This window comes from Ruixingdingia sedimenti (genome assembly GCF_031432425.1).
Taxonomy (GTDB): Bacteria; Pseudomonadota; Alphaproteobacteria; order Rhodobacterales; family Rhodobacteraceae; genus Ruixingdingia; species Ruixingdingia sedimenti.
Genome location: NZ_JAVKPH010000005.1, coordinates 1 through 55,519, shown reverse-complemented (window position 1 = coordinate 55,519; position 55,519 = coordinate 1). Strand labels below are relative to the sequence as shown.

Sequence of the window (55,519 nt, the reverse complement as noted above, 5' to 3'; positions counted from 1 at the left end):
GCCCGCACGGGCGAAGCCGCGCATGACCTCCATCACCGCCAGCTGGTGGGCGATGTCGAGGCTCGCCACCGGCTCGTCCAGGAACAGCCAGCGCGGGCCCTCGGGCGACACGGGCTCCCACACCTGCGCGCGCACGCGGGCGAGGTGGACGCGCTGTTGCTGGCCGCCCGAAAGCTCGTGGAACGGACGCTCGGCCAGATCGGCCAGCCCCACCTCTTCCAGCGCCAGCCGCGCGACCTCTGCCCGACCCGCCGACAGACCGGCGCCAAGGCCGAAGCGCACGACCTCTGCCACGGTGAAGGCGAAGGCGACCGGGGTGGCCTGTTCCAGCACGCCGCGCACCGCCGCCAGCCGCCAGAGGGGCGCGCCCGCGATTTCCACCCCGCCGAGCCGGACCGAACCCGCATAACGCAGATCCCCCGTCGCCGCGCGCAAAAGTGTGGTCTTGCCCGACCCGTTGGGGCCGAGGATCACCGTCACCGCCCCCGCCTGCGCCTGCATCGACAGCGCGTCGAGGATCCGCCGCCCGCCCAGATGCACCGTCAGGTCCGTCACCGCCAGCATCTCAGATCCCCCCGAAGCCGCGCCGGCGCATCAGGATCCACAGGAAGACCGGCGCGCCCAGGATCGCGGTGACGATGCCGATGGGCAGTTCCGCCGGCGCCACCACCTGCCGGGCGATCACATCCGCCCCCACCAGCAGCGCCGCCCCCAGAAGCGCCGCATTGGGCAGAAGCGCGCGGTGGTCGGGGCCCGAGGCGAGGCGCAGCAGATGCGGCACCACGATGCCGATGAAGCCGATCGCCCCCGCGACCGACACCGCCGCCCCCGCCGCCGCCGCGACCGCCAGCACCGACCAGCGTTTCAGCCGCTCGACATCATGGCCCATATGCGCGGCCGCGGCCTCGCCCAATGCCAGCGCGTTGAGCCCGCCCGCCAGCCGCGGCGCGAACACCAGCGCGGGCGCCACGAAGGGCAGCGCCAGGGCGAGCTTCATCCAGCTTGCCCCCGCAAGCGAGCCCATGTTCCAGAACGTCAGGTCCCGCAACTGCTGATCATTGGCCATGTTGATCAGGATCCCGGTCAGCGCCACCGCCAGCGCGGTCAGCGCGATCCCCGCCAGCAGCAGCGTGGCGACAGAGGTCTGCCCCCCCGCCCGCGCCAGCCGGTAAAGCAGCATCGTCGCCCCCCAGGCGAAAAGGAACGCCGCCAGCGGCACCAGGAACTGCGGGCCCAGCACCCGCGTCAGCGCCACCGGCAGAAGGCCCCCCAGCACGATGGCGGACACCGCCCCGAGGCTCGCCCCCGCGGCGACGCCGACCACGCCGGGGTCGGCCAGCGGGTTGCGAAACAGGCCCTGCATCAGCGCGCCGGAAACCGCCAGCGCCGCGCCCACCATCATGCCCATCGCCAGCCGCGGCAGGCGGATGTCGAACAGGATCACCCGGTCGCGTGTCGCCAACCCCGCACCCGACAGCCAGTCGCCCAGCACCCGGGGCAGGGACAGCCCCGCCGCGCCGGTGGAAATCGACAGCACCGCCGCCAGCAACAGCAGCGCCACCAGACCCCAGCGCAGGTGCAGGGCCCGGCGGGCACGCGGGCTGGCGGGCGGATCGCCGGCCAGCCGCAGGGCGGGGGCCGTCATCTCAGCCCTCCGAAGGCCCATAGAGCGCATCGTGCAACTGCCGCGCCGCCTGCGCCGTGCGGGGGCCGAAGCCCAGCAGCAAAAGCCCGTCCATCCGCAGGATCGCACCCGCCTGCGCGGCAGGCGTGGTGCCCAGCGCAGGATGGCCCAGCACCTCGGCATCGGAAATCGCCAGATCGCCTTCGCGGTCCATCATCAGGATCACATCGGGGGCAGAGGTCAGGATCGCCTCGTCGGTGGCCTGTTTGTAGCCGTGAAAGCCGGTCCCGGCATTGACGCCGCCCGCAAGCGCGATGATCGCGGCGGCGGACGAGCCTTCACCGCCGACCAAGAGCCGCCCGGCCTGGTTGGCCAGCACGAACAGCACGCGCTTGCGGTCCGCCGCGGGCACCTGCGCCGCATCCGCGCGCACGGCGGCGATTTCGGCGGCGAAGGTCTCGACCAGCGTCGCGGCCTCTGCCTGCCGCCCGATGGCCTCGCCCACCGCCGTGATCTTGGCGGCGATGCCCTCGGGGCTCGGCTCGCCGGGCAAGGCGACATAGGGGATGCCCGCAGCCTTCAACACCTCGACCGCCTCGACCGGGCCCGCGTCGGCCTCTGCCAGCACCATATCGGGGGCAAGGCCCAGCACCCCTTCGGGCGAGAGCGCGCGGAAATAGCCGACATCGGGCAGCGCGGCCACCTCGGGCGGCCAGGTCGAGGTCGAATCGCGGCCCACCAGCAGGTCGGCCGCGCCCAGCGCCGCAACGATTTCCGTCACCGAACCCCCGACCGACACGATGCGCTGCGGCGGGTCGGCCAGCGCGGGTGCGGCCAGCGCCAGCAGACCGGCGGCAAGGAACGCCCCCATCTTCATGCCGCGGCCCCCGGCAGGGTGGCGACCAGCGCGTTCCAGGCGTCGGGCGGGGCATCCTTGCGATAGCCGAAGATTTGCAGGATCAGCGCGCCATCGGCGGCGAACGCCTCGACGCTGATCGCGGGGCCGCGCTGGGTGGGCTTGTCCACCGCCCAGACCTCGGCGATGTGGTCGCCGCGCAGATGCAGGTTGAAGCGGGGATCGAGCACGTTGATCCAGGGCCCCATCGGCACGATCTTTTCCACCGGGCCGCCGTGGATCTCGATACAGCCCGCATTGCCGACGAAGATCATCAGCGGAATGCCGTCGCGCGCCGCACCTTCCAGCACCGCATTCACCGCGCCGGTATCCAGCGCCCGCGCCATCGGCGCCCCCGCCGCGCGATAGGCGCCGAGGCGGTTCATCTTCAGCTTGCTGACCAGCCGCAGGAACTGATGCGTGTCGGTCATCCGGCCCCATTCGTCGCGCAGGATGTCCAGCTTGTCGGAGTTGATCTTCGCCGGTTCGACCGGGCGGCGGGGATCGACCGCCATCGCGTCGGACTGATCGGGCAGGCGCAGCGCCGCCACCAGCCGGTCATAGGCCGCGACATCGGATTCGGGCTTGAGATAGATCTTGTGCACCGCATCGCCCGCCGCGTCGAACACCTGGAGCGAGCGTTTCGGGCCTTCTTCGCCCGGCTCCGTCACCGCGAAGGCATGGCGCCAGTGCTGGGCAAAGATGCGCAGGTCGATTTCCTCGCCCAGAACCATCTGGGCATGCGGGCCGCCGTGATAATCGCCGTAGATCCCCCGCTTTTCGATCACGCAGCTTTCGTTGCGGGTCAGCGCCATCACGTCGCCCAGATCGTGCACCAGCGGCATCAGCCGGTCCGGGTGCGCGTCGATCCGCAGCGCGCCGTGGCCCACCATCGCGGCGACCAGCTGGCCCTCGCGCAGCCCGTGGCGGGCGGCGAAATCGCGGGCGCGCATCTTGGGATCGGCCGCGCGCAGATCGCGGATGGTAGCGGGGGTGATGCCGGATTCGGGCCCCGCATCGGGGGTGGTGCCGTCGGGTGCCATGTCGGTCCTTTCACAAGTGGTCCTGTGCGCGGATCTGGCGGAAGGCGGGGCCTCGGCTGGGCGCTGGTAGAGAGCAGTCGTCGGGGTCTTTTAATCTTGACTGTAACAGTCAGATTACCTAGAGATCGCGGCGGAAAAGATCAAGTCAGAATCCTGCCCGCCAGCCGCGTGCCAGCTTCCCGCAGACCAGCCAAGGGAAGACCATGCGCATACCACCGGCAGCAGGGGCCGTGCCCCGTTTCACCCGTGCCACCCCCATCCTTTGCAGCACCGCGCTCTGCGCCGTTCTGGCCGGGGTGGTCCCCGCCACCGCACAGGACAAGACGGCCCATGTGACGATCCTGGAAGAGATCGTCGTCAGCGCCGGGGCCGAAAAGGTGGCGATCAGCACGCCCCAGGCCGTGACCGTCATCGACCAGGAAGACATGGACCGCGAACAGGCCCGCACCGTCGGCGGGCTTTTCGCCGATGTCCCCGGGGTGCAGACCACCGGCGCCTCGGCCCGCCCGCTGGGACAGGCGTTCAACATCCGCGGCATCGGCAACGCCGAACAGGCGGGCAGCCAGAACCGCATCATCGTGACCGTGGACGGCGCGGTGAAGTTCTTCGAACAATACCGCACGGGGTCGTTCTTCGGCGACCCGGAGCTTTACAAGCGGGTCGAGGTGCTGCGCGGCCCGGCGTCCTCGACGCTGTACGGTTCGGGGGCGATCGGGGGTGTGGTGAACTTCACCACCAAGGACCCGGGCGATTTCATCCCCGCCGAGGGCACCGGCGCCGTGCGCGCCAAGGCCGCCTATGATTCGAACGGCGACGGGCTGATGGGGTCGGTCATCATCGCGCAGAAACTGGGCCCGCGCGCCGACATGCTGGCCAGCTTCGCCACCGGCAAGTCGGACGACATGAAGGACGGCGCGGGCGCGGTGATCCAGTCGACCGCCGCGGAACGCTGGTCGGGGCTGCTCAAGACCAACATCTACCTCGACGACGCGCAGGACCAGGTGCTGACCTTCAGCCTGTCGCGCACCGATACCGACCTCGACCGCGCCGCGGTGGCGCAGACGGGGGGCGGCATGTTCATCCCCACCTTCGGCTTTTCGCATCTGCGCGCGATCGACGATACCGCCACGATCCGCTATCGCAACGCGGCCTCGGGCAACCCCTGGCTCGACCTCGACGTGCAGCTGAGCTATTCGGACACCTCGACCCAGCGGTACGATTTCACCAACGGCTTCATGTGCGGGCCCGGCACGCTTCAGGTGCTGTGCGACAACGAGGCGGCCTACAAGACCGTGGCGCTGCGCGCGACCAACACGGTGGAATTCGGCGCGGGCGCCTGGCAGAACTACCTCACCTTCGGCATCGACGCGGCGCAGCAGAAACGGACGGCGACATCCTCTGCCGGCCCGCTCGCCTTCCACCCCGGCGGCGAGGAAAGCAAGCTCGGCGCCTTCGTGCAGGGCGAATTCATCTGGAACGACCGGCTGACGATCACGCCGGGCCTGCGCGTCGACCGCACGGACCTGACCCCCGACGCCGCGGCCATCGCCGCGGGCGGCGCGAAACAGAAGGGCACCGCGGTGTCGCCCAAGATCGCGGCGCTCTACGAGATCAACGACAACTGGGGCCTGTTCGGATCCGCCGCGCGGACGGAACGGATGCCGACGCTGGACGAACTGTTTTCCTCCGACGGACCGGGCGGCGTGGGCCGCGTGCCCAGCCTCAACCTGCGCAAGGAAAAGGCCACCACGGTCGAACTGGGCGTGACCTACCGGACCACCGACCTGTTCAGCGCCGGCGACCGCCTGACCGCCAAGCTGACGGTGTTCAACAACGACCTGACCGACCTCATCGCCGCGAACGCCCGCGCGCCGGGGGTGCCCTATTTCTCGAACATCAACCGCGCCCGGATCTGGGGCGGCGAGATCGAGGCCGCCTATGAGGCCGACCGCTGGTTCGGCCGGCTGGCCTATTCCAAGGTCAAGTCGCGCAACAAGACCCCGGGGGCGGCCTTCGGCACCACGCTGGCCGACACGCCGGCGGAAAACCTGGCGCTGACGCTCGGGATGAAGCTGCCCGACCAGGGGCTGCGCTTCGGCTGGCGCGTGCAGGCCTTCGACGACATCACCACCGCCTCGGCCACGACCACGGGCGCGGGCCATGCGGTGCACGACCTTTTCGCCAGCTGGCAGCCGCAGTCGGGGGTGTTGCAGGGGCTCCAGATCGACCTCGGGGTCGAGAACCTCTTCGACCGCGAATACCGCAACAACCTCGCACTGGACAACAGCCCGGGGCGCAATGTGAAACTGTCGATCGCCAAGGCGTTCCAGTGGTGACGGCGGCGCGGGGATGACGGCGGATCCGTGCCGCGTCCGACCGGGATCCCCCGCCGATGAAGGGCCGCTGCGCAGGCAGCGGCCCTTTGCTTTGCCTGCCGCCCGGCGGCAGTGCGGGTGGAAAGGGCGGCGGCCTCCGGCGGGGATATTTGCTGGACAGAAAGTGGACAGGGCGGCCCGAAACCCGGCCCGTCCACTTTCTGTCCTTAAATATCCCGGGGGTCCGGGGGCTGGCCCCCGGCGCCACGCTGTCCGCGCGCGCCGGGGGCCGGATCTCGTCAGCCGCGCTGCGCCGCCAGACCCGGGCGCGCCTTCCACAGCGCCGCGGTGATCGCGCCGGCGGCCACCGCCTTGATCACGTCGCCCGGCATGAAGGGCGCGGCATAGCCGATGGCGACAGGCAGCGTCACGTCGAGCTTGATCCACATCCCGATGATACCGAAGACGTTGATCACCACCAGCCCGCCGACCAGCGCCGCCAGCGTCGCCGGCCAGAAGCCCATGGGGTTGGCAAAGCGGCTCGACACCAGGCCGATCACGAAGGCGCCGACGGGGAAGCCGACCAGGTAGCCCACGCTCGGCCGGGCAAAGACGCCGAGGCCCGCGCCGCCGTTCGCCGCGATCGGCAGGCCGATGGCGATCAGCAGCAGGTAGAGCAGCACCGCCAGCGCCCCCTTGCGCGCGCCGAGCACCGTACCGCAGAGCATCACGCCCAGCGTCTGCGCCGTGATCGGCACGCCGAAACCGAGCGTGAGCCCGGGCAGAAGGGCCAGCGCGCCGATGAGCGCGGCGAAGAGGGCGATGAGGGCGATCGAACGTTCCATGCGTATCTCCGTTGGGATGGATGGGGGTTACACGCCGCCGCGGGCGCGCAGGGCTTCGGCGACCTGTTCGGCATCGTCGATGGCCATGATCGCCATCGGCAGCACGATCCTGAACGAGGCGCGGCGGGGCGACCGCGCGCGCCAGGCCTCGGTCAGGCGGGTGGCCTTGTCGGACAGGACCGGGACGAACCGGATCGTCAGCGCGATGGCCAGCGCCAGCCGCCGTCGCAGCACCGCGGGGGTGCGCAGGGCGGCCAATGCGCGGTCGACCAGCGCGGTGATCTCTTCCAGCCGCGTGGTCATGGTGACGAAATTGGCCAGCGCCACGGCCGACAGCAGCCGCAGCACGATCAGCGCCGCGGTTTCGGGCGCGCCCATCAGCCAGTGCCAGGCGCCGATCAGCGCGGCGATCACCGCGAGCCCGCGCAGCGCGCGCAGGCCCGCGCGGGCGAAGGCGGGGCCGCAGGAAAGATACAGCGCCACCGCCGCCACAAGGATCGCGCCCTGCACCGGCAGGCTGCGGGCAAGGGCGATGGCAAGGCTCGCCCCGAACAGCGCCGCGAATTTCCGCCCGGCGGGCAGGCGATGCGCCCAGGTGGGGATGTCAGAACTCAGTGCCAGCATGGCGCGCCCTTTCCGCCATCTCGGCCCGGTAGGCGGCGATCACCGCCGCGGGGGCGCCATCGCCCACGATCCGCCCCGCGTCGAGCCAGACCACCCGGTCGTAGCCCGCCAGCGCACCCAGGTCATGGGTCACATGGATCAGCCTTTGCGGCAGCGCCGACAGGATCGCGTTCAGCATCAGTTCGGTGGCGAGGTCGAGCCCCGCGAAGGGTTCGTCCAGCAGGATCGTCGCCGGTTCCATCGCCAGCACCGCCATCAGGCACAGCAGATGCCGCTGCCCCTGCGACAGCGTCTGCACGTTGCGCCCCGCCCAGTCCTGCCGCCCGAACCGCGCCAGCGTGGCGGTCACGCGCGCCCGCGCCTCGGCCCGCGTCAGGCCGAGCGAGGTCAGCCCGAAGGCCAGTTCCTCGTCCACCGTGGGGAAGATGATCTGGTGGTCGGGGTTCTGGAACAGGATCCCCACGCTGCGGATCGCGGCGCGGCGGTCGCGGGCCACGTCGATCCCGTCCACCCGCACCTCGCCGCGGTCGGGGCGCACCAGCCCCGCGATCAGCCGCGACAGCTGCGACTTGCCCGCCCCGTTGCGCCCGATCACGCCCACCCGGCGTTCGGTCAGCGTCAGGCTCAGCCCCTCGAACACCGGCCGTCCGTCGCGGGCCAGCGCGACATCCGTCAGATCCACCCGCAGGCGGGGGGGCGCGGTCATGCCCGGGGGCCCGGGCGGGGCGGTATGGTTCGCATTCGGACGTCCCTCCTGATCCGGGGTTGACGCAAGGGAAGTTTCTGCACCTGCATCATATTGCCGCAGCGGCGCGCGAAGTCGAGCCCCCTTCGCCGCCCCTTGCCGGATATGCCGGGGCGGTATAGGCCGGGGCATGCTGTCCTATCAACATATCTATCATGCGGGAAATCCGGCCGACGTGCACAAGCATGCGCTGCTGGTCTGGATGCTCGACTATCTGGCGCGCAAGGACAAGCCGCTGAGCTATATCGAGACGCATGCGGGCCGCGCGCTCTATCGTCTCGACGCGGCAGAGGCGCTGCGCACGGGCGAGGCCGCGCAGGGGGTGGAACGGATGGCGGACTGGTTCGCCCCCGGCCATCCGTACCGGCGGCGGCTGGTCGAGGTGCGGGCGCGCTACGGGGCGGCGGCCTATCCGGGCTCGCCCCTGCTGGCGGCGCTGACGCTGCGGCCCGGCGACGTGATGCATCTGGCGGAACTGCACCCGCAGGAACATGCCGCGCTGACGGCGGCGATGGCGCAGGTGGGCGCGCAGGCGCATGTGCGCAAGCAGGACGGGTTCGCGATGGCGCAGGCCGTCTGCCCGCCCGCGCCGCGCCGGGGGCTGATGCTGGTGGACCCGAGCTATGAGGTGAAAACCGATTACGCCACCATCCCGAAGTTCCTCGAAACGATCCACCGCAAGTGGAACGTGGGTGTGCTGGCGCTGTGGTATCCTGTCCTGACCACGGGCCTGCACCGGGCCATGGTCCGGGCGCTGACCGGCGCCTTTCCCGGCGCGCTGCACCACGAGGTGGGCTTCCCCCCGGCGCGGCCCGGGCACGGGATGATCGGGTCGGGGATGTTCGTGATCCAGCCGCCCTACGGGATCGAGGAAGAGGCCGCGCAGCTGACGGCGCTGTTCGACCGGCCTTAGGATGGATGGTCATCCGGCCCCTTCGCTCTGGCCGGCGAAGGCGCATGCCTCCGCCACGTCCTGCGGGTAGGGTTGCCCCGGCGGGTGCCGGCCTACCCGGTGGGCCTGACCTCACCATCCCCGGTGACGCCCCCGCCCGGCCCGGCGGCGCGACAAATGTCCCTTAATGCGCCGCCGACCAGTTCGGCCCCTGCCCGGCCTCGACCACCAGCGACACGTCCAGCGCCACCGCCGGATCGGCTGCGCCCTCCATCACCGCGCGGGCGCGGGCGATGGTTTCGTCCACCGCGCCTGCGTCGACCTCGAACAGCAGTTCGTCGTGCACCTGCAACAGCATGCTCACCGGCAGCCCGTCCAGCGCCGCGGGCATGCGCACCATCGCCCGGCGGATGATGTCGGCCGCCGTGCCCTGAATGGGCGCGTTGATCGCCGCGCGCCGCGCGAAACCGGCGCCCGGCCCCTTGGCGTTGATTTCCGGCGTATGGATGCGCCGGCCGAACAGCGTGCGCACATGGCCGTTCGCCTTGGCGAAGGCGATCGTTTCGTCCATGTATTCGCGGATGCCCGGGAAACGTTCGAAATACCGGTCGATGAAGCCCTGCGCCTCTGCCCGCGGGATGCGCAGGTTGCGCGCCAGCCCGAAGCCCGAGATGCCGTAGATCACGCCGAAGTTGATCGCCTTGGCCTGCCGGCGGATATCCGGCGTCATCTGGTCGAGCGGCACGTTGAACATCTCTGACGCCGTCATCGCGTGGATGTCGAGCCCGTCGCGGAACGCCTGTTTCAGCGCCGGGATCCCCGCGATATGGGCCAGGATACGCAGCTCGATCTGGCTGTAGTCGAGGCTCAGCAGCACCCGGCCCGGGGGCGCGACGAAAGCCTCGCGGATGCGGCGGCCTTCCTCGGTGCGGATGGGGATGTTCTGCAGGTTCGGGTCGGTCGAGGCCAGCCGCCCGGTGTTCGCCCCGGCGATGGAATAGGACGTATGCACCCGCCCGGTTTCCGGGTTGATCGCCTGTTGCAGCGCATCGGTATAGGTCGATTTCAGCTTGGCGATCTGCCGCCAGTCCAGCACCCGCGCCGCCAGAAGCGCGGCCTGCGGCTGACTGTCCTCCATCGTGGTGATGTCCTCCAGCACATCCGCGCCGGTGGCATAGGCGCCGGTCTTGCCACGCTCGCCCCCCGGCACGCCGATGCGGTCGAACAGGATCTCGCCCAACTGCTTGGGCGAGCCCACGTTGAACTTTTCCCCCGCGATGGTGTGGATCTCGTCCTCCAGCCCCGCCAGTTTCTGCGCGAAGGCGTTGGACATGCGCGACAGCGTGTCGCGGTCGACCAGTATCCCCGCCATCTCCATCGCCGCCAGAACCGGGACCAGCGGGCGTTCCAGCGTCTCGTAGACCGTGGTCACATGCGCGCGGTGCAACTGCGGCTTGAACCTGCGCCAGAGCCGCAGGGTGACATCGGCATCCTCGGCGGCGTATTTCACCGCGTCGCAGACCGCCACCCGGTCGAACGTCACCTGCGCCTTGCCGGAACCCAGAAGCGTCTTGATCGGGATCGGGATATGGCCGAGGTACTGTTCGCACAGGGTATCCATCCCGTGCCCGTGCAGCCCGGCATGCATGGCATAGGACATCAGCATGGTGTCGTCGACGGGCGCGACGCGGATGCCGTGGCGGGCAAAGATCTTGGCGTCGTATTTCATGTTCTGCCCGATCTTCAGCACCGCCGGATCCTCCAGCACGGGCTTCAGCATCGCCAGAACCTCGGCAAGCGGCATCTGCCCCTCGGCCGGCGCGGTGGCGCCGAACAGGTCGCCCCCGCCGGTGACATGACCCACGGGGATATAGGCCGCGCGCCCGGGTTCCACGCATAGCGAGATGCCCACCAGTTCGGCGCGCATCTCGTCAAGGCTGGTGGTTTCCGTGTCGATGGCGACCCAGCCCTTGTCGGCGATCTCCGCCACCCAGTCGGCAAGCGTGGCGGCATCGGTGATGCAGGCATAGGCGGCATGATCGAAGGGGACCTGCGCCTCGGGCTCTGCCGCCGGTGCGGGGGCGCCGGCGGTGGCGGGCGCGGCCGGCGGTTCGGGGATCGCCGGCGGCTCCACCCCCAGCTTGCCGGCGACACGCTTGGACAGGGTGCGGAATTCCATCCGCGTCAGGAAATCCAGAAGCACTGCCGGCTCCGGCGCGCGCACCTCCAGATCACCGAGCCCCATCGGCAGCGGCGCATCCTCGCGCAGCCGCACCAGATCGCGCGAGATCAGGATCTGCGCGGCATGGTCCAGCAGCACCTGCCGCCGCTTGGGTTGCTTGATTTCCCCCGCCCGCGCCAGCAGCGTGTCGAGGTCGCCGTATTCCTGGATCAGCAGCGCCGCCGTCTTGACCCCGATCCCCGGCGCGCCGGGAATGTTGTCGACCGAATCGCCCGACAGCGCCTGCACGTCCACCACCCGGTCGGGGGCGACGCCGAACTTTTCCGCCACCTCGTCGGGGCCGATGCGGCGGTTCTTCATCGGGTCCAGCATCTCGACCCCGCCGCCCACCAGCTGCATCAGGTCCTTGTCGGAACTGATGATCGTCACCCGCCCGCCCGCATCGCGCGCCTGATGGGCAAGGGTGGCGATGATGTCGTCGGCCTCGAAATCCTCGACTTCGATGGTGGCGAGGTTGAAGGCCCGGCTCGCCTCGCGCGTCAGGGGGAACTGCGGGCGCAGGTCCTCGGGCAGTTCGGGGCGGTTGGCCTTGTAGAGCGGGTAGAGATCGTTGCGGAAGGTCTTGGACGAATGGTCGAAGATCACCGCGACATGCGTGGGCGCGTCCGAGGAGGTGCCGTTGCCGTCCACATAGCGGGCGATCATGTTGCAGAACCCGGCGACCGCCCCGATGGGCAGCCCGTCGGATTTGCGCGTCAGCGGCGGCAGCGCGTGATAGGCGCGGAAGATATAGGCCGATCCGTCGATCAGATGCAGGTGGTCGCCCTTGCCGAAACCCATCTTCGCCCCCTCTGCCCGGATACCGGCCCGAGTATTCGCACGATCCCCGCCCCGCTTCCACCCCCGCCGGCCGGCCCGGCGGACAGGCCGGCGGCGCGCCGCGCGGGGATATTCGGGGACAGAAAGTGAAACGGGCGCGCCTGTGCGAAAAGCGCCCGTTCTTCACTTTCTGTCCGAAAATATCCTCAGGGGGTGAATTGGCGCAGCCAAGAGGGGGCAGAATGCCCCCTGCGCCGCCTGACATCGGGCCGCGCGGCCGGGTGTCACTTCACCTTGTCGGCCACGCTTTCATGGACATAGCGCTTGTCGCAATAGCCGCATTCGACCACGCCGGTATCCTCGGGGATCGCCAGCCAGACCCGGGGATGGCCCAACGCGCCCTCGCCGCCGTCGCAGCTGACCTTCCAGGTGCGGACGATTTCGGTCTCGGGGGCGGCGGGTGCGGGCATGGGTGACTCCTCAGGCGGTGGTGGCGCATCATAGCGCCGCGGCGGGGCGAGGCAAGCCGCCCTCAGCCGCGCGCCAGCATGGGGCCGAGCGGGCGGCCGGCGAAGATGTGGATGTGCAGGTGCGGCACCTCCTGATGCGCATCCCCGCCGCTGTTGGCCAGAAGCCGGTACCCCGCCCCGTCCGCCCCCGGCGTCACGCCCAGCATCGCGCAGACCTGGCCCACGGCACGGGTGAAATCGACGATCTCGGCCTCGGTCGCCTCGGCGGCGAAATGGTCGAAGCAGACATAGGCCCCCTTGGGGATCACCAGCACATGCGCCGGCGCCTGCGGATTGATGTCGCGGAAGGCGAGGCTGTGCGGGGTTTCGTGCACCTTGTTGCAGGGAATCTCGCCGCGCAGGATCCGGGCGAAGATGTTATTGGTGTCATAGGCGTAGGGCATCTGGTCCTCAATCCACGAACAGGTAGTCGGTCGCCGCGACGGCGCGGGCCTGATCCTCGGGGATCCCGAGGAAACGGGCAAGGGGGCCGGTGTTGGCCTCGATGTCGCCGGCCTCGCGGATGCGGTGGAAATTCTCGAAATCCGCATCGCGGATCCGGTCGCTTTCGAACCGCAGGTCATAGCGGATCGTGGGCAACACCCGGTCCAGCACATCGGCGGGCGAACTGTCGCTGGCCAGCCCGACGCGGCGCGCATGGCCCAGAAGGTAATCCTCGGTGAAGGTGCATTCGATTTCCAGCAGCCGCGTCACCGCCTTGTCGGCATAGAAATCCTGCATCAGGTCCACATTCGCCGGGTCGATGCAGATCAGCAGCCGGTCGGTCTGGAAATGGTCGAACAGCATCCGCACCAGCGCGCGGCGGTGGCGGGTGCGCTTTTCCAGCGTGGTCTGGATGCCGCCCATGTCCGGCAGCGCCGTCGCAGCCTCGTTGAACAGGTAGTGCACCCCCGGGATCCCGGTCACATCGCGCACACGGTCCACCAGCCGCTTGGCGACATGCCATTTCTTGCAGGTCACGATCATCAGCGTGCGTTCCCGCCCGAGGCTCGATTCGGTTTCCCAGAACCGCGGCGCATACCGCCGCCCGATCCGCCCCCGCCCCGTCAGGAACCTGAACAGCCCCCGCCCCTCGTTCGAGATCGGGAAGTCCACCCCCTTCTGGGTATAGAGCGCGCCGAGCTTGGCCTTGAGTTCCACCGCATCGGCCGACAGCTTGCGCGCGAACAGATAGTCCTGCGCCAGCAGCATGTCGTAATGGTCGTTGTAGAACGTCACCGGCATCCCGTAATCGGTGAACATCAGGAAGGTCAGCGTCCGGGCGCGGATTTCCGCCTCGGGGACCAGATGGCGGACGATGGTCTGGAAGAAGGTCTCGTCCGGGATCCAGGTGGTGCGGAAGAACCGCATCACGTCGCGCCGCTTGGCGCAGAATTCCAGCACCCATTCGATCGTGCGCCGGCGCAGGCACCACCACTGGCTGCCGATCATCATCTGAAGATCCGCCGGCACCCGCCGCGACAGCCCCAGCCTTTGCTGCGCGGCGAGCGAGGCGTAGAACAGCTTCTTGTGGTTGCGCTCGTTGAACCAGTGGCGATAGATCAGCCGTTCTTCCTTGATGCCGGTCTTGATCCATTCCGACGAGAAGAAGTCGAAGCTCTCGATATAGTCGCAGTCCTCGGCGTCGAGGAACTCATGCGCATATTCGGCCGACTTGATGCACATGCAGTCGCCCGACAGCATGTAGAAATGCGTGGCCGCGGGGAATGCCTCCACCGCCGCCTCGACGGCGTTGAGCGTGGCCTGCACAAGGCTCCACTCGCCCCAGCCGCATTTGATCCGCTGGCGGGCGAAGGCGACGGCCGGGTTGTCGGCCAGCGCGGTCTGGATGCGCGCATAATCGGCCGGTTTCGCACGCGCGTCGAAGTGGATCGCGATGAAATCGCCCCCGGCGGTCAGCCGGTTGGCCTGCACGATGATCCCTTCCGGGTCCTTGTGGCACAGCAGGATATACGCGATCTTTGCCATTCCGAGGACGCTCTACCCCTTCCGAACCACATTGTTTCTTTAAATGCCCTTGTGGGGCGTTGAAAAGCCAGAGATTGTTTGCTTTTTTCTGCCGCGGTGACACAGGTGCACAGGCAAGCATGCGAGGCAAGGGCTGATGGGATTTCCCGGGACATGGATGACGGAAAGCGAAAGCCTCGTCTACCGCGTGGTGCCGAAATGCGCCTGCTCGACCATCGGGCAGATCATGTACTTCTCGGATCACGGCCGGTTCTTCGATGGCGACATCCACGATTCCACCGAAGGGCTGCACAAATGGGCGCAGGCCGACAGCCAGCCGCTGATCGAGGCGAACGTGAAGGCGCACAAGTCCTATGCCTTCACCTGCGTGCGCAACCCCTATGCGCGGATCCTGTCGTCCTTCTTCGACAAGATCGCCGGCATCCAGCGCAACGGCAAACGCTATCGCGGCAATCTGGTGCCGCAGCTGGCGCAGAAATACGGGATCGACGTGGGCAGCCCGGAAAACGGCTTCGAGTTCGACCAGATCGCCAGCTTCCGCCGGTTCCTGCTGTTCGCGCGCGACACCATCCGCTTCCGCAAGCCGATGGAGCCCGACATCCACTGGTCGGCGATGGCGGGGCATATCTCGACCTATATCGTGAACGGCGGGCGCTATGACCACATCTTCTTCACCGAGAAGTTCGACGAGGGCATGGCCCATGTGCTCAAACAGGTGAAGACGCCGGTGAAGGTGGACCTCAAGAAGATCCCCCGCTTCAACGAAAGCGAGGGCCACGGACCCAAGCGCGCCCATCCCGTCAGCGCCTATTTCGACGACCTCTCGCGCCATCTGGTATGGGAAATCTACAAGCGCGATTTCCAGCTGTTCAAATACGACTTCGACGACCCGGACAACAAGTTCCCCAAGGCCGAGGTGGACCTCGACGAGGTGCATGCCAAGCTGGGGAACTGAACGCCCGGCGGTGGTGCCGGTGGACAGGTCGGGGGGCCTCCGGCGGGGATATTTGGGGACAGAAAATGAACAGGGGCTGTCCAGATCCGGCCCTGCTCATTTTCTGTCCCTAAATATCCCGGGGGTCCGGGGGCTGGCCCCCGGCCCTGCCCCATCCACCCGCGCAACGCCGGGTCAGCCCCGCGCCCGGGCCATCAGCGCCGCATGCAGCGCCGGGGGCGCGGCGATCAGGCCCGGGGCCTGCGGGCGCGGCGCGTTGAAGCGCAGCGGCGCGCCCGCGGCGTCGGTCACGCGGGCGCCGGCGCGGGCGGCGATCAGGCTGGCCGCGGCGATGTCCCATTCCCAGGCGTCGCGGAAGGTGATCGTGCCGTCGAACCGCCCCTCGGCCACCAGGCAGATGCGCCAGGCGAGCGCGGGGCGGAAGGCGCGGCGCAGCTGCGGCACGCCGCCGGGCCAGTGGCTTTCGGCCATGTTTCCGGCCGTGGTCAGCACGCGGGCGCCCTCGGGTTCCGCCGCGGCGCTGGCGCGGATCGGCGCACCGTTCAGCGTCGCCGCCCCGTCCTCTGCCGCGGCATAGAGCCGGTCGAGCGCGGGCAGATAGACCGCCCCCGCCGTCACCCGGCCCTGCGCCACCACGGCGAGCGCGATGGCAAAGCCCTCTTCCCCCGCCATGAAGGCGCGGGTGCCGTCGATCGGGTCCAGCACGAAGACCGCCGGCGCCGCCAGCCGCGCGGCGCTGTCGGGGCTTTCCTCGGACAGCCAGCCGTAATCGGGGCGCGCCGGGCGCAGGGTTTCCTCCAGCGCGGCGTTGACGGCCAGGTCGGCCTCCGTCACCGGGCCCGCGCCATCGGGCTTGTCCCAGGCGCGCGGTTTCCTGCGCCAGTAGCGCAGCGCGACCTCGCCCGCCGCGCGCACCGCATCGGTCAGCAGCGGCAGGTCACGCGCCGGCAAGGGTCAGCCCTTCGACCAGCAGGCTCGGCACCCGGATCGAGAGGTGGTCGCGCGCGTCATTGGCCGGGGTGATCCGCAACAGCATCTCGCGCAGGTTCCCCGCGATGGTGCATTCGTTGACGGGGTACATGATCTGCCCGCCCTCGACCCAGAAGCCCGAGGCGCCGCGCGAATAATCCCCCGTGGTCGGGTTGATGGACGATCCGATGAGCGATGTCACCAGCAGCCCCCGGCCCATGTCGCGGATCAGGTCGTCGCGCGTCGCGGTGCCTTGCGTCAGCGCGATATTCGACACCCCCGGCGAAGGCGGCGAGGATGTCCCGCGCGTCGCGTTCGCGGTGGTTTCCAGCCCCAGCTTGCGCGCCGTCGCCAGATCCAGCACCCAGCCGGTCAGCACTCCGTCCGCCACGATGTCGCGCCGGCGCGTCGCCAGCCCCTCGGCGTCGAAGGGGCGCGAGCCGCCGATGCGGGGGCGGTGCGGGTCCTCGGTCAGCGTCAGGCCGGGTGGCAGGACGGCCGTGCCCAGGGCATCGCGCAGCCAGCTGGCCCCGCGCGCGATGGCGGTGCCGTTCACCGCCCCCAGCAGATGGCCGATCAGCGTCGCCGCCACCCGTTCGTCGTAAAGCACCGGAAAGGCCCCGGTCGGCGGCTTGCGCGCGCCGGCGCGGGCCAGCGTGCGTTCGGCGGCCAGCGCCCCCACCTCTTCGGGCGAGGGCAGGTCGGCCTGGAAAATGCGCGATTCCCCCGCCCAGTCGCGTTCCATCGCCGTGCCCTCGCCGGTGATCGCCACGCAGGACACCGCGCGCGAGGTGCGCGCATAGCCGCCCGAAAACCCGTTCGTCGCCGCCAGATGCAGCATCCGCCGGCTGTAGCTGGCCGAGGCCTGATCCACCTGCGAAATCCCCGCCCGCGCCAGCGCCGCGGCCTCTGCCCGGCGCGCATCATCCTCCAGCGCGGCGGCGGTGGGTTCGGGGGCTGGGTCGTCGAGGTCCAGCCCCCGGGCATCGGCATCGCGCAGGACCATCGCGGGGTCGGCCAATCCGGCGGTCGGATCCTCCGGCGCCTCGCGCGCCATCGCCACGGCGCGTTCGGCCAGCACCGCCAGCGTGCGGTCCGAGATGTCGGATGCCGACACGCAGGCCTGCCGCCGCCCCACCAGCACGCGCAGGCCGATTTCCACCCCTTCGGACCGTTCCGCCTGTTCCAGCCGCCCCTGCCGCACGTCGATCGACAGCGCCGTGCCCGACACGGCGATGGCATCGGCGTCATCCGCCCCCGCCCTGCGGGCGGCGGAAAGCAGGGCCTGGGTCAGCGCGGCAAGCGTCTGGGTCATGGACAGCCTTTCAGGATCGGGCCCGGGCGGGGGCCCGCCCGGCAGGCGGCCCGCAACGCCCGCGGCGGGGTTACTGGATCCGCTGGCCGTTGGCCAGGATGGACCCGTCGGGCTGGAACTCGATCCGCGTGGTCAGCGAATCCGGCGCGGGCCCGGGCTGGGCGAACAGCGGCGCCAGCATCTTGAAGCCCGCCGCCTGTTCGGCGTCGACCAGTTGCAACTGCACCAGCCGGTCCAGCAGCGTCTCGCCCCCGGTCAGGCTCAGGTCCACCGCGCCGATGGGCTTGGGCATGCCGCCATAGGTCGCCGTGTCGGTATTGTCGAAGGTCAGCGCGCCGCTGCCCGTCAGTTGCGCCCCCACGGCCTCGACCCGCAACTCGGCCAGATCCAGCGACTGGATTTCCGCCGGCGTTTCCGGCGAGACCGAGGTTTCCGGCGTGAACAGGTTCATCAGCACCTTCAGCTTGCCCTTGGCATCCACGATCAGCGTCGCCGGGTCGCGCGGCAGCAGCGCCTGCGGGTCCAGCATCGCCCACACATCGTCGCTGACCGTCAGCCCCACCAGCCGCGCCATCAGGCTCATGTCGCCCGGCTCGGGTGCCGGGGCGATCGGCAGGGCGATGCCGAAAAGGTATTCCGCCAGCTTCACCTTGAGTTCGGGGAAGGGGATGGAACTGCCCGACAGCGCGACATCGACGTTATCGGCAGAGGTGCCGTAGTCCACCTGCGCGGCATCCACCAGCATCCACAGCCCCGCCCCGCCGAGCGTGCCGGTGGCGCGCAGGCTGTCGTCGCCATCGGCGAAATCGAGGTCGAACCGGGTGGCGCCCTGGGTGAATTCCGAATCGACGTTGAAACCGGCTGCCAGCAGGGCGGACAGATCCGCCGCCATCGCCTGATCGACCAGCGTGCCGGCGAAGGTGCCGGCCAGATCGGCGGACTCGTAGGTCAGCGTCATGCGGCCGCCCGGCGAATCGGGATTCTCTGCCGTCATCGCCACGGCCATCTTCGTTGCCGCGATCTCTGCCTCCATGGTGGCGTCATCGCCGGTGGCGGCGGCATAATGGCCCCCGATCCCCTCGATCATCGCGTCGAGCGTCAGCGGCATCGGCTTGCCCTCCGCCATCATCTCTTCCAGCACCACGCGCACGGATTCGGCGGTGAAATCGTGCCGGGGGGCGGCGGGCTCGCCCGATACGATGGTGCGCATCGCCACCTGATCCACCCGCATGCGCATGGCGAAGGGCCGGCCTTCGGTATCCGTGGACTGCATGGCGACGGTGTAGGACGGCTCCATCACCACCTCGACCCGGCCGTCGCCCAGATCCTCCATCCGCACCTCGCCCATCGGCACGGTGACGTCGATCGCGCCGGCCTCGGCATCGCCGGCAACGGCGCGCATGGTGACGCCGGCCAGAACCAGCGTGCCGCCCTCGCGCCGCTGCGACTCGGCCGTCATGGTGTAACCGGAGGCGGTGCTCATCGCCTGCCAGTTTTCCCACACCTGCTCGGGCGTGACGTCCGCCAGCGCCATGGCAGGCATGGAAAACAACGCCGAGGCCGCAAGACCCAGGATTCGCGCGCAGGACATGGATATATCGCCTTTCGGATCCGAATGCTTTGCCCCAGCATCCCGCCATTCCCCGTCCAAGGCAAGGGGGCGCGGCGGATGCCGGCTGGCGCCCGCCGGGGGCGATGGGGTAGAGGGCGGGAAACAGGGGGGCGCGATGCGGCTCGACGGACGGCATGTGATCATCACCGGCGCCAGCCGCGGCATCGGCGCGGCGGCGGCGGCGGCTTTCGCGGCGGCGGGCGCGCGGGTCAGCCTGCTGGCGCGCGACGGCGCGGCGGCGGGCCGGGTGGCCGATGCCATCGGCCCCGCGGCGCGGGCGGCGGCGGCGGATGTGGCGGATGCAGCGAGCCTCGCCGCCGCCATCGCCGCGGCAGAGGCCGCGTTGGGCCCCGTGGATGTGCTGGTGAACAACGCCGGGGTGATCGACCCCATCGGCCCGCTGGCGGGGGCCGACCCCGCGGCATGGGGCCGGGCCATCGACGTGAACCTCAAGGGCGTGATGCACGGGATGCGCGCCGTCCTGCCCGGGATGATCGCGCGGCGGCGGGGAACGGTGATCACCGTGGGTTCCGGCGCCGCCCACAACCCGCAGGAAGGCTGGAGCGCCTATTGCGCCGCCAAGGCCGGGGCCTTCATGCTGACCCGCGCCGCGCATCTGGAGGCCGGGCCCCACGGCGTGCGCGTGCTGTCGCTGTCGCCCGGCACGGTGGCCACCGACATGCAGCGCACCATCCGCGACAGCGGCATCAACCCGGTCAGCCGGCTCGACTGGTCGGCCCATGTGCCCCCCGGCTGGCCCGCCCGCGCGCTGGTCTGGATGTGCAGCCCCGACGCAGACGACTTGCTTGGCGGCGAAGTCGGCCTGCGCGATGAAACCATCCGCCGCCGGATCGGACTTGCCCCATGATCGACCTCGATGTTGCAGACGGCCTCTGGACCGTCACGCTGAACCGCCCCGACAAGGCCAATTCGCTGACCCGCGCGATGCTGGTGCGGCTGGCCGGGATCGCCGAAGAGGCGGACGCCGCGGGCGCGCGGGCGCTGGTGCTGACCGGGGCGGGCAAGGTCTTTTCTGCCGGTGCGGATCTGGACGAGGCGCGCGCGGGGCTGGCGACGGACCCGGTATGGGAACGGCTGTCGGGCGCCATCGCGGCGCTGCCCTGCCTGACTGTCGCGGCGCTGAACGGCACGCTGGCCGGAGGCGCGATGGGCATGGCGCTGGCCTGCGACCTGCGCATCGCGGTGCCGGGGGCGAAGGTCTTCTACCCGGTGATGCGGCTCGGCTTTCTGCCGCAACCCTCGGACCCCGGGCGGCTGGTGGCGCTGGTCGGCCCCGCGCGGGCCAAGGCGATCCTGATGGCCGGGCAGCGGATCGAGACGGCCGAGGCGCTGGCCTGGGGCCTGATCGACCGCGTGGTGGAACCCGACGCGCTGACGGACACCGCCCGCGCACTGGCCGCCGACGCGCTGGCCGCCACGCCCGACCACGCCGCGGCGATCAAGCGCATGATCGGCTGAGGGCGCTTTGCGGCAAGCGGCGCAGGGGGCATTCTGCCCCCTCTTGGCTGCGCCAATTCACCCCCTGAGGATATTTTCAGACAGAAAGTGACAGGGCTGCCTGCCTTCACTTTCTGTCCTTAAATATCCCCGCCGGAGGCTCCCGCACTCTCCACCGGACCGAACACCGGGCATCAGGCCAGCCGGCGCGCCACGGGCGCGGGCTTGAACAGCAGCCTGTCCTTGATCCGCCGTTTGAGCGAACGGGACGCGATCACCTCGCGGTCGCGCTCGAAGGTCACGCCTTGCAGGCTGCGGTCGTGCCACAGCGCCAGCGCCGCGCCCCAGCGGGCCGCCGTTTCGGGGGCGATGCCCTCGGCGATGCCCATGCGGGTCGCCAGCGCACCGGGGATCCAGTCGTTCACCACGATGTCGGGCAGGCGGTCGCCGATGTCCGCCACCAGCGCGCGGGTGAAGATGCGCGCCGCACCCTTGGAAACGGAATAGGCCATGCTGCCCGGCAGCGGCGCCAGATCGGCGAAGGTCGCCACATTGACGATCCGCCCCCGGCCGCCCGCCTGCACCATCCGCTGCAACGCCGCACGGGTGCAGGTGACGGTGCCGCCGAAGTTCACCGCCATCGCATGGTCGAGATAGGCGGGCGGCGCGGTCAGGAAATCGGCGTGGTCGTAGACGGCGGCGTTGTTGATCAGGATCCGCGGCACCAGCCCCCCGGCATCCAGCCGGGCAAAGGCCGCCTCGACCGCCGCCGGGTCGGCCACATCCGCCACCAGCGCGACGAACCGCCCCCCGCCCTGCCCCGCGGTTTGCGCCAGCGCCGCAGCGTCGCGGCCCACCCCCGCCACCGCCATGCCGCGCGCCATCAGTTCGACCGCCAGCGCCCGGCCCAGCCCCCCGCCGGCCCCGGTGACGATGGCGATGCCGTTGTCGGGGGATGTCGTCATGGCGTGGCCTCCGGCAGGCGGGCGAAGCCGCGCACCAGCGCGTCGGCGGTGCGCAGGGCGTTGGCGGCGATGGTCAGGCTCGGGTTCACGCCGGTCGCGGTCGGCATGAAGGACGAATCCGCCACATAGAGGTTCGCCACCCCATGCGCGCGGCACTCGGGGTCGAGCACGCTGCGCGCGGGGTCGATGCCGAAGCGCAGCGTGCCGCAGGGATGGCCGATGTTCAGTTCCGGCTCGAACGTCAGGAACAGGCTGCGCAGGCCGCCCAGCCCCCGGCGGATATGGCGGCGGTACAGGCGGCGGCGGGCCAGCAGTTCGGGCGCGAAGCGGTAGTCGAAGCCGATCGCCCCCGGCGCGGCGGGCACGCGCACGCGGTTGTCGGCATAGGGCAGATCCTCCAGAATGCCGACATAGACATGCGCCTCGCCCAGCATCCGCGCGGCGATCAGCGCGGGAATGCGGGTGAATTCGCGCAAGACCCGCAGGCGCCGCAGGGCGGAACGGTCGAAGCGGTCGTTCAGGAACTGCACGATATTGCCGTAGGAGGCCGTCAGCCCCATCGCCTGGAACAGGCCGAACCTTTGCCCCTCCACGGCATAGAAATCGCGCAGGGCCAGCGACTTGCGCGGCCCGGTATCGGGGCCGTGGCGGCCCGGCGGCCAGATGGCGATGCGCTCGTTCAGGTGGAACATCAGGTTGCGCCCGGCCATGCCGGACCGGTTCGCCACACCGTCAGGCCAGAGTTCGGAACGCGACGCGAGCAGCAGCGCCGGCGAGCCCAGCCCCCCCGCCGCCAGCACGAAGGCCCGCGCGCGCAGGCGCAGGACCTCGGCCCCCCGGCGGACCTCGACCGCGCGCACCCGGCCCGCATCGGCGTGGAGTGCGGTGACGAGGCACCCGCCCAGCCATTCCGCCCGCCCCGTCGCCAGCGCCGGTTCCACCCCCGCCGACCGGCCGTCCATCTTGCAGGGACGCGGGCATTTGTGACCGATGCATTCGCGGCAGTCCGGGCCGTAACCGATACCCACATGCATGCGGTAGGGATGCAGGCCCCGGGCCCGGAACGCCCCTTCCAGCGCCGCGCCCGCGGGCGACAGGGGCGGGGGCGCGCGCAGCGCCGCATCCTCGCCGGGCGACAGCGGGTCGGGCGTGCCGGCAAGGTTCAACAGTGTTTCGGCCTGCCGGAACCACGGCGCAAAGGCATCCGCCCCCACCGGCCAGCCCCCGGTGGGATGGGGCAGGCCCGGCGCATCCTCGAAATCATGCCGGGCGGGGCGTTCCAATGATGCGGCGTAAAAGACCGACGACCCGCCCGCCCCCGCGCCGAGCGCGCCGAAGAACCGGTCCTGCCGCCCGGCCACGCCCGCGTCGAGCGGGTCGGGCCAGTAGCCGCGGATCAGCCGGGCGGCGGGGTCGGCGATTTCGGTGCTCAGCGCCTGTTCCTCTGCCCGGGGGCCCATCGGGCCGCGGTCGATGAACAGCACGTTCAGCCCCGCCTCTGCCAGCCGCCGCCCGGCGATCCCCCCGCCCATGCCGGCGCCGATCACGATCACGTCCCAGAGGCGGTCCCCGACGCTCATACCCGCCCCCCGAGCCCGGCGAACAGCGGCGCGAAAAGGCCCCGCAGCGCCCGCGCGCCGTGGTTCGTCAGGTGGTTGTTGTCGAAATAAAGCGACCTGTCGCCCGCCATCACCGAACAGGCCACCCCGTTGCACAGCGACGGATGGCTGTCGAGCCAGCGCACCAGCCCCGCCGCACCGGCCGCGGCAAAAGGCGCCTCGGCCCGGGCGTTGCGGGCCGCCAGCGGCGCGGCGCCGACCGTGGTCAGCGCCTCCAGCGCCGGGCCGGGGGCCAGATGGCCGTGGAACAGCAGCCGCGCGACACGGCGGGACTGGTAGTCCGGCACCTCGGGCACCTGACGCAGCACCAGCACCTCGCGCCCCATACCATGCAGGCGGGCGATGGTGTCGGCGACGGCCCGGGCATAGACCGCGGCCTGATCGTCCCCCGGCCCTTCCAGCGGCGTCAGGGCGATGGCGTTGTGGGCATCGCGGCCGGTCCCCGCGCCTTCGGCATAATAGCTCCACCGCCCGACCAGCAGCACGCGCGCCAGATCGGGCAGTGCCGGCAGGGCGGCCAGCAGTTGTGCGGTCGCGGCGGTGCAGGCGGCATCCTGCGCCCGGGTCGCGGCGCTTTCCCACTTGGCCAGCCCCGCCAGCGGCGGGCAGCCCGCACGCCAGACCAGAAGCCCCGGCACCCCCGCCTCCTGCGCCGCCAGATCCAGCCCCTCTTTCATCGCCCGCAGGTGGGAATCGCCCCAGGCGAGGAAACGCGGCGCGCCCACGGGGCCAATGGGGCAGACCTCCAGCCCCGCCAGCGGGCCGGCGGCATCGGTACGGCAGCGCGACCAGTCCTGAATGAAATCCTCGGACGCCAGCACATGGGGGCGCGCCTCCGGCCCGATGCGGCCGGGCAGGCCATCGGTCAGGAACACCGCCGCGCCGAAGGCCAGCACCGCACCCGAGGCCACCACGACCCCCGTCACCAGCCGCCGCGGCGTGACCCATGCCCCCATGCGCACCGGCGTTTCCACATAGCGCCACGACAGCCAGGACAGCACGAAGGCCAGCGCGAGCCATCCCGCAGCCTCCCCCGGCCCGGCCCAGGCATCGCGCCAGGCCAGCGACAGCACCATCACCGGCCAATGCCAGAGGTAGAACGAATAGGACATCCGCCCCACCCCCACCATCGGCCCGCTGGACAGGACCCGGTTCACCGGGTTCGCCTGCGCGCCATTGGCCAGCAGCAGCACCGTACCGGCCACGGGCACCAGCGCCTGCCAGCCGGGAAACCCCGCCCCGGGGGCGATGAATACAACGCCCCCCAGCACCAGCGCCGCACCCAGCCACGATGCCGCCGCCCCGCCCGGCAGCCGCAGGGGCCGCACCGCCAGCAGCACACCCGCCAGCAGTTCCCACGCGCGGAAGGGGAAAAGATAGAAGGCCGCCGGATGGTCGCGCCCCGTCACCCAGATACAGGCGGCGAACGAGACCGCCGCCAGCGCCACAAGCAAGGCCGCCCCGCGCCCAGCCCGCCAGACGAGCCACAGGACCAGCGGCAGGACCAGATAGAACTGTTCCTCCACCGCCAGCGACCAGGTGTGCAGCAGCGGCTTTTCCTCTGCCCCGCTGTCGAAATAACCCGCATCGCGGTAGAACTGGACGTTGGACAGATAGACCGTCGCCGCGATCAGCGTCTTGGCATAGTCGCGGAATTCCTGCGGCAGCAGCACCGCCCAGGCCACCAGCGCGCTGGCCGCGGCCATGGCGAAATAGGCGGGCGCAAGACGGCGGAACCGGCGCAGGTAGAAACGGACGAGCGAGATGCGCCCGGTCCGCCCGGCCTCGGTCCAGAGGATCGCACCGATGAGATAGCCCGAGATGACGAAGAACACATCGACGCCGACGAACCCGCCCCGCAGCCCCGGCAGCCCGAAATGGTAAAGCACGACGGACAGCACCGCGACCGCGCGCAGCCCGTCGATTTCCGGCCGATAGGCGAGCCCCCCCGCCGCCTGCGTCTCTGCCGCACCCGCTACCACGCCACCCGCACCCCGCTCCGCCCGACCCCCGCGCCGCCAGCTAACCACCCGGCGCGGCCCATCTCAACCCCGGCGCAGCCCGGGGAAGGGTTTTCGCGATGACGTGCACAGGGGCAACAGTCGGGGGGCGGGCAAGCGCCGGGGGCATCCGCAACCTCCGGCCATCGCGTACAGACCCATGAGCGCGCGGCGCCTCGGGCAGCCGAGCCCCACGGCCGGGCCGGGCGGGATCAGGAAACGCACCGCGTTTCCCCCGCCCGTTCGCGCGACAGTTTCGTGAAAGACGGTGATGCCGGGAATAATGGATAGGCCAACGCCTGCCCCGGCGGTGAATGCAGAGCCATCCCCTCCCGGGCGGATGGCGGGGCAACCCGGTCCTACAGGGCGCATCGGCGGGAACGTCATCCCCGGAAGGCGTAAGTCGGGGCCCGCCCCAACTCCGGGCCCGCCTGCCGGCCATGGGAAGCCTGCGGAAGGACAGGGGGCAGACCCCTGCCGGGCGAACGACAGGGCGCCCCGCACGGGAAAGAACCCATGGCGGACGTTATCCCCGGGCATACGAGTCAAAGCGCGCCCCGACTGGTGTGCCCGCCTGCCAGCCACAGCCGGCCGCCCCACAGGACGCAGCCCTGCCCTGCCGGACGGACGGCAAAGCACCCCCTTCCCGGGGTCGAGCCCGTAACGGCATTATCCCCGAGGCGCAGAGATGAGGGCCTGCCCCGTCTCCCGCCCCGCCGACCGGCCATGGCAGGCCGCCCCGCACGACGCAGCCCGGCCCGGCGCAAGGCGGGGTAAGCCCCGACCTACGAAGGCCGCCCGCGTAGCAGGCGACCTTCACGGAAGGCGCAGGCCGGGGTTCGCCCCAACCTCCGGGCCTGCGCGGCACCGGCCCCGCGCAACGCGGCAACACCCGGCCCGCCGCCGCCTTGCGGGCCTTGCCCTGCGGCGCGGGCTGTGGTCTGGCTGGGGCGAGTTTCAGTCTGGATCAGCGCCTTGGCCTCGACCCTTTCCCGGATCCTGCACAGCAAGGGCCTCTTCGCCCGCGTCCTGCGCAGTTCCGGCTGGATCGCCGTCGGTTTCGGCGGGGCGCAGTTGATCCGGCTCGCCTCGAACCTGATCCTGACGCGGCTTCTGTTCCCCGAGGCCTTCGGGGTCATGGCGATCATCATGGTGCTGATGCAGGGGCTCAACAACTTTTCGGACGTGGGCATCACCCCTTCCATCCTGCAAAGCCGCCGGGGGGACGAGCCGGGGTTCCTGAACACCGCCTGGACGATGCAGGCGCTGCGGGGCGCGGGCCTGTGGCTGGCGACCTGTGTGCTCGCCTGGCCGGTGGCGCTGTTCTATGACGAACCGATGCTGGCCTGGTACCTGCCCGTCGCGGGGCTGTCGCTGCTGGTGGCGGGTTTCAACCCGACGCGGATCGAGACCGCCAACCGCCACCTGATGTTCGGCCGCCTGACGCAGCTCGACCTGCTGTCGGCCTTCCTGTCCACCGCCGTCACCGTGGCGCTGGCGGCGGTCTTTCCCTCGGTCTGGGCGCTGGTGGCGGGGCTGGTGGCGGGCGCGGTGATCCGGCTGGTGCTGACGGCGCGGTTCCTGCCCGGGGCGCCCAACCGCCTGCGCTGGGAACCGGATGCCGCGCGGGAATTGTTCACCTTCGGCCGGTGGGTGTTCCTGTCCACCATCGCGGGCTTTGCGCTGGCGCAGGGCGACAAGGCGATCCTTGGCAAGTACCTGACGCTGGAACAGCTTGGGATCTACAATATCGGGTTCTTCCTCGCCTCGTTCCCGCTGATGTTCGCACAGGCGCTGACCAGCCGGTTGATGATCCCGCTCTACCGCGAACGCCCGCCCGGCACCTCGCGCGACAATTTCCTGCGCCTGCGCCGGGTACGGATGGGGCTGGGCGCGGCGGTTCTTGCGCTGCTGGCGGTGGTGGCGCTGGCGGGGGTGCCGCTGGTGGGGCTGCTCTACGACGACCGCTATGCCGTGGCGGGGGCGATCTGCGTGCTGATTGCCTGCGCGCTGGCGCCGCAGGTGGTCGGGCTCGGCTACGATCAGGCGGCGCTGGCGGGCGGCGATTCCTACCGCTTCTTCCTCTATGTCGCGCTGCGGGCGGCGGTGTTCGTCGCGCTGTTCCTGACGGGGGCGATGCATGGGGGGCTGGTGGGCGCGCTGGCGGGGCAGGCGCTGGCCTCGGTCGTCACCTATCCGGCGCTGGCGGTGCTGGCGCGGCGGCACGGCGCCTGGGACGGGCGGAGCGATCTGGTCCTTGCGGCGGCGGCGCTGGCCATCGCCGCCGCCGCGCTGGCCGTCAACCGGGCAGAGATCGCGGCGCTGATCGGGGGCGGGGGATGACCGCGCTCGGCTATCTGGTGCCCGAGTTTCCGGGGCAGACGCATGCCTTTTTCTGGCGCGAGGTGACGGCCCTGCGCGATGGCGGGCTGCGGGTGGAACTGCTGTCGACCCGCCGGCCTGCGCCCGGGTCCTGCCCGCATCCCTTCGCGGATCAGGCAGAGGCGCAGACGGCCTACCTTTTCCCGCCCGGCGCCGCGGCGCTGGCGGGGCTGGCGGCCCGGCCCCGGGGGCTGGCGCGGGCGCTGGCCTATGCGGCGGGCGTGTCGGGCGCGGCGCGGGTGGCGGCGCTGATCCCCTCGGCGATGCGGCTGGTGCAGCACTGCGCGGCGCGGGGGATCGGCCATGTGCATGTGCATTCCTGCGCCAATGCCGCGCATCTGGCGGCGCTGGCGCAGATGCTGGGCGGCCCGGACTACAGCGTGACGGTGCATGGCGATCTGGCCGTCTATGGCGCCGACCATGACCGCAAGTTCGCCCGCGCAAGGCTGGTCACGGCGGTGACGGAGCCTTTGGCCGAACAGATCCGCGCCGTCTGGCCGGGGCATGCGGTGCCGGTGATCCCGATGGGGGTGGATGTGGACCGCTTCCGCCCCGCCGACGGCGCGCGCGCCGAAGGCCCCGCCCGTTTCGTCACCGTGGCGCGGTTGCAGGCGAACAAGGGGCATGCGCATGTGCTGCGCGCTTTGGCCCGGCTGCGGGACGCCGGCGTGGAGGCGCATTATACCATCGTCGGATCCGGCCCCGATGCGGGCGCGATCGCGGCAGGGATCGCGGCGCTCGGCCTCGGCGACCGGGTGGAGATGGCGGGCACCCTCGGTCAGGATGCGGTGCTGGCGCTGTTGCAGCAGGCCGATGCGCTGGTGCTGGCCAGCGTGGGGTTGGGCGAGGCCGCGCCGGTGGCGGTGATGGAGGCGATGGCCTGCGGCCTGCCGGTGATCTGTTCGCGCATCGGCGGCACGGCGGACATGATGACCGACGGGGTGGAGGGTTTCCTGACCCCGCAGGGCGACGAGAACGCCATCACCGCCGCCGTCAGCGCGCTGGCGACCGACCCGGCACTGCGCGCCCGCATGGGGGCGGCGGCACGCGCACGGGCCTGCGCGGCCTTCGACTATCGCGTTCAGGCCGGACGGCTGCGCGCCGCGCTGGCGGATGCGGGGGCGGTGTAGGGGACCGGTCGCTCTGTCTGGCGAAGGCGTGTGCCTTCGTCATGTCCTGCCGCCTCCGCTGCCCCGGCCGGGGCCCGATGTCCCCGGTGGGCCGCCCCCCCCCCGCCCGTGGCGGGCGCTACTCGCCCGATGTTCCCGACAGCACCGTCCCGCGCGCACGGGCGGGGGAAATGCAGCGCGTTTCCTGATCCCGCCCGCACCGCCCACAAGGACGATGTCGATCCTGCCGGGCCATAGTCCGGCGCGATACCCTTGCCGCCTGTTCCCTCTGGCCCGGGGCGGCGCGCTTGCATTGCCCGGCCCTGCCCGCATCCTGTCGGCCATGATGCGCCCCGGCCCCTCCGGCACCCCGCCCGGCCCCGGCGCCCCATCGCAGCAGGAGGAACGGGCGATGATCTGGCAGGGACCGAGGGACAGGTTTTTCATCGGGGGCGAATGGGTTGCGCCCGCGTCGGACCGGACGGTCGACATGATCTCTCCGTTCACCGAGGAGAAGATGGCGACCGTCGCCATCGGCAGCCGCGCGGACATCGACCGTGCCGTGGCGGCGGCGCGCAGGGCCTTCGACCATGGCCCCTGGCCGCGGATGACGCTGGACGAACGCATCACGGTGCTGCGGCGGCTCAGCGCGCTGATCGGGGAAAACCAGGTGCTGCTGGCGCAGCTGGTGACAGAGGAAATGGGCTGCCCCATCACGCTGTCGACCAGCATGCAGGCGATCGGCCCGCGGGTCCTGCTGGACAGCCATCTGGACCTCGTGCCGCAATATCCGTTCGAATATGTGCGCCAGTCGGCCACCGGCAACGGGCTGGTGCGGCGCCGGGCGCTGGGGGTGGTCGCGGCGGTGATCCCGTGGAACGCACCCTTCCTGCTGGGCATCATCAAGCTGGCCCCGGCGCTGCTGACCGGCAACACGGTGGTGCTGAAGCCGGCGCTGGAAACGCCGCTCAGCGGCTATCTGCTGGCCGAACTGGCGCAGAAGGCGGGCCTGCCCGAGGGTGTGATCAACGTCGTGCCCGCGGACCGCGAGGAAAGCGAATACCTCTGCGTGCATCCGGGGGTGGACAAGGTGTCGTTCACCGGGTCCTCGGCGGCGGGCCAGCGGCTGGGCGGGCTGTGCGGCCAGATGTTCCGCCCGATCACGCTGGAACTGGGCGGCAAGTCGGCGGCGCTGATCCTCGATGACGCCGATATCCCGCTGGCGGTGGAATCGCTGCGCGTGGGGTCGCTGCGCAATTCCGGGCAGGTGTGCAGCAACAAGACCCGCATCGTGGTGTCGCGCCGCCGGCAGGCGGAATTCGTCGAGGCGTTTGCCGCGATGATGGCCGCGATGCCGGTGGGCGACCCGATGGATCCCGCGACGCAGATCGGCCCGCTGGTGGCCGCCCGCCAGCGCGACCGGGTGGAGGGTTACATCGCCAAGGGCAGGGCCGAGGGCGCGCGGCTGGTGCTGGGCGGCGGGCGGCCCCCGGGGCTCAACCGCGGCTGGTTCGTGGAACCGACGCTGTTCGACAACGTGGACCCGAATTCCACCATCGCGCAGGAGGAAATCTTCGGCCCGGTCGTGTCGGTCATGAGCTTCGACACCGAGGACGAGGCGGTGGCGATCGCCAACAACTCCGTCTACGGGCTGAACGGCTCGGTCTTTTCGGCCGATGTGGACCGCGCGGTGGGCCTCGCCCGCCGGATCGACACCGGCACGGTGGAAATCAACGGCAACGGCGCGGGCTTCGCCTCGCCCATGGGCGGGTTCAAGAAATCCGGCGTCGGCCGCGAGGCGGGGCTGGAGGTCTTTGACGGCTATGTCCAGACCCACACGGTGGGCGTGCCCAAGGCCTATGCCGACGCGCGGGCGTAGGTTGCAGGCGCGGGGGCGGGTTACGGCCTTGCCCCCGGGGTCGGATCAGCATCTGACCCCCAACCTACACTGTGGCTGGCGAAGGCGCGTGGAGTTGCCCCGGCAGGCGCTGGCCTACCCGGTGTGCCTGGCATCACCGTCTTTCACGAAACTGTCGCGGGAACGGGCGGGGGAAACGCAGTGCGTTTCCTGATCCCCGCCCGGTCCGGCCGAAGCGCGAACGCCACCCTCAGCCGCTGAACAGGAAGTGCAGCACGTCGCCGTCCTGCACCTCGTAGGTCTTGCCCTCGACGCGGAACTTGCCGGCCTCTTTCGCGCCCGTCTCGCCGTTGTGGGCGATGTAATCCGGGTAGGCCACGGTTTCCGCGCGGATGAAACCCTTTTCGAAGTCGCCGTGGATCACGCCCGCCGCCTGCGGGGCCAGCGTGCCCTTCTGGATCGTCCAGGCGCGGGCCTCCTTGGGGCCCACGGTGAAATAGGTCTGCAACCCCAGAAGCTGGTACCCCGCCCGGATCAGCCGGTCGAGCCCGGCCTCGTGCAGCCCCATTTCCTCGAGGAACATCGCGGCCTCGTCGGCAGGCAGCTGGGAAATCTCTTCCTCGATCTTCGCGGAAATCACCACCGCCGCCGCACCCTGCCGCGCCGCCATTTCGGCCACGCGGGCGGACTGGCTGTTGCCCTCTGCCGCCGCCGATTCCTCGACGTTGCAGACATAGAGCACGGGTTTCGCCGTCAGCAGTTGCAGCATCCGCCATTGCCTGCGGTCGTCCTCGGCCACCGTCACGGTGCGCGCGGGGCGGCCCTCGTTCAGCGCCGCCTGCGCCAGCGCCAGAAGCCGGTCCTGATCGGCGGATTCCTTGTCGCCGCCCTTGAGCTTGCGGGCAAGGTTCGCGCGCCGCCGTTCGATGGATTCCAGATCGGCCAGCATCAGTTCGGTCTCGATCGTCTCGGCATCGGCCACCGGGTCGATCCGGCCCTCGACATGGGTGATGTCGCCGTCCTCGAAACAGCGCAGCACATGGGCGATGGCGTCGCATTCGCGGATATTGGCGAGGAACTGGTTGCCCAGACCCTCGCCCTTGCTGGCGCCGCGCACCAGCCCCGCGATGTCGACGAAGGTCATGCGGGTGGGGATGATCTGTTTCGACCCGGCGATGGCCGCCAGCTTGTCCAGCCGCGCGTCGGGCACCGCGACCTCGCCCACGTTGGGCTCGATCGTGCAGAAGGGAAAGTTCGCCGCCTGCGCCGCCGCCGTGCGGGTCAGCGCGTTGAAGAGCGTCGATTTGCCCACGTTCGGCAGGCCGACAATACCCATCCTGAAGCCCATCGCACGATCCTTTCCGGCGGTTTCGCGCCGCTTCTAGGCAGCGGGGGGCGGAATCGCAAGCCGGGGCTTTGGGTGCGGGCGATTCCGTGGCAGCATGCGCGCGCTTCACGCAGGGAGGATCAGATGTGTTTCGAACCCTACCTCCACTTTCAGGGCGATTGCGCCGCGGCGATGGCCTTTTATGCCGATGTGTTCGGGGGCGATCTGACCATGATGCGCTATGCCGAGGCGCCCGGGGCGACGCCGGATGCGGCCGGGGGCGACCGGGTGATGCATGCCGCGCTGGCGGTCGGCGGGGGCAGCCTCATGGGGTCCGACTATCCGCCGGGCATGGCGGGGGCGGCGCAGGCGTCGGTGTCGATCAGTTACGGCGTGCCGGATATCGCCGCCGGGCAGGCGGTGTTCGAGCGGCTGGCAGAGGGCGGCGAGGTCGTGATGCCCTGGGGCCCCACCTTCTGGGCGCAGGGTTTCGGCATGGTGAAGGACCGTTTCGGCACCCATTGGATGGTCTCCGGCCCGCCGGCAGAGGGGGGCTGACGCAGGCGGCGGGGCGCGGGCGGCGCGGGGCCGAGCCCCATTGATTTCCCCGCCGGATTTCTGCACACCGGGCCGACCAGAGAGAGGACGCCCGAATGACCCGCATCGACCGCACGTTCGCCGCCCTGAAGGCCGAGGGCAGGAAGGCGTTCGTCGCCTATATCATGGCGGGCGACCCCGACATGGAGACCTCGTTGCAGATCATGCGGGGCCTGCCGGCGGCGGGGGTGGACGTGATCGAACTGGGCCTGCCCTTCACCGACCCGATGGCCGACGGCCCGACGATCCAGGCCGCGGGGCAGCGCGCGCTGGAAGGCCACCAGACGCTGGCGAAAACGCTCGATATGGTGCGGGCGTTCCGGCAGGGCGATGCGGGCACGCCGATCGTGCTGATGGGATATTACAACCCGATCTATTCCCGCGGGGTGGACCGTTTCCTGGCCGAGGCGAAAGAGGCCGGGATCGACGGGCTGATCGTCGTCGATCTGCCGCCCGAAGAGGATGCCGAACTGTGCCTGCCCGCGCAGGCGGCGGGGCTGAACTTCATCCGGCTGGCGACGCCGACCACGGATGCCCAGCGCCTGCCCAAGGTGCTGCAAAATACCTCCGGCTTCGTCTATTACGTGTCCGTCACCGGCATCACCGGCGCGGCGCAGGCGCAGGCGGGGGCGGTGGGGCCCGAAATCGCGCGCATCAAGGCCAGCACCGACCTGCCCGTGGTGGTGGGCTTCGGCATCGCGACGCCGGAAAGCGCGCAGGCGCTGGCCGGGGTCGCGGACGGCTGCGTGGTGGGTTCGGCCATCGTCAAGCTGGTGGGCGAGGGCCGCCCCGTGCCCGAGGTGCTGGCGCGCGTGGCCGAACTGGCGGCGGGCGCGCATCGGGGCTGAGCTTTCCGGGCCGTGACGCGATCCGGTCCAACAATCGCCAGAGTTCCAACGTCATCTGCCGCCGTTCAGAACGGTAGGTGACGTTATGGAAGCTGTGCTCGTGGTCCTCGCGGTGTTGGGATTTTTCGCTTCGGTTGCCGGGCTGATCTATCCGTTCCGGCCGTTCAGGACCCGCAGGCGCGCGCTTGTTTCGGTTGTCGCCTGCCTGATCGCGCTTCCGCTGATCGCGCCGTCCTCCAACAAGACCGGCCCCGCCGCAGCCCTCGCGACGGCCGCGGTTCCGGCCGAGCGAGAGATCCATGTCCCGTCGGATGCGCAGGCCAGATATGTCGTCTACGACCTGACCCGGCGCGATGACGGCATGGTAGAGGTTTCCACGCGGCGCGAGGGGAAATCGGGCACCTCCTACGCGGTCCGCCTCGTGCAATGCGCGCCGCTGCGCTTTGCCTATCTGGCCGAGGGCGAGACCCGCGAGGGGCTGGTGCGCATCCCTGCGCCGGAGCTTTCCGACCTCGTGGCCGGGTCGATATCCGATGTCGTATCCCGCTACGCCTGCGCGGCACCGGAGGCGCAACGATCCGCCGCAGCGCCGCAGGACGCCGCGCCCGCGCCCCAAAGCCGCCGCGACCGGCAGCGGGTCGAGGACCTGCGCAAGGCCGTGGCCGCCGCGCAATGGGCCGAGGCCCGCATGAAATTCACGGCATTGGCCACCGGGGACCATGCGGGCGAGGATCTGCGGGCCGAACTGGAAGCGGCGGCGCTGGATTTCGTCCGCCCCCTGCCGGCCTCCGCGCGGCAGGCGAACCTCGACGGTTATCTCTTTCTGGCCGCGATCCGGCCGGAAAACGGAACCTATGGGCAGAAGGTCGACCAATACCGCGCGGCCATCCGGTCCGACCGGCAGCAGGCCGTCGCAAAGCTGCGCCGCAAGGAGGACAAGGTGGAAGGCGTGACCTGGTTCCATCATCCGGGCCAGCCGCAATACCTGAACAGCAGATCGACAGCATATCTTTATATCGGGCGGAAGGGCGAAAACGGCCGCCCATGGTTGCGCCTGCGGGTCCAATACACTGCCTCCGACTGGCTTTTCGTGCAGCGCGTGGACGCATGGCACGACGGGGTCAAGGAACCGCTGGTTTCCGGCGGGTTCGAGCGCGACAACAATTCCACGATCTGGGAATGGGTGGATATCGCCCCCGACGCCTATCATCTGAAGGTCCTGAAATCCCTCGCCACCGCCAGGGAGGCGATCCTGCGCTACGAGGGGTCGCAGTACAAACGCGATGTCACCCTGTCGTCCGGCGACAAGCGCGCGATCCTGGACATGATCGCGGCCTACGAGGCGATGCGCAGCCCGGACTGACCGCGCAAGCCGCGCCGGCTCCGGCCCGGGTTTCCGCGCAAGAAGAAGGATGCGGCAGGCGACCGATATGTCCGCGGAAATAGTTTTTCGCACAGGCCCCTCGCAATCCGGCGGCCTGCATCCTATATGGGTTGGGCATGACTAATTTCGGACCTGTTCCTTCCCGGCTCAGCTTTCGATTTCCAGCTTTGCCGGGCCGCTGCGCTGTGTGAGCGGCATTTTCAGAAGGAAGATCACGATGGCCAAGGGCACCGTGAAATGGTTCAATTCCACCAAAGGTTTCGGCTTCATCGCGCCCGAGGGTGGCAGCAAGGACGTTTTCGTCCATATCTCCGCGCTGGAGCGCGCCGGTCTGCGTGGCCTGAACGATGGTCAGGCCGTGACCTTCGACACGGAAACCGACCGGAACGGCCGCGAATCCGCGACCAATCTCGCTCTCGCCTGAGAGCGGTAGACAGGATTGTGGCGGGGTCGGCATCACGCCGGCCCCGCCTTTTTATTGGCCGGCCCGCCGCGACGCGCGCCGCCGTTCCGCTTTTCCGAAAGGCATTGAAACCATGATGGAAATCCACTGGGGGCAGCCCCTTTCCTTCGTCACCTCCCCCGGGGGCGAGATCCAGAAATTCAGCACGATCGAGCAGGCCAGATACTGGTTGCGCAGCAAGTGGCCGGTGTCCGACGAGGCCCGCGACCGCGCGCTGGAACAGCTGGAGGCCGCGATGCATTGCCTGGTGTCCGTCGGATCCGCGCGCCGGGCGTTCATCTCCGCCGCAAGAACCGCAGGCTTCGTGCCCGAGAACCTGATCGTGCAATCCGGTCGTCCCGCCACCGCCTGACAAGCCCCGGCAACGGCATCCGGTTCCCCCCGCATGAACATGACCGCGGCGGATGCGGGGGCCACGGCACCCGTCTTTCCCCGAACCATCCCCGTTGCCGTATCCGCCCCGCACTGCTACGCAAGACGGATACCGCAGCCGGAGCCGTGGCCATGCCCGTCATCACCTGCATCGACGACCTCAAGCGTCTCTACCGCCGCCGCGTGCCGCGGATGTTCTACGACTATGCCGAAAGCGGCAGCTATACCGAACAGACCTTCCGCGACAACGTGACGGATTTCGCCCGCCTGCGGCTGCGCCAGAAGGTGGCGGTGGACATGACGAACCGGTCCACCCGCACCACCCTGATCGGGCAGGATGCGGCGATGCCGGTGGCGCTGGCGCCGGTGGGGATGACGGGGATGCAATGCGCGGATGGCGAGATCAAGGCCGCCCGCGCGGCGGCGGCCTTCGGCGTGCCCTATACGCTGTCCACCATGTCGATCTGTTCCATCGAGGAGGTGGCCGCCCATTCGCCCGCGCCCTTCTGGTTCCAGCTTTACGTCATGCGCGACGAGGATTTCGTGGACCGCATCATCGAACGCGCGCGGGTCGCGGGCTGTTCGGCGCTGGTGCTGACGCTGGACCTGCAGATCCTCGGCCAGCGGCACAAGGATCTGAGGAACGGCCTGTCGGCGCCGCCCAAGCTGACGTTGCCGGTGCTGGCGGATCTGGCCACGCGCTGGCGGTGGGGGATGGAGATGCTGCGGACCAAGCGGCGGTTCTTCGGCAATATCGTGGGTCATGCCAAGGGCGTCGCCGACCCGTCCAGTCTGATGAGCTGGACCGCCGACCAGTTCGACCCGCAACTCGACTGGTCCAAGATCGCCCGCATCCGCGACCGGTGGGGCGGCAAGTTCATCCTCAAGGGCATCCTCGACGAGGACGACGCCCGCCGCGCCGCCGATTTCGGCGCCGATGCCATCGTGGTGTCGAACCACGGCGGGCGGCAGCTGGATGGCGCGCTGTCCTCGATCCGCCGCCTGCCGGGCATCCTGCGCGCGGTGGGCGACGGGGTGGAGGTGCATATGGACGGCGGCGTGCGGTCGGGGCAGGACGTGCTGAAGGCGGTGGCTCTGGGTGCGCGGGGCGTGTGGATCGGGCGGGCCTATGTCTACGGGCTCGGCGCGATGGGGCAGGCGGGGGTGGCCACGGCGCTGGAGGTCATCCGCAAGGAACTCGACACCACCATGGCGCTGTGCGGTGAACGCGACGTGCACAACCTCGGGCGGCACAACCTGATGATCCCGAAGGATTTCGAGGGCGAGTGGATGTGAGGGGGCAGGCTCGTTAACGCTGCCATCCGGGCCGGGCGAGATCAGGAAACGCAAGGCGTTTCCCCTGCCCGTCGCGCGAGGGTGCCGTGAAAGACGGCGAGGGCAGGCGCTGGCGAGGGCTTTGGCCCCCGGCCGGGGCAACTCCACCGGCAGGATGTGGCGAAGGCGCGCGCCTTCGCCAGCCGGGGCGGAAGAAGGAATGCCGACCCGGCCCGGACGCCCGACCCGGGCGGGTTCAGCCCCGCTCGCCCTCCGGCGGCCGGTACTGGTCGGGCCAGAGGTTCCTCACCAGTTCGCGCGTGCGGCCATAGGCGTGGCAGGTGTCGATCTTGGCGGGGTTTCCCGCCGCGTCCAGCGCCTGCACCATGTCGCGGCTGCGTTCGGTCGTCATGGTCTGGATCGCGGCGCTGGCCAGCGGCACCAGGATCTCGCGCAGATGGGTGCAGGTGTCGCAGGTCGGCAGGCGCTTGCGCAACTCGGCGTTCCACCCCGCGCCGATGCGCAGGCCGACGATGCCCTGCAACGTGTCGCCACCGCCCACGCAACTGCGGTAGGGGTGCGAGGACATGAAGGTGTTGACGGCGGTGATCACCATCTCGCGGTCGAAAACCACCGTCACGCCCATGTCGTGGATCGCCGCCTGCGCCGGCACCACGCGCGATCCGCCGGCGGGCGTGAAATCGGTCGTCTTGCGGTCGGTCACGCGGCCGTGGATTTCATAAAGCCCGTCGCTGCGCCGGTAGCCGCGGAAGTCGATCCGGCGCTGGTGCATCTCCTCGCGCGTGATGCCGTCGTCGCCGGGGATCATCGGGCCGCCGCTCATCGCTCGCTCACCGCCGCGCCGGGGATCAGCCGTTGCAGCGCCGCATTATCCTGCCCGATGCCGGGGGCGGAATGCAGCGGCGGCGGGCGTTTGCCGTCAAAGGACAGCGGCAGTTGCACGGTTTCCACCTCGTCCTCGGACGGCTTGCCGAAGATGCCGAGCGCGCGGGCCTGTTCGTGATGGAACAGTTCCGCCGCCGTCTGCACCGGCGCGGTGGGCAGGCCGCGCGATTCCAGCACCGCCTGCCAGTGCGCGCGCGTGTTCTGCGACAGCACCTCGCCGATCAGCCGGTCGATGTCCGCCCGGTTGGCCAGCCGCCCGGCATTGGTGGCGAACCGCGGGTCCGTACCCCATTCGGGATGGCCAAGCGCATCGGCCAGCCGCGCGAACAGCCGGTCATTGGCGGCGCTGACGATGATATGGCCGTCCGACGCCGGAAAGGCCCGGTGGGGCACGATGATCGGCACGCCCGACCCCCACCGCCCGCCCAGATCGCCATCGGCGGCATAGTTGCACAGGTTGATCGTCATCCAGGCGATGGCGGTTTCCAGCAGGGATCCGTTGACCGTCGCCCCCGCCTTGGTCCGCGCCCGGCGGAACAGCGCGGCGAGGATGCCGACCACCGACCACAGGCCGGTGCCGAAATCGACGATCGACACGCCCGCGCGCACCGGGGCCTGCCCTTCCTCGCCCGTCACGCTCATGATGCCGGCGAAGGCCTGCATCAGCGGGTCATAGCCGGGCCGGGTGTTGTAGGGGCCCAGATGGCCGAAGGCGCCGACCTCGCAGCAGACCAGTTCGGGCTTGCGCGCGCGCAGGCTGTCGGGGTCGAGCGCGTATTGCCCGGCCGACCCCGGGCGCAGGTTGTGCAGGAACACATCCGCATGCTGCTCGATCAGCGCATGCAGGGTGGACAGCTGCGCCGGATCCTTGATGTCGAGGCAGATCGACCGCTTGCCGCGGTTGAGCGCGTGATAGGGCGCGCCCTCACCCTTCCATTTCGACGGCCCCCACCCGCGCGAGGAATCGCCGCTGCCCGGCCGCTCGATCTTCCACACCTCGGCGCCGAGCGCGGCCAGAACCTGCCCGCCGAAGGGCGCCGACGCGCTGTCGCCCAGTTCGACCACCACGATACCGGCAAGCGGCAGATCGCTGTCCATCCCATGTCCTCCCGTTCGCCGCGCAGCCCGCGCACGGCCCGGGCAGACCCTATGCAGGCGGCCGGGCCGATCCAAGTTGCAAAACCCGAACCGGCGGTTCGGGGTTTTCGAAGCCGCCCGCGCCCTACGGCGCCTTGCGGTCCAGATAGCCCGCCAGCCCCACCGCGCGGTCGGCGAAATACTGCATCTCGATCATCAGGCAGCCGGTGTCGGACCGCAGCGGGCCATGCGGCGTCCCGGGCGGGCGGATGACATAGGCGGGGGCGGTCAGGGTCTTGCCATCCTCCTTGGTGGTCAGCGTGCCCTCGACCAGCAGCGCCTCTTCCCAATAGGTGTGGGTGAAGGGCGCGAAGGTCTCGCCCCCCGCGTCGAACCGGACATAGCGGGTACGGAACCCGCGTCCCGCCGCCTCGTCGAAATCGCCGCTGAGCGGCTTGATGTGGATGCCCGAGGTCCCGGGCACCGCCGCCCATCCCTCGTCAAGGTCGACTGCAAACATGGGTCCTCCTGTCCGATGCCCGGCCGCAGGATCGGACAGCGGTCCCCCCGGCGCAACCGCCCCGCCGCAGGGCGGGCCTATGGCCGGTAACGGCATCGCCTTTCCCTGCCGGTGGCGCGCCGTGCGGGGACACCCCGGCCCCTGACATGGAAAGGCGGCGGACTCCCGCGCCACGCCCTTCATTTTCTGTCCGAAAATATCCTCAGGGGGTGAATTGGCGAAAGCCAAGAGGGGGCAGAATGCCCCCTGCACCGCCCCCGCCGCACCACCGCCACGGGCCGGTTCGACAGGCGCGAAGCCGCGCTTCGGCAAATCCGAATTGACACCCCGGCGGGGGCGGCACCATTCCGGGACTGTCCCAGACCGAGGAAAATGCCGTGGAAACTTACGATTACATCGTCGTCGGGGCCGGGTCGGCCGGTTGCGCGGTGGCCGGCCGGCTGTCCGAAGACCCCGCCAACCGGGTGCTGCTGATCGAGGCGGGCGGGTCCGCGGACCACTTCTGGGTCAATTCGCCCGCGGGCATGGGCAAGCTGTTTCTGGAAAAGCGGCTCAACTGGTCCTATTTCACCGAAGCGGGATCCCGGATCGAGGGGCGCAGCATCTACTGGCCCCGGGGGCGGATGCTGGGCGGCACCAGTTCGGTCAACGGCATGGTCTACATGCGGGGCCACCCGCGGGATTTCGACCATTGGGAATCGCTCGGCAACCCCGGCTGGGGCTGGAACGACGTCCTGCCCTATTTCAGGAAATCCGAATCCAACACCCGCGGCGCAAGCGACATCCACGGCGGCGACGGGCCGCTGCGGGTCAGCGACCCGATCATGCGCAGTCCGGTGATCGACGATTACCTTTCTGCCGCCGCCGGCATCGGCATCCCGCGCATCAACGACCTGAACGCACCGCCCTACGAGGGCGCCGACTACCACCAGCACACCATCCGCGACGGGCGGCGGGAAAGCAGCTATACCGCCTTCATCGCCCCGGTTCTGAACAGCCGCAGGAACCTGACCCTGCTGACCAAGGCGCAGGTGCTGCGCGTGGTGATCGAGGGCAATGCGGCCACCGGCATCGAGGTGCAGCAGGACGGCCGGCGCCGGGTGATTTCGGCGGCGCGGGAAATCGTGCTGTCGGCGGGGTCGCTGAACTCGCCGCAACTGCTGATGCTGTCGGGGGTGGGCGACGGCGCGAAACTGCAAGCCGCGGGGATCGAGACGCGCGCGCATCTGCCCGGCGTCGGCCAGAACCTGCAAGACCACTGGTTCGCCCCGATGATCTGGGAGGTGACGCCCGGCAGTTCCTACAACAGCCGCGTCTCGGGTCTGGCGAAATACATCGAGGGGATGAAATATCTGCTGCTCCGCAAGGGCGTGCTGGCGATGTCGGCCTCTGCCTCGGCGGTCTTCCTGCGCAGTTCCGACGACCTGCAACAGCCCGACCTTCAGATGGTGCTGCGGCCGCTGTCCTATACCTTCCACCCCAAGGGGGCGGTGATCGTCGACAGCTTTCCGGGCGTCAGCGCGGGGGTGGTGCTGCTCAACCCCGGGTCGCGCGGCTGGGTCGATCTGGCCTCGGCCGACCCGCTGGCGGCGCCGCTGTTCCAGCCCAACTACCTGTCCGACCCCGACGACGCCCGCCGCACCCTGATCGGCATCCGCAAGATGCGCCGGATCATGGGCAGCGCCCCCGTCGCCGCCCGCGTGGTGAACGAACGCATGCCCGGCGCCGCCGCGCAAAGCGACGAGGATCTGCTGCATCACCTGAAAACCGTGGGCAACTGCGGCTGGCATCAGGTCGGCACCTGCAAGATGGGCCGCGACGGGATGGCGGTGGTGGATGCGCGGCTGCGCGTGCACGGGGTGGACAGGCTGCGCGTCGCCGATGGCGCGATCATGCCCACGATCACCGCGGGCAACACCAACGCGCCCTGCATCATGATCGGCGAAAAGGCCGCCGACATGATCCGGCAGGACGCAGCACCCCGGCGCTGAGCCGGGGGCCTCAGCCCGCGCGCGGGGCCTTGCGGTCGCGGGCGGGCTGCCCCGGCCGGTCGAGCAATTGCGCCATCAGCGCCCCCGCCGCCCGGCTGGGCACCCGGCCGCGCGGCGTCGCGATCTTGATCAGCCGCTTGGCCCAGGGTTCGTCCAGCCGCACCGTCGCCACCTCGTCGAACAGGTCGCGGCTGACCAGACATTCGGGCTGCACCGTGACGCCGAGCCCCGCCTGCGTCAGGCTGATCGCGGCTTCGATGCTGCGGGTGACGTAGCGGGGGCGGAATTCGCGCCCCAGACGCTGGCTCGCGGTTTCGAAAGCGCCCATCATGCCATGCACCGGGATCAGGTTTTCCGACAGAAGGTCCTGAAACGTCACGCTTTCGCAGGCGGCGAGCGGATGGCTGCGCGGGATCACCGCGACGATGCGGTCCTCGCGGTAGGGCACCACATCGACCCCGGTCAGATCCACGCCCGCGGTGACGGCGAAGACGCCGATTTCCGCCTCGCCATTGGCGACGGCCTGCACGATGCGGGCGTTTTCCACCTCGTGCACGATCAGGTCCACCATCGGATATTCGCGGCCGAACTCTCCCAGTTCCTTGGCCAGGAAGGGCGCGATGACCGACCGGGCGGAGGCCACCGTGATCTCGCCCCGCACGCCTTCGCTGAACCCCGCAATCTCGGCCCGCATGTCGTCGAGCTGGCCGAAGATGTTGCGCAGATAGCGTTCCAGCACCTGCCCCGCGGGCGTGGGCGTGACCCCGGCGGGCGTGCGTTCCAGCAGCTTGATGCCCGCGATTTCCTCCAGATCCTGGATGCGCTTGGTCGCGGTGGAGGCGGATATGTTCTCGCGCATGGCGGCGCGGCCGATCTGCCGCTCTTCCACCGCCGAGATGAACAGCTTGAGCGAAAAGAGATCGGTCTGCCTGATCAGGTGAAGCCGGTTGAAGGTCATGAGCCACTGCCCGCAGGGTCCGCCCGTCCGGTATCGCGCCGCGCCAAGGGCCTGTCAATGCGGCCCCGGGTCCTTTCGGCCCCCCGCAGACACGGCGTAGGGCCGCCCTATGGGATCAGGCCACCGCCCCTGCCCCGCGCAGCGCGCCGATGTCCTCGGACGTAAAGCCCCAGTCGGCCAGCACCTCGTCGGTATGTTCGCCCGGTGCGGCGGGCGGGCGCTGGATCGCGGCTTCGGTCCGGCTGAACCGCGGCGCGGGCGCGGGCTGGACGATGCCCTCGACCTCGACGAAGGTGCCGCGGGCGCGCAGATGGGGGTGGTGCGGCGCCTCGGACATCGACAGGATCGGGGCGATGCAGGTTTCCCTGCCCGCGGCCAGCGCCACCCATTCGTCGCGCGTCCGGCTGCGGAAGGCGGCGGCGAAACGGTCCTTCATCATCGGCCAGCCCGCCCTGTCGTGCTGATCCGGCAGGCCCGCGCCTTCCAGCCCCAGAAGGCGGACGGCGTTGTTGTAGAACCGCGTCTCGTTCGCGCCGATGCTGACGTAGCGGCCATCGGCGCATTCGTAGACATTGTACCACGGCGCCCCGGAATCGAGCCGGTTCACCCCGCGTTCGTCCTGCCAGTACCCGGCCGCGACCAGCCCGTAGATCAGCGTCATCAGCGAGGCCGACCCGTCCACCATCGCGGTGTCGACCACCTGCCCCCGGCCCGACTGCCGCGCCTCCAGCACCGCGCTGACCACGCCAAGCGCGAGGTAGAGCGAACCGCCCCCGAAATCGCCCGTCAGGTTCAGCGGGATCGCCGGCGGCTCGCCCGCGCGGCCGATCGCATGCAGCACGCCCGACAGCGAGATATAGTTGACGTCATGCCCGGGTTCCTGCGCCATCGGCCCGTCCTGGCCCCAGCCCGTCATCCGGCCATAGACCAGCCGCGGATTGGCGGCGGCACAGGCGTCGGGCCCCAGACCCAGCTTTTCGGCCACCCCGGGGCGGAACCCTTCCAGCAGCGCATCCGCCTGCGCCACCAGCCGCAGCACCGCCTGCACCGAGGCGGGGTTCTTCAGATCCATCGCCACGCTGCGCCGGCCCCGGTTGAGCAGGTTGAACCGCGGCTCGATCGGCGCGCCGCCGTCATGGGCGGTGATCCGGTCGATGCGGACGATGTCTGCACCCAGATCCGACAGCAGCATCGCCGCGAACGGCACCGGGCCGATGCCGCCCAGTTCCACGATCCGCACCCCGGCCAGCGGCCCCTTCGCCTGCGACATGACGCCCCCCTTCTGATCCTGCCGTTCCAGTAAGGGCGCGGGCCGAAACCGGGCAAGTTCCAAATCACGAAGCACCGCTTGCGGATTCACGAACCGCCAGAGCCGCAGGGCATACCTGCCATAGGACTGCACGATGGATCCGGCCAAAGCCCGCGACGGCCGGACGCGATAGGGTAGAACCTTCCCTGCCGCCGGGAGCGCGGCACGGATTTCGCGAGTTTCGGGAGGAACATATGAAAATCACATCGTTCATGGCGGCCTCGGCCCTTGCCTTCGCCGCCGCGCTGACCGGCGGCATGGCGCAAGCGGACGACAAGATCACCATCCGGCTGTCCAACCTCTGGCCGGAAAACCACATGTACTATCAGCACGGCGCCAAGGTCTTTGCCGAGGCCGTGACCGAGGCCACCGGCGGCAAGGTGGTGTTCGAGAACTTCCACGCCAGCCAGCTCGGCAAGGACCAGTTGTCGCTGCTGTCCTCGGGGCTGGCCGATTTCGCCATCGTCGGCGCCCCCTATTCGCCCGACAAGCTGCCGCTGAGCGGCGTGGTCGACCTGCCGGGCGTGGCCACCAGCACCTGCGACGCGGTGAAACGGCTATGGCCGATGGCGCAGGACGGCGGGCTGCTGGACCAGCACGAATATGACAACCTCGGCATCCGGGTGCTGTTCGTCGGCGCGCCTCCGGGCCTGAAGGTGATGACGACGAAGAAAGAGGTGACGAAGCTCGAGGATCTGAACGGCCTCAAGCTGCGCGCGCTGGCCGGGCCGCAAAGCGCGACCGCCCGGGGCCTCGGCGCGATCCCGGTGCAGATGCAGGCGGGCGAGGTCTATGAATCGCTGTCGCGCGGCACCGTGGACGGCGCGATCTACATCTGGGTCGGCGTACCGCCCTTCAGCCTGCAGGAACTGCTGCACCACACGGTCGAGGGCATCACGCTCGGCTCTGCCGCGGTGCTGTATGGTATCCGGCAGGAAACCTGGGACAAGCTGCCCGCCGATGTGCAGCAGGCGATGATCGCCGCCGGCGAAGAGGCGCAGCAGGTGCTGTGCGACTATCAGGATACCGAGGAAAACAAGATCCGCGACAGCTATGTCGCGGCGGGCACGCTGAAGATCACCGAAATCCCGGAGGAAGAGGCCGACCGCTGGCGCGCGCAGATCACCTCGGTCGCCTCCGACTGGGCCAAGCAGCTGGATGACAGCGGCCGCCCGGGCAGCGCGATCCTGGAAGCCTACACCAGGACGCCCGAATGACCTGACGCCACCCGGCGCCCACGGGGCCGCGCGATGCCACGGGTATCGCGCGGCCCTTGCCCGGCGGCAATGCGGGCGGAGGGGTCGGTGCCGGGGGCCAGCCCCCGGACCCCCGGGATATTTGGGGACAGAAAATGAACAGGGCAGGGATCTTGCCGTGAAGGAGCGCCCTGTTCTTCAGGCTGGCACAAATATCCCACGGGGCGCCGGATGGTGCGCCACTGGTTCGAGAACCAGCCGGCGCCGGGGTGTGAAACCCCCGCCGCCGACCTCTTCACCCGCGGATCAGGCGAGGATGCGCACCGGGCAGCCGAGCGGCACCAGGGCCCAGATTTCCTCCATCTCGGCATTGTCCACGGCGATGCAGCCGTTGGTCCAGTCGCCCGGCGGGCGCGGTTGGCCGTTCGGGGCGCCGTGGATGAAGATGTTGTCGCCCGGGTCGCGGCCCTGGGCGCGGGCGCGGCGGATGTCGTCGACCGAAGGGTAGGACAGGCCGAGCGCCAGGTGATAGGCGCTTTTCGGGTTGCGCCGGTCGATACGGTAGAGCCCTTCGGGCGTCCGCCGGTCGCCGCGCTGGATCTTGTGGCCCTCGGGGTTGCCCAGGGCCACGCGGTAGCGCCGCAGCGGCTTGCCCTCGGGGGTGACGAGATGCATCTGGCGGCTGGCCTTGTGCACCTCGATCAGCGCCACCGCGCCCTCGGCGCGCTGGACGGGGGGCGCGAACAGGTCGCAGCCCGCAAGGCTCATGGCGGAAAGGCCGGCGGTGCCGGCAAGAAGGGAACGTCGGGTGATCACTGGTCTGCTCGAGTCGTTTTTGGGATGAGATTGCCCAAGTCGGCCCGTCAGTCAACTGTGCAAAAGGATGCACACGGCCTTGCGCCGCGCGCCGTTTCGGGCACAAGGTCGGATCAAATGGAAGGAACCCGATGACCCAGCCCCGCGCCCCCCGCCTTTGCGTGCTGATCGACGCCGACAACGTGCCCGCCGGCTATGCCGAGGCGATCTTCGAGGAAATCGCGGCGCTCGGCGAGGCGAGTGTGCGGCGCATCTATGGCGACTGGTCGGCGCTGCGGCTGAACGCCTGGGCCAAGAAGGTCGCGGCACTCGGCCTTGTGGCGGACCAGCAGTTTTCCAACACCAAGGGCAAGAACGCCTCCGACATCGGGCTGGTGATCGCGGCGATGGATTTCCTGCATTCGGGGCTGTTCGACGGTTTCGTTCTGGTCAGTTCCGACAGCGATTTCACCCGGCTGGCGGCGCGGATCCGCGAACAGGGGCTCGACGTCTACGGCATCGGCGAAAAGAAGACGCCCGAGGCGTTCCGCATGGCCTGCAAGCGGTTCATCTATGTGGAAAACCTGCGCGGCGACGAGGGGCGCGACGAACCCGCCCGCACGGGCCGGGCGGAACCCGAACCGCCCGCCCCCGCCCGCGGCCAGAAAGAGGCCCCGGCCAAGGCCATCCCCCTGATCATCGCCGCGATGCGCGCCATCGACCCGGACGGCGAGTGGTATTCGCTGGGCCAGATCGGGCAGTACATCACCCAAGGCTCGCCCGACTTCGACACCCGCACCTATGGCAGCGCCAAGCTCAGCGACCTGATGCACAAGCTGCCGCGGTTCGAGGTGAAGCAGGGCCCCGGCGGGCAGCTGCTGGCGCGCGACGTGACCTGACCCCCGGATTTCCGCCCCCGGCCCGCCGCACTGGCGCCGCTTTTCCCGCGAATCCTGCGCCGATCGGGCAGGATGGTTGAATGATCAAACAGCGGGCGGATTTCGCGGGGGCGGTGCAGGCGGCGGGGGCGGTGGCGCTGCTGGTGGATGGCGACAACCTGCCCGCGACACTGGCGGGGCGGTTGCTGACCCGATCCGCCAGCCATGGGCGGGTGGTGATCAAGCGCGTCTACGGCAACATGAAGCTTCTGCCGCTGTGGGAGGCCGCGCCGGGGTTCCGCCTGTGCCACAGCGGCGGCGGCAAGAACGCGACCGACATGCTGCTGGCCATCGAGGCGGTGGATCTGGCGCATCGCGGCGGGGTCAGGACCATCGTCATCGCCTCGTCGGACCGCGATTTCGCGCATCTGGCGCATTACCTGCGCGAACGCCATCTGACAGTGATCGGCATGGGCGAAGCGAAGGCGCCCGAGGCGTTCCGGCGGGCCTGCACTGATTTTGTGGAACTGGCGCCACCGAGTGCCGCACCCGCCACGATGCCGGTCAAGACCGCACCTCAAAACCCGCCTCTGTCGAAACTCGATCAACGCATCCGCGCAGTCATTGCCAAGGCCGATAGCGAGGGCATTAGCATCGTGACGTTGAGTGGCCAGATGCACAGCCAACACGGCTTCACCATCGGATCCACCCCCGAAAAGACCTGGCGCGCCTACCTGACCGCACGGCCCGCGCTGTTCGCCTGCGATCCGCGTGGTCCCGACGCGCGGGTCCGGCTGGCACCGGCGGCGCAGGCGGGTTAGACCCGCCGGCCATGCCGGGGTTGCACGGCGTTTTCACGCCTTGCATCCCGCCCCGCGGCGTGGAAGCTTCGGCAGGATCGACGCCGAGTATCCCATGCTGCCCATCCTTCTGAAAACGCTTCCCTTCTTTGCGCTGATCGGGGTCGGCTACTGGGCCGGGCGCAGCCGTTTCTTCGGGGCAGAGGCGACGGCGGCGCTGACGCGGTTCGTGTTCTATTTCGCGCTGTCGGCGCTGCTGTTCCGGTTTGCCGCCAAACTGTCGCTGGCAGAGATCTTCGACGCCCGTTTCGCGGCGGCCTATCTGGCCGGCGGGCTGGCGGTCTATGCGCTGACCTTCGCCGTGGCGCTGGCGCGGCGGATCGGGGTGGAACAGGCGGCGATGGAATCGCAATGCGCGGTCAGCGGCAATACCGGCTTTCTGGGCCTGCCGATGCTGGCGGTGCTGCTCGGCCCCGCCTCGGTCGGGCCGATGCTGATGGTGCTGACCATCGACATGGCGGTCTTTGCCAGCGCCATCACCCTGATCATGACGGCCGCGCGCGGCGGGCGGATGCGGGCGGGGGCGATGGTGCGGGAACTGGCGATGGGCCTGCTGCGCAACCCGATGATCGTGTCGATGGTGCTGGGGCTGGCCTGGGGGGCATCCGGCGCCGCCCTGCCCGGCCCGGTGGATGAATTCATGGCGATGCTGGGATCGGCCGCCACGCCCGGGGCGCTGTTCGCCATCGGCGCGTCGCTGGCCGCGCGGTCGGCCGAACGGTTGCAGGTGGCGCTGTGGCTGTCCTTCGCCAAGCTGGTCCTGCATCCCGCGGCTGTCGCGCTGGCGGCGCTGGCGGTGTTCCGCGTCGATCCCTACGCCGCGGGGGTGATGATTTCCGCCGCCGCGTTGCCAGTAGCGGGGAATACCTACATGCTGGCGGCGCATTACGGGGTCGCCCCGCAGCGGGTTTCGGCGGCGATCCTGATTTCGACGGCGGTCAGCATCGTGACCGTGACGGCCGTGATCGCCTGGGTCACGGCAGGCTGAAAGGACAGACCATGAAGACGGTATCGGAAAATCGGGCGTTCGGGGGTGTGCAGGGGGTCTATACCCATGCGTCGGATGTCTGCGGCGGCGACATGACCTTCGGCCTGTTCCTGCCCGAGGAAGCCGAACAGGGCGCGGTGCCGCTGGTCTGGTATCTGTCGGGGCTGACCTGCACGCATGAGAACGCGATGGTCAAGGCCGGCGCACAGCGGTGGGCGGCGGATCACGGGCTGGCGCTGGTCTTTCCCGACACCAGCCCCCGGGGGCCGGGGGTGGCGGACGATCCGGCCTATGACCTGGGCCAGGGCGCGGGGTTCTACGTCAATGCGACCGAGGCGCCATGGGCGCCGCATTTCCGCATGTGGGACTATGTGACCGAAGAGCTTCCCCGTGTCCTTTTCAACGCCTTTCCGCTGGACGAGGAACGCCAGTCCATCACCGGCCATTCCATGGGCGGCCATGGCGCGCTGACCATCGCGATGAGCCTGCCGGGCCGGTTCCGGTCGGTGTCGGCCTTTGCGCCGATCGCCAATCCCACGCAATCGGACTGGGGGCGCAAGCAGCTCACCGCCTATCTGGGTGCCGATACCGCGAAATGGGCGGCGCATGACGCGACGCTGCTGATGAAGAAGCGCGGCTTCGACGGGCCGATGCTGATCGACCAGGGCGCGTCGGACCAGTTCATCGACCTGCTGCGCCCCGAGGCGCTGGCAGAGGCCATCGCCGCCCACCGCCAAGGCGCGGTGTTCCGCATGCAGAAGGGGTACGACCACAGCTATTTCTTCGTCGCCACCTTCATGGAACATCACATGGGCTTCCACGCGGCGGCATTGAATGTCTGACGATCCGGCCATCGGGCGCGCCGTCTATGTCGATGCCGACGCCTGCCCGGTGAAGGCAGAGGCGGAACGGGTCACCACGCGCCACGGGGTGGCCCTGTTCATGGTGTCGAACGGCGGGCTGCGGCCTTCGGCCAACCCGCTGGTGCGGATGGTCTATGTGCCCGAGGGCCCCGATGCCGCCGACATGTGGATCGCCGAACGCGCGGGGCCCGGCGATGTGGTGGTGACATCCGACATGCCCTTGGCGGCGAAATGCGTGGCGGCGGGGGCGCAGGTGCTGCGCCATGACGGCAGCGCGCTGACGGCGGCGAATGTGGGCGAGGCGCTGGCGATGCGCGACCTGATGACCGACCTGCGCGCGGCCGATCCCTTCCGCCAAGGCGGCGGGCGGGGGTTTTCGGCCGCCGACCGTTCGCGGTTCCTCGACGCGCTCGACCGCGCGCTCCGGGCAAGGCCGGCGGGCTGACATGGCGATCCCGCGCACCGCGCTCGGCATCGGGTCCGCAGCCCTTGCGGCGGCGCTGTTTTCCGTCGGCGACATGGCGGTCAAGTTCCTTGCCGGCGGCTATGCCCTGCATCAGGTGCTGATGATCCGCGCATTGCTGGCGCTGGTGCTGGTGGTGGGGCTGATCCTGCCGCTGACGGGGGGATGGGGGCAGATCCGCACCCGGCGGCCGGGGCTGCATCTGCTGCGCACCACCCTGATGGTCACGTCCAACCTGATGTTCTTCATGTGCCTCGCCATGCTGCCGCTGGCAGAGGCGGTGGCGATCTTCTTTGTCGCCCCCCTGCTGATCACCGCCTTTTCGGCGCCGTTGCTGGGCGAACGCATCGGCCCGCGGCGCTGGATCGCGGTGGGGGTCGGGCTTCTGGGCGTGGTGGTGATGCAGCGGCCGGGCAGCGGCGTGGTGCAGCCCGCCGCATTGCTGGCGGTGGCCGCGGCCACCTTCTATGCGCTGGTGCATATGGTCACGCGGCGGCTCGGCGTGACCGACACCGCCCCGGCGATGGCCCTTTCCGCGCAACTGGGCTTCATCCTGACCGCCGCGGCGGTGGGGCTGACGCTTGGCGACGGGTCCTATGCGCAGGACAGCGGGATGCTCGCCTTCCTCACCCGGCCCTGGGTCTGGCCCCCGGCCGGGGACTGGCTGGTGTTCCTGCTGCTGGGTCTGTCGAACGGCGCGGGCGCGGTGCTGATCGGGCAGGCTTACCGGCTGTGCGAGGCGGGGCTGGTCGCGCCGTTCGAATATGTCTCGCTGCTGATGGCGGTGTTCTGGGGCGCCGCGATCTTTGCCGAATGGCCCGATGCCGTGACCTGGACCGGCATCGCGCTGATCCTGGGCGGGGGGCTTTACATGATGTGGCGCGAATCCGTGCTGGCGCGCCGGGCGAGGGGGCAGGCATGACCGTAGGGGCGGTGGTGTTCGACATCGGCAATGTCCTGATCCGCTGGCAGCCGGAACTGTTCTACGACGCCGAGATCGGGCCGGAGGCCCGCCGGGCGATGTTCGCCGAAATCGACCTGCACGGCATGAACGACCGCATCGACCGGGGCGAGGGCTTTGCCGCCGTGGTGGATCAGGTGGCGGCGGCGCATCCGCATTGGGGCGACGCGATCCGGCTCTGGCACGACCGCTGGCTGGACATGGCGCAGCCCGCCATCCCGCAGTCGGTCGCGCTGCTGCGGCGGCTGCGGGCGCGCGGGGTGCCGGTGTTCGCGCTGACCAACTTCGGGGTGGAACCCTTCGCGCTGGCCCGCCGGCGGTATGATTTTCTGGACGAATTCGACCGGGCCTATATCTCGGGCCATCTGCGGATGGCAAAGCCGGACCCCGCGATCTATGCCCATGTCGAGGCCGACAGCGGTATCGCCCCCCACCGGCTGCTGTTCGCCGACGACCGCGCCGACAACATCGCCGTGGCCGCCGCGCGGGGCTGGCAGGTGCATCTGTTCACCACCCCGCAGGCCTGGGGCGCGGCGCTGGCGGATGCCGGGCTGCTGACGGCAGAGGATGCCGCGGCGGGCTGAGCTATCTCTGCCCGATATATCTCCCAAAGGCAGACGGCATTATCCCCACCCGCCCCCGGATGCTAGAAAACCGCATCCAGCGGGGCCGCAGCGGCCCAGGCCAAGCAGCAGGTAGGACGATGCAGACCGTTTCCGACAATCATCAGGACATCCGCGACGCCGTGCGCGCGCTTTGCGCGCAGTTCCCCGACGAATACCACCGCAAGGTGGACGAGGCCCGCGCCTATCCCGAGGAATTCGTCGAGGCGCTGACCCGCGCCGGCTGGATGGCCGCCCTGATCCCGGAAGAATACGGCGGCTCGGGCCTCGGCCTGACCGAAGCCTCGGTGATCATGGAGGAAATCAACCGTTCGGGCGGCAATTCCGGCGCCTGCCACGGGCAGATGTACAACATGAACACCCTGATCCGGCACGGGTCCGACGAACAGCGCCGCAAATACCTGCCGAAAATCGCCTCGGGCGAACTGCGCCTGCAATCCATGGGCGTGACCGAACCCACGACCGGCACCGACACCACCAGCCTCAAGACCACCGCGGTGCGCAAGGGCGACAAATACGTGATCAACGGCCAGAAGGTCTGGATCAGCCGGGTGCAGCATTCCGACCTGATGATCCTGCTGGCCCGCACCACGCCGCTGTCCGAAGTGAAGAAGAAATCCGAGGGCCTGTCGATCTTCATCGTCGACATCAAGCAGGCGATGACCTCGGGTATGACGGTGCGCCCGATCCTGAACATGGTGAACCACGAAACCAACGAGCTGTTCTTCGACAACCTCGAAATCCCGGCCGAAAACCTGATCGGCGAGGAAGGCCAGGGCTTCAAGTACATCCTGACCGGGCTCAACGCCGAACGGGTGCTGATCGCGGCGGAATGCATCGGCGACGGCTACTGGTTCACGGAACGGGTGTCGAAATACGTCAGCGAACGCAATGTATTCGGCCGCCCCATCGGGCAGAACCAGGGCGTGCAGTTCCCCATCGCCGAAGCCTTCATCGAGGTCGAGGCCGCCAATCTGATGCGGTTCGAGGCCTGCCGCCTGTACGACGCAGGCCAGCCCTGCGGCGCGCAGGCGAACATGGCCAAATACCTTGCCGCCAAGGCGTCGTGGGAGGCCGCGAATGCCTGCCTGCAATTCCACGGCGGTTTCGGTTTCGCCTGCGAATACGACGTGGAACGCAAGTTCCGCGAAACGCGGCTCTATCAGGTCGCGCCGATCTCGACCAACCTGATCCTGTCCTATGTGGCCGAACATGTCCTCGGCCTGCCGAGGTCGTTCTGATGCTGCCCTTGGCCGGACTGACGGTGGTGGCGCTGGAACAGGCCGTCGCCGCCCCCTTCGCCTCTTCCCGCCTCGCCGATGCCGGGGCGCGGGTGATCAAGATCGAACGGCCCGAGGGCGATTTCGCCCGCGGCTATGACGATGTGGCCAAGGGCCAGTCGAGCTATTTCGTCTGGCTGAACCGCGGCAAGGAAACCGTGGTGGCCGACCTTACGCGGCCAGAGGGCAAGGCGATGCTGGCCGATCTGCTGGCCGGGGCCGATGTGCTGATCCAGAACCTCAAACCGGGCGCGCTGGCGCGGCTCGGCTTCGGGTTCGACCGGCTGGAACGCGAATTTCCCCGCCTGATTACCTGCTCGATCTCGGGCTATGGCGACAGCGGCCCGATGGCCGACCGCAAGGCCTATGACCTGCTGGTGCAGGCCGAATCCGGGCTCTGTTCCATCACCGGCGGGCCCGAATCGGCGGCGCGGGTCGGCATTTCCATCGTCGACATCGCCACCGGCGCCACCGCCTATTCCGCGATACTCGAGGCGCTGATCCGCCGCGGCGTGACGGGCAGGGGGGCGAATATCGCGGTGTCGATGTTCGACGTGATGGCCGACTGGCTGACCGTGCCGCTGCTGAACCACGAAGGCGGCAAGTCGCCCAGGCGCATCGGGTTGGCCCATCCCTCGATCGCGCCCTATGGGGTGTTTTCCTGCAAGGACGGTGGCCAGATCCTGATTTCGGTGCAAAGCGACCGCGAATGGGCGAAATTCGCCGCCGATGTCATCGGGGACGCGGCGCTGGCGCAGGATCCGCGGTTCGCGACCAACGTTGCCCGCGTGGCGAACCGGGCCGACACCGACGCCCTGACCGCCGCCGCCTTCGCCCGCCTGACCGGGGCAGAGGCCACTGCGCGGCTGACCGCGGCAGATATAGCTTTTGCCTCTGTCAACGACATGGAGGCCCTATCGCACCACCCCCAATTGCGCCGGATCACGGTGGACACACCCAACGGCCCGGTGTCATACCCTGCCCCGGCACCCGTCTTCGTGGGCGAGGATCGCCGCTACGGGCCCGTACCGGCCCTTCCGGGGAAGGAGGCATGATGACCCTCGACATCGACCATCTGCGCGGCTGGATCGGGCGCGAGGACAGCGCCGCCGAAACCGTCACCCCCGAACTGGTGCACCGTTTCAACGCGACGCTCGACCGGCAGGGCGACACCGCCCCCGGCGCCGTGGCGCCCCTGCTGATCCATTTCTGCCTCGGCCAGCCTGCGGCACCCACCGCGGGTCTGGGTGAGGACGGCCATCCCGCGCGCGGCGGTTTCCTGCCCCCGGTGCCGCTGCCCCGGCGGATGTGGGCCGGCGGCGGCTTCACCTTCCACGACGACATCCGCGTGGGCGAACGCGTCACCCGCCGCTCGCGCATCCTCGACGTGACGGTGAAGGAGGGGCGCAGCGGCGTGCTGTGCTTCGTCACCGTGGAACATCGCGTGGACAGTGACGGCCGCGCCGTGCTGACCGAACGGCAGGACATCGTCTACCGCGCGGCGGAAACCGGCGGCGCCAAGGCCCCGGCCACGCCCCCTGCCGCCGCCCCCGCCGGTGCGCAGTCGCGGCGGATCACCGCCTCGGCCCCCCTGCTGTTCCGCTATTCGGCGCTGACCTTCAACGGCCACCGCATCCATTACGACACCCCCTATGCGCGCGAGGTCGAGGGCTATCCCGGCCTCATCATCCACGGCCCGTTGCAGGCGACGCTGCTGGCGCATCTGGCCGCCGACACCCGCGGCGCACGGCCCGCAAGGTTCAGCTTCCGCAGCCTGTCGCCCATCTTCGACACCGCCGATTTCACCATCAACGCGGAACCGGACGGCGACGCGCTGAAACTCTGGACCGCCCGTATCGGCGGCCCGGTGGCGATGGAGGCGCGGGCGGAATGGTAGACCTCGGCACGATCCGCGCGCCGCTGTTCGTGCCCGCGAACCGGCCAGAGCGTTTCGCCAAGGCCGCGGCCTCGGGCGCCGATGCGGTGATCCTCGATCTGGAGGATGCCGTGCCGGCCGATGCCAAGGCCACGGCGCGCGACGCGCTCGACTGCGGTTTCACCGGCCTGCCGGTGATCGTGCGCATCAATGCCGCGGGCACGCCCTGGCATGCCGATGACCTCGCCGCCGTCGCCCGCCTGCGGGTCGCCGCGGTGATGCTGCCGAAATCCGAAGACCCGGCGGACCTGGCCCGGGTATCGGCGGCGGTGGGCAAGCCACTGATCGCACTGGTGGAAACCGGCCGGGGCCTGACCAATGCCCGCGCCCTCGCCGCCGCCCCCGGCGTGGTGCGCATCGCCTTCGGATCGGTCGACTACTGCGCCGACCTCGGCTGCGCCCATCTGCGCGAGGTGCTGTTGCCCGCACGGTCCGAACTGGTGCTGGCCGCGCGCCTCGCCGGGATCGCGGCGCCGATCGACGGCGTGACCACGCGGCTCGACGACCCCGCCGTCACCCATGACGATGCCGCGCATGCCCGCGCGCTCGGCATGACCGGCAAGCTCTGCATCCACCCGGCGCAGATCGCCCAGGTGAAACGCGCCTTCGCCCCGGGCGAGGCGGAAATCGACTGGGCCCGCCGCGTGCTCGCCTCGGGCGACGGCGCGGTGTCGGTCGACGGCGCGATGGTGGACGAACCCGTGCGCATCCGCGCCCGCGCCATCCTGGCGCAGGCGGAATAACCCCGGCCCGGCGGGACCGGAACGGTATTGGCAAGGGCCCCGCCCCGCGGGACCCGTAGGACAGCAAGGAAACCGGAGGAACCGATGAAGATCCTCGTGCCTGTGAAGCGAGTTATTGACTACAACGTTAAGGTGCGTGTTCGTGCGGATGGGGGTGGAGTTGATCTGTCGAACGTGAAGAT

General features: G+C 69.7%; 51 protein-coding genes and 1 pseudogene (1 of these 52 cut by a window edge). 28 read left to right on the top strand and 24 right to left on the bottom strand.

What is annotated here, in order from left to right; all coding sequences use genetic code 11:
• The 4 genes in view from RGD00_RS06185 to RGD00_RS06170 are tightly spaced (at most 1 nt apart) and all read right to left on the bottom strand, a layout consistent with a single transcriptional unit that may run on beyond the window.
• On the bottom strand, positions 1 to 564 hold the 5' portion of the coding sequence (locus tag RGD00_RS06185; protein WP_310456431.1) for a heme ABC transporter ATP-binding protein. The gene continues 216 nt to the left of window position 1, outside the view; 564 of the gene's 780 nt are visible here — the first part of the coding sequence; it begins with the start codon at positions 562 to 564; the stop codon falls past the left edge of the window.
• 1 nt (position 565) lies between these two features.
• Positions 566 to 1,645 (bottom strand): FecCD family ABC transporter permease, encoded by a 1,080-nt coding sequence (locus tag RGD00_RS06180; protein ID WP_310456430.1) that lies wholly within the window; start codon positions 1,643 to 1,645, stop codon positions 566 to 568.
• Between the two features lies 1 nt (position 1,646).
• On the bottom strand, positions 1,647 to 2,501 hold the full coding sequence (locus tag RGD00_RS06175; protein ID WP_310456429.1) for a heme/hemin ABC transporter substrate-binding protein: 855 nt from the start codon (positions 2,499 to 2,501) through the stop codon (positions 1,647 to 1,649).
• Positions 2,498 to 3,562, bottom strand: a complete 1,065-nt coding sequence (locus RGD00_RS06170; protein WP_310456428.1) for a hemin-degrading factor — start codon at positions 3,560 to 3,562, stop codon at positions 2,498 to 2,500. The genes RGD00_RS06175 and RGD00_RS06170 overlap by 4 nt, the downstream gene beginning before the upstream one ends.
• 203 nt (positions 3,563 to 3,765) lie before the next feature.
• On the opposite strand from RGD00_RS06170, the gene RGD00_RS06165 reads away from it, so the two are divergent.
• Positions 3,766 to 5,898 (top strand): TonB-dependent receptor domain-containing protein, encoded by a 2,133-nt coding sequence (locus tag RGD00_RS06165; RefSeq protein WP_310456427.1) that lies wholly within the window; start codon positions 3,766 to 3,768, stop codon positions 5,896 to 5,898.
• Between the two features lie 278 nt (positions 5,899 to 6,176).
• On the opposite strand, the gene RGD00_RS06160 is transcribed toward RGD00_RS06165, so the two are convergent.
• The 3 genes from RGD00_RS06160 to RGD00_RS06150 are packed head-to-tail and all read right to left on the bottom strand — an operon-like array spanning position 6,177 to position 8,052.
• Positions 6,177 to 6,722 (bottom strand): biotin transporter BioY, encoded by a 546-nt coding sequence (locus RGD00_RS06160; protein ID WP_310456426.1) that lies wholly within the window; start codon positions 6,720 to 6,722, stop codon positions 6,177 to 6,179.
• Between the two features lie 27 nt (positions 6,723 to 6,749).
• On the bottom strand, positions 6,750 to 7,346 hold the full coding sequence (locus RGD00_RS06155; protein ID WP_310456425.1) for an energy-coupling factor transporter transmembrane component T family protein: 597 nt from the start codon (positions 7,344 to 7,346) through the stop codon (positions 6,750 to 6,752).
• The gene (locus tag RGD00_RS06150) at positions 7,327 to 8,052 is read right to left on the bottom strand and encodes an energy-coupling factor ABC transporter ATP-binding protein (RefSeq protein ID WP_310456424.1); all 726 of its coding nucleotides are present in this window, start codon (positions 8,050 to 8,052) and stop codon (positions 7,327 to 7,329) included. Before RGD00_RS06150 ends, RGD00_RS06155 begins: the two co-directional genes overlap by 20 nt.
• Before the next feature lie 169 nt (positions 8,053 to 8,221).
• On the opposite strand from RGD00_RS06150, the gene RGD00_RS06145 reads away from it, so the two are divergent.
• Positions 8,222 to 9,004 carry a 23S rRNA (adenine(2030)-N(6))-methyltransferase RlmJ gene (locus RGD00_RS06145; protein WP_310456423.1) on the top strand — a complete coding sequence of 261 codons (783 nt, stop codon included), beginning with the start codon at positions 8,222 to 8,224 and terminating at the stop codon, positions 9,002 to 9,004.
• A gap of 163 nt (positions 9,005 to 9,167) precedes the next feature.
• On the opposite strand, the gene polA is transcribed toward RGD00_RS06145, so the two are convergent.
• From polA to RGD00_RS06125, 4 genes are all read right to left on the bottom strand, one after another.
• Complete coding sequence (gene polA, locus RGD00_RS06140) at positions 9,168 to 12,005, bottom strand: DNA polymerase I (RefSeq protein WP_310456422.1); 2,838 nt, start codon at positions 12,003 to 12,005, stop codon at positions 9,168 to 9,170.
• Between the two features lie 263 nt (positions 12,006 to 12,268).
• Entirely contained in the window at positions 12,269 to 12,454 is a 186-nt protein-coding gene (locus RGD00_RS06135) for a zinc-finger domain-containing protein (RefSeq protein WP_310456421.1), read from the bottom strand.
• 62 nt (positions 12,455 to 12,516) lie between these two features.
• A complete protein-coding gene (locus RGD00_RS06130) occupies positions 12,517 to 12,897 on the bottom strand; it encodes an HIT domain-containing protein (protein ID WP_310456420.1) in 381 nt (126 codons plus the stop codon).
• A gap of 7 nt (positions 12,898 to 12,904) precedes the next feature.
• Entirely contained in the window at positions 12,905 to 14,482 is a 1,578-nt protein-coding gene (locus tag RGD00_RS06125) for a DUF5928 domain-containing protein (protein ID WP_310456419.1), read from the bottom strand.
• Positions 14,483 to 14,618: 136 nt separating this feature from the next.
• On the opposite strand from RGD00_RS06125, the gene RGD00_RS06120 reads away from it, so the two are divergent.
• Positions 14,619 to 15,437: a sulfotransferase family protein gene (locus tag RGD00_RS06120; RefSeq protein ID WP_310456418.1), complete on the top strand. Its 819-nt coding sequence runs from the start codon at positions 14,619 to 14,621 to the stop codon at positions 15,435 to 15,437.
• Between the two features lie 174 nt (positions 15,438 to 15,611).
• On the opposite strand, the gene RGD00_RS06115 is transcribed toward RGD00_RS06120, so the two are convergent.
• The 3 genes from RGD00_RS06115 to RGD00_RS06105 form a co-directional block, all read right to left on the bottom strand.
• Positions 15,612 to 16,388 (bottom strand): 3'(2'),5'-bisphosphate nucleotidase CysQ, encoded by a 777-nt coding sequence (locus tag RGD00_RS06115; RefSeq protein WP_310456417.1) that lies wholly within the window; start codon positions 16,386 to 16,388, stop codon positions 15,612 to 15,614.
• A complete protein-coding gene (locus tag RGD00_RS06110) occupies positions 16,375 to 17,721 on the bottom strand; it encodes a TldD/PmbA family protein (protein WP_310456416.1) in 1,347 nt (448 codons plus the stop codon). Before RGD00_RS06110 ends, RGD00_RS06115 begins: the two co-directional genes overlap by 14 nt.
• Positions 17,722 to 17,791: 70 nt before the next feature.
• Positions 17,792 to 19,312 (bottom strand): DUF2125 domain-containing protein, encoded by a 1,521-nt coding sequence (locus RGD00_RS06105; RefSeq protein WP_310456415.1) that lies wholly within the window; start codon positions 19,310 to 19,312, stop codon positions 17,792 to 17,794.
• Between the two features lie 136 nt (positions 19,313 to 19,448).
• Between RGD00_RS06105 and RGD00_RS06100 the strand changes: the two genes are divergently transcribed.
• Positions 19,449 to 20,201 carry an SDR family oxidoreductase gene (locus RGD00_RS06100; RefSeq protein ID WP_310456414.1) on the top strand — a complete coding sequence of 251 codons (753 nt, stop codon included), beginning with the start codon at positions 19,449 to 19,451 and terminating at the stop codon, positions 20,199 to 20,201.
• Positions 20,198 to 20,812, top strand: coding sequence for an enoyl-CoA hydratase/isomerase family protein (locus tag RGD00_RS06095; protein WP_310456413.1), 615 nt, complete (start codon positions 20,198 to 20,200; stop codon positions 20,810 to 20,812). Before RGD00_RS06100 ends, RGD00_RS06095 begins: the two co-directional genes overlap by 4 nt.
• A 173-nt stretch (positions 20,813 to 20,985) precedes the next feature.
• Here RGD00_RS06095 and RGD00_RS06090 read toward each other — a convergent pair whose 3' ends face one another.
• The 3 genes from RGD00_RS06090 to RGD00_RS06080 are packed head-to-tail and all read right to left on the bottom strand — an operon-like array spanning position 20,986 to position 25,357.
• Positions 20,986 to 21,756 carry an SDR family NAD(P)-dependent oxidoreductase gene (locus RGD00_RS06090; RefSeq protein ID WP_310456412.1) on the bottom strand — a complete coding sequence of 257 codons (771 nt, stop codon included), beginning with the start codon at positions 21,754 to 21,756 and terminating at the stop codon, positions 20,986 to 20,988.
• Positions 21,753 to 23,336 (bottom strand): GMC oxidoreductase, encoded by a 1,584-nt coding sequence (locus RGD00_RS06085; protein WP_310456411.1) that lies wholly within the window; start codon positions 23,334 to 23,336, stop codon positions 21,753 to 21,755. Before RGD00_RS06085 ends, RGD00_RS06090 begins: the two co-directional genes overlap by 4 nt.
• Complete coding sequence (locus RGD00_RS06080; RefSeq protein WP_310456410.1) at positions 23,333 to 25,357, bottom strand: acyltransferase family protein; 2,025 nt, start codon at positions 25,355 to 25,357, stop codon at positions 23,333 to 23,335. The genes RGD00_RS06085 and RGD00_RS06080 overlap by 4 nt, the downstream gene beginning before the upstream one ends.
• A 993-nt stretch (positions 25,358 to 26,350) precedes the next feature.
• On the opposite strand from RGD00_RS06080, the gene RGD00_RS06075 reads away from it, so the two are divergent.
• From RGD00_RS06075 to RGD00_RS06065, 3 genes are all read left to right on the top strand, one after another.
• On the top strand, positions 26,351 to 27,718 hold the full coding sequence (locus RGD00_RS06075) for an oligosaccharide flippase family protein (protein ID WP_310456409.1): 1,368 nt from the start codon (positions 26,351 to 26,353) through the stop codon (positions 27,716 to 27,718).
• Positions 27,715 to 28,887, top strand: a complete 1,173-nt coding sequence (locus tag RGD00_RS06070) for a glycosyltransferase family 4 protein (RefSeq protein ID WP_310456408.1) — start codon at positions 27,715 to 27,717, stop codon at positions 28,885 to 28,887. The genes RGD00_RS06075 and RGD00_RS06070 overlap by 4 nt, the downstream gene beginning before the upstream one ends.
• 391 nt (positions 28,888 to 29,278) lie before the next feature.
• The gene (locus tag RGD00_RS06065; protein ID WP_310456407.1) at positions 29,279 to 30,745 is read left to right on the top strand and encodes an aldehyde dehydrogenase; all 1,467 of its coding nucleotides are present in this window, start codon (positions 29,279 to 29,281) and stop codon (positions 30,743 to 30,745) included.
• A gap of 229 nt (positions 30,746 to 30,974) precedes the next feature.
• Here the strand turns inward: RGD00_RS06065 and ychF are convergent, their stop codons facing one another.
• Complete coding sequence (gene ychF / locus RGD00_RS06060; RefSeq protein WP_310456406.1) at positions 30,975 to 32,072, bottom strand: redox-regulated ATPase YchF; 1,098 nt, start codon at positions 32,070 to 32,072, stop codon at positions 30,975 to 30,977.
• 123 nt (positions 32,073 to 32,195) lie between these two features.
• Here ychF and RGD00_RS06055 point away from each other — a divergent pair, with 123 nt between their 5' ends.
• From RGD00_RS06055 to RGD00_RS06030, 6 genes are all read left to right on the top strand, one after another.
• A complete protein-coding gene (locus tag RGD00_RS06055; protein WP_310456405.1) occupies positions 32,196 to 32,609 on the top strand; it encodes a VOC family protein in 414 nt (137 codons plus the stop codon).
• 95 nt (positions 32,610 to 32,704) lie between these two features.
• Positions 32,705 to 33,496 carry a tryptophan synthase subunit alpha gene (gene trpA / locus RGD00_RS06050; RefSeq protein WP_310456404.1) on the top strand — a complete coding sequence of 264 codons (792 nt, stop codon included), beginning with the start codon at positions 32,705 to 32,707 and terminating at the stop codon, positions 33,494 to 33,496.
• Positions 33,497 to 33,581: 85 nt separating this feature from the next.
• Positions 33,582 to 34,859 carry a hypothetical protein gene (locus tag RGD00_RS06045; RefSeq protein ID WP_310456403.1) on the top strand — a complete coding sequence of 426 codons (1,278 nt, stop codon included), beginning with the start codon at positions 33,582 to 33,584 and terminating at the stop codon, positions 34,857 to 34,859.
• A gap of 238 nt (positions 34,860 to 35,097) precedes the next feature.
• Positions 35,098 to 35,304, top strand: a complete 207-nt coding sequence (locus RGD00_RS06040; protein ID WP_310456402.1) for a cold-shock protein — start codon at positions 35,098 to 35,100, stop codon at positions 35,302 to 35,304.
• 115 nt (positions 35,305 to 35,419) lie between these two features.
• On the top strand, positions 35,420 to 35,695 hold the full coding sequence (locus RGD00_RS06035) for a DUF982 domain-containing protein (RefSeq protein WP_310456401.1): 276 nt from the start codon (positions 35,420 to 35,422) through the stop codon (positions 35,693 to 35,695).
• Positions 35,696 to 35,847: 152 nt separating this feature from the next.
• Positions 35,848 to 37,011 (top strand): alpha-hydroxy acid oxidase, encoded by a 1,164-nt coding sequence (locus tag RGD00_RS06030; protein ID WP_310456400.1) that lies wholly within the window; start codon positions 35,848 to 35,850, stop codon positions 37,009 to 37,011.
• A gap of 235 nt (positions 37,012 to 37,246) precedes the next feature.
• On the opposite strand, the gene RGD00_RS06025 is transcribed toward RGD00_RS06030, so the two are convergent.
• The 3 genes from RGD00_RS06025 to RGD00_RS06015 form a co-directional block, all read right to left on the bottom strand.
• On the bottom strand, positions 37,247 to 37,834 hold the full coding sequence (locus RGD00_RS06025; protein WP_310456399.1) for a DUF2889 domain-containing protein: 588 nt from the start codon (positions 37,832 to 37,834) through the stop codon (positions 37,247 to 37,249).
• The gene (locus RGD00_RS06020) at positions 37,831 to 38,994 is read right to left on the bottom strand and encodes a CaiB/BaiF CoA transferase family protein (protein WP_310456398.1); all 1,164 of its coding nucleotides are present in this window, start codon (positions 38,992 to 38,994) and stop codon (positions 37,831 to 37,833) included. Before RGD00_RS06020 ends, RGD00_RS06025 begins: the two co-directional genes overlap by 4 nt.
• A 124-nt stretch (positions 38,995 to 39,118) precedes the next feature.
• Positions 39,119 to 39,493: a cupin domain-containing protein gene (locus tag RGD00_RS06015; RefSeq protein ID WP_310456397.1), complete on the bottom strand. Its 375-nt coding sequence runs from the start codon at positions 39,491 to 39,493 to the stop codon at positions 39,119 to 39,121.
• A gap of 377 nt (positions 39,494 to 39,870) precedes the next feature.
• Between RGD00_RS06015 and RGD00_RS06010 the strand changes: the two genes are divergently transcribed.
• A complete protein-coding gene (locus RGD00_RS06010; protein WP_310456396.1) occupies positions 39,871 to 41,484 on the top strand; it encodes a GMC family oxidoreductase in 1,614 nt (537 codons plus the stop codon).
• A 10-nt stretch (positions 41,485 to 41,494) separates the two neighbouring features.
• Here the strand turns inward: RGD00_RS06010 and RGD00_RS06005 are convergent, their stop codons facing one another.
• Entirely contained in the window at positions 41,495 to 42,442 is a 948-nt protein-coding gene (locus RGD00_RS06005; RefSeq protein WP_310456395.1) for a LysR family transcriptional regulator, read from the bottom strand.
• A 115-nt stretch (positions 42,443 to 42,557) separates the two neighbouring features.
• Positions 42,558 to 43,712: a CaiB/BaiF CoA transferase family protein gene (locus tag RGD00_RS06000; RefSeq protein ID WP_310456394.1), complete on the bottom strand. Its 1,155-nt coding sequence runs from the start codon at positions 43,710 to 43,712 to the stop codon at positions 42,558 to 42,560.
• Between the two features lie 233 nt (positions 43,713 to 43,945).
• Between RGD00_RS06000 and RGD00_RS05995 the strand changes: the two genes are divergently transcribed.
• Entirely contained in the window at positions 43,946 to 44,968 is a 1,023-nt protein-coding gene (locus tag RGD00_RS05995) for a TRAP transporter substrate-binding protein (protein ID WP_310456393.1), read from the top strand.
• Positions 44,969 to 45,253: 285 nt separating this feature from the next.
• Here the strand turns inward: RGD00_RS05995 and RGD00_RS05990 are convergent, their stop codons facing one another.
• A complete protein-coding gene (locus RGD00_RS05990; RefSeq protein WP_310456392.1) occupies positions 45,254 to 45,715 on the bottom strand; it encodes a L,D-transpeptidase family protein in 462 nt (153 codons plus the stop codon).
• A 179-nt stretch (positions 45,716 to 45,894) separates the two neighbouring features.
• Between RGD00_RS05990 and RGD00_RS05985 the strand changes: the two genes are divergently transcribed.
• From RGD00_RS05985 to RGD00_RS05930, 12 genes and pseudogenes are all read left to right on the top strand, one after another.
• Positions 45,895 to 46,641: an NYN domain-containing protein gene (locus RGD00_RS05985; RefSeq protein WP_310456391.1), complete on the top strand. Its 747-nt coding sequence runs from the start codon at positions 45,895 to 45,897 to the stop codon at positions 46,639 to 46,641.
• Between the two features lie 80 nt (positions 46,642 to 46,721).
• Complete coding sequence (locus RGD00_RS05980; RefSeq protein ID WP_310456390.1) at positions 46,722 to 47,441, top strand: NYN domain-containing protein; 720 nt, start codon at positions 46,722 to 46,724, stop codon at positions 47,439 to 47,441.
• Between the two features lie 94 nt (positions 47,442 to 47,535).
• Positions 47,536 to 48,468 carry an AEC family transporter gene (locus RGD00_RS05975; protein WP_310456389.1) on the top strand — a complete coding sequence of 311 codons (933 nt, stop codon included), beginning with the start codon at positions 47,536 to 47,538 and terminating at the stop codon, positions 48,466 to 48,468.
• Between the two features lie 11 nt (positions 48,469 to 48,479).
• Positions 48,480 to 49,310: an S-formylglutathione hydrolase gene (fghA, locus tag RGD00_RS05970; protein ID WP_310456388.1), complete on the top strand. Its 831-nt coding sequence runs from the start codon at positions 48,480 to 48,482 to the stop codon at positions 49,308 to 49,310.
• Positions 49,303 to 49,776, top strand: coding sequence for a YaiI/YqxD family protein (locus tag RGD00_RS05965; RefSeq protein ID WP_310456387.1), 474 nt, complete (start codon positions 49,303 to 49,305; stop codon positions 49,774 to 49,776). Before fghA ends, RGD00_RS05965 begins: the two co-directional genes overlap by 8 nt.
• 1 nt (position 49,777) lies before the next feature.
• Positions 49,778 to 50,716: a DMT family transporter gene (locus tag RGD00_RS05960; protein WP_310456386.1), complete on the top strand. Its 939-nt coding sequence runs from the start codon at positions 49,778 to 49,780 to the stop codon at positions 50,714 to 50,716.
• Positions 50,713 to 51,339 carry an HAD family hydrolase gene (locus tag RGD00_RS05955; protein ID WP_310456385.1) on the top strand — a complete coding sequence of 209 codons (627 nt, stop codon included), beginning with the start codon at positions 50,713 to 50,715 and terminating at the stop codon, positions 51,337 to 51,339. The genes RGD00_RS05960 and RGD00_RS05955 overlap by 4 nt, the downstream gene beginning before the upstream one ends.
• Before the next feature lie 119 nt (positions 51,340 to 51,458).
• Positions 51,459 to 52,619, top strand: a complete 1,161-nt coding sequence (locus RGD00_RS05950; protein ID WP_310456384.1) for an acyl-CoA dehydrogenase family protein — start codon at positions 51,459 to 51,461, stop codon at positions 52,617 to 52,619.
• On the top strand, positions 52,619 to 53,713 hold the full coding sequence (locus tag RGD00_RS05945; protein ID WP_310456383.1) for a CaiB/BaiF CoA transferase family protein: 1,095 nt from the start codon (positions 52,619 to 52,621) through the stop codon (positions 53,711 to 53,713). Before RGD00_RS05950 ends, RGD00_RS05945 begins: the two co-directional genes overlap by 1 nt.
• Positions 53,713 to 54,555: an HTD2 family dehydratase gene (locus RGD00_RS05940; protein WP_310456382.1), complete on the top strand. Its 843-nt coding sequence runs from the start codon at positions 53,713 to 53,715 to the stop codon at positions 54,553 to 54,555. The genes RGD00_RS05945 and RGD00_RS05940 overlap by 1 nt, the downstream gene beginning before the upstream one ends.
• The gene (locus RGD00_RS05935; protein WP_310456381.1) at positions 54,549 to 55,337 is read left to right on the top strand and encodes an HpcH/HpaI aldolase/citrate lyase family protein; all 789 of its coding nucleotides are present in this window, start codon (positions 54,549 to 54,551) and stop codon (positions 55,335 to 55,337) included. The genes RGD00_RS05940 and RGD00_RS05935 overlap by 7 nt, the downstream gene beginning before the upstream one ends.
• An 84-nt stretch (positions 55,338 to 55,421) precedes the next feature.
• Positions 55,422 to 55,519, top strand: a pseudogene (locus RGD00_RS05930) (electron transfer flavoprotein subunit beta/FixA family protein); the annotation flags it as partial.

What these genes read in the sequence shown, in the direction of transcription:
- RGD00_RS06180 (WP_310456430.1), bottom strand. Translation starts at nt 1,645, where the DNA reads ATGACGGCCCCCGCCCTGCGGCTGGCCGGCGATCCGCCCGCCAGCCCG.
- RGD00_RS06175 (WP_310456429.1), bottom strand. Translation starts at nt 2,501, where the DNA reads ATGAAGATGGGGGCGTTCCTTGCCGCCGGTCTGCTGGCGCTGGCCGCA.
- RGD00_RS06170 (WP_310456428.1), bottom strand. Translation starts at nt 3,562, where the DNA reads ATGGCACCCGACGGCACCACCCCCGATGCGGGGCCCGAATCCGGCATC.
- RGD00_RS06165 (WP_310456427.1), top strand. Translation starts at nt 3,766, where the DNA reads ATGCGCATACCACCGGCAGCAGGGGCCGTGCCCCGTTTCACCCGTGCC.
- RGD00_RS06160 (WP_310456426.1), bottom strand. Translation starts at nt 6,722, where the DNA reads ATGGAACGTTCGATCGCCCTCATCGCCCTCTTCGCCGCGCTCATCGGC.
- RGD00_RS06155 (WP_310456425.1), bottom strand. Translation starts at nt 7,346, where the DNA reads ATGCTGGCACTGAGTTCTGACATCCCCACCTGGGCGCATCGCCTGCCC.
- RGD00_RS06150 (WP_310456424.1), bottom strand. Translation starts at nt 8,052, where the DNA reads ATGACCGCGCCCCCCCGCCTGCGGGTGGATCTGACGGATGTCGCGCTG.
- RGD00_RS06145 (WP_310456423.1), top strand. Translation starts at nt 8,222, where the DNA reads ATGCTGTCCTATCAACATATCTATCATGCGGGAAATCCGGCCGACGTG.
- polA (WP_310456422.1), bottom strand. Translation starts at nt 12,005, where the DNA reads ATGGGTTTCGGCAAGGGCGACCACCTGCATCTGATCGACGGATCGGCC.
- RGD00_RS06135 (WP_310456421.1), bottom strand. Translation starts at nt 12,454, where the DNA reads ATGCCCGCACCCGCCGCCCCCGAGACCGAAATCGTCCGCACCTGGAAG.
- RGD00_RS06130 (WP_310456420.1), bottom strand. Translation starts at nt 12,897, where the DNA reads ATGCCCTACGCCTATGACACCAATAACATCTTCGCCCGGATCCTGCGC.
- RGD00_RS06125 (WP_310456419.1), bottom strand. Translation starts at nt 14,482, where the DNA reads ATGGCAAAGATCGCGTATATCCTGCTGTGCCACAAGGACCCGGAAGGG.
- RGD00_RS06120 (WP_310456418.1), top strand. Translation starts at nt 14,619, where the DNA reads ATGGGATTTCCCGGGACATGGATGACGGAAAGCGAAAGCCTCGTCTAC.
- RGD00_RS06110 (WP_310456416.1), bottom strand. Translation starts at nt 17,721, where the DNA reads ATGACCCAGACGCTTGCCGCGCTGACCCAGGCCCTGCTTTCCGCCGCC.
- RGD00_RS06105 (WP_310456415.1), bottom strand. Translation starts at nt 19,312, where the DNA reads ATGTCCTGCGCGCGAATCCTGGGTCTTGCGGCCTCGGCGTTGTTTTCC.
- RGD00_RS06100 (WP_310456414.1), top strand. Translation starts at nt 19,449, where the DNA reads ATGCGGCTCGACGGACGGCATGTGATCATCACCGGCGCCAGCCGCGGC.
- RGD00_RS06095 (WP_310456413.1), top strand. Translation starts at nt 20,198, where the DNA reads ATGATCGACCTCGATGTTGCAGACGGCCTCTGGACCGTCACGCTGAAC.
- RGD00_RS06090 (WP_310456412.1), bottom strand. Translation starts at nt 21,756, where the DNA reads ATGACGACATCCCCCGACAACGGCATCGCCATCGTCACCGGGGCCGGC.
- RGD00_RS06085 (WP_310456411.1), bottom strand. Translation starts at nt 23,336, where the DNA reads ATGAGCGTCGGGGACCGCCTCTGGGACGTGATCGTGATCGGCGCCGGC.
- RGD00_RS06070 (WP_310456408.1), top strand. Translation starts at nt 27,715, where the DNA reads ATGACCGCGCTCGGCTATCTGGTGCCCGAGTTTCCGGGGCAGACGCAT.
- RGD00_RS06065 (WP_310456407.1), top strand. Translation starts at nt 29,279, where the DNA reads ATGATCTGGCAGGGACCGAGGGACAGGTTTTTCATCGGGGGCGAATGG.
- ychF (WP_310456406.1), bottom strand. Translation starts at nt 32,072, where the DNA reads ATGGGCTTCAGGATGGGTATTGTCGGCCTGCCGAACGTGGGCAAATCG.
- RGD00_RS06055 (WP_310456405.1), top strand. Translation starts at nt 32,196, where the DNA reads ATGTGTTTCGAACCCTACCTCCACTTTCAGGGCGATTGCGCCGCGGCG.
- trpA (WP_310456404.1), top strand. Translation starts at nt 32,705, where the DNA reads ATGACCCGCATCGACCGCACGTTCGCCGCCCTGAAGGCCGAGGGCAGG.
- RGD00_RS06045 (WP_310456403.1), top strand. Translation starts at nt 33,582, where the DNA reads ATGGAAGCTGTGCTCGTGGTCCTCGCGGTGTTGGGATTTTTCGCTTCG.
- RGD00_RS06040 (WP_310456402.1), top strand. Translation starts at nt 35,098, where the DNA reads ATGGCCAAGGGCACCGTGAAATGGTTCAATTCCACCAAAGGTTTCGGC.
- RGD00_RS06035 (WP_310456401.1), top strand. Translation starts at nt 35,420, where the DNA reads ATGGAAATCCACTGGGGGCAGCCCCTTTCCTTCGTCACCTCCCCCGGG.
- RGD00_RS06030 (WP_310456400.1), top strand. Translation starts at nt 35,848, where the DNA reads ATGCCCGTCATCACCTGCATCGACGACCTCAAGCGTCTCTACCGCCGC.
- RGD00_RS06025 (WP_310456399.1), bottom strand. Translation starts at nt 37,834, where the DNA reads ATGAGCGGCGGCCCGATGATCCCCGGCGACGACGGCATCACGCGCGAG.
- RGD00_RS06020 (WP_310456398.1), bottom strand. Translation starts at nt 38,994, where the DNA reads ATGGACAGCGATCTGCCGCTTGCCGGTATCGTGGTGGTCGAACTGGGC.
- RGD00_RS06015 (WP_310456397.1), bottom strand. Translation starts at nt 39,493, where the DNA reads ATGTTTGCAGTCGACCTTGACGAGGGATGGGCGGCGGTGCCCGGGACC.
- RGD00_RS06005 (WP_310456395.1), bottom strand. Translation starts at nt 42,442, where the DNA reads ATGACCTTCAACCGGCTTCACCTGATCAGGCAGACCGATCTCTTTTCG.
- RGD00_RS06000 (WP_310456394.1), bottom strand. Translation starts at nt 43,712, where the DNA reads ATGTCGCAGGCGAAGGGGCCGCTGGCCGGGGTGCGGATCGTGGAACTG.
- RGD00_RS05995 (WP_310456393.1), top strand. Translation starts at nt 43,946, where the DNA reads ATGAAAATCACATCGTTCATGGCGGCCTCGGCCCTTGCCTTCGCCGCC.
- RGD00_RS05990 (WP_310456392.1), bottom strand. Translation starts at nt 45,715, where the DNA reads ATGAGCCTTGCGGGCTGCGACCTGTTCGCGCCCCCCGTCCAGCGCGCC.
- RGD00_RS05985 (WP_310456391.1), top strand. Translation starts at nt 45,895, where the DNA reads ATGACCCAGCCCCGCGCCCCCCGCCTTTGCGTGCTGATCGACGCCGAC.
- RGD00_RS05980 (WP_310456390.1), top strand. Translation starts at nt 46,722, where the DNA reads ATGATCAAACAGCGGGCGGATTTCGCGGGGGCGGTGCAGGCGGCGGGG.
- RGD00_RS05975 (WP_310456389.1), top strand. Translation starts at nt 47,536, where the DNA reads ATGCTGCCCATCCTTCTGAAAACGCTTCCCTTCTTTGCGCTGATCGGG.
- fghA (WP_310456388.1), top strand. Translation starts at nt 48,480, where the DNA reads ATGAAGACGGTATCGGAAAATCGGGCGTTCGGGGGTGTGCAGGGGGTC.
- RGD00_RS05965 (WP_310456387.1), top strand. Translation starts at nt 49,303, where the DNA reads ATGTCTGACGATCCGGCCATCGGGCGCGCCGTCTATGTCGATGCCGAC.
- RGD00_RS05960 (WP_310456386.1), top strand. Translation starts at nt 49,778, where the DNA reads ATGGCGATCCCGCGCACCGCGCTCGGCATCGGGTCCGCAGCCCTTGCG.
- RGD00_RS05955 (WP_310456385.1), top strand. Translation starts at nt 50,713, where the DNA reads ATGACCGTAGGGGCGGTGGTGTTCGACATCGGCAATGTCCTGATCCGC.
- RGD00_RS05950 (WP_310456384.1), top strand. Translation starts at nt 51,459, where the DNA reads ATGCAGACCGTTTCCGACAATCATCAGGACATCCGCGACGCCGTGCGC.
- RGD00_RS05945 (WP_310456383.1), top strand. Translation starts at nt 52,619, where the DNA reads ATGCTGCCCTTGGCCGGACTGACGGTGGTGGCGCTGGAACAGGCCGTC.
- RGD00_RS05940 (WP_310456382.1), top strand. Translation starts at nt 53,713, where the DNA reads ATGACCCTCGACATCGACCATCTGCGCGGCTGGATCGGGCGCGAGGAC.
- RGD00_RS05935 (WP_310456381.1), top strand. Translation starts at nt 54,549, where the DNA reads ATGGTAGACCTCGGCACGATCCGCGCGCCGCTGTTCGTGCCCGCGAAC.